The sequence below is a fragment of the Microseira sp. BLCC-F43 genome, assembly GCF_041929235.1.
In the GTDB taxonomy this organism is placed as follows: Bacteria; Cyanobacteriota; Cyanobacteriia; order Cyanobacteriales; family Aerosakkonemataceae; genus Microseira.
Genome location: NZ_JBHFNP010000130.1, coordinates 1 through 57,671, shown reverse-complemented (window position 1 = coordinate 57,671; position 57,671 = coordinate 1). Strand labels below are relative to the sequence as shown.

50 protein-coding genes (1 of these 50 running past the window's edge) are annotated in these 57,671 nt (G+C 45.8%); 26 read left to right on the top strand and 24 right to left on the bottom strand.

Translation table 11 applies throughout. The annotated features are described in order from the left end of the window. Together gltX and ACE1CM_RS18220 are read left to right on the top strand one after the other, a co-directional pair. A protein-coding gene (gene gltX / locus ACE1CM_RS18225) for a glutamate--tRNA ligase (RefSeq protein WP_374879050.1) crosses the window boundary here: on the top strand, nucleotides 1-1,024 show its 3' portion. Its footprint begins 455 nt before the window's first position; only the last 1,024 of its 1,479 coding nucleotides appear in the window; its start codon lies off the left edge, out of view; it ends in the stop codon at nucleotides 1,022-1,024. Nucleotides 1,025-1,104: 80 nt separating this feature from the next. Further along, nucleotides 1,105-1,776: a hypothetical protein gene (locus ACE1CM_RS18220; RefSeq protein WP_374879048.1), complete on the top strand. Its 672-nt coding sequence runs from the start codon at nucleotides 1,105-1,107 to the stop codon at nucleotides 1,774-1,776. Here the strand turns inward: ACE1CM_RS18220 and ACE1CM_RS18215 are convergent. The 4 genes from ACE1CM_RS18215 to ACE1CM_RS18200 all read right to left on the bottom strand — a co-directional run bounded on the left by ACE1CM_RS18215 (nucleotide 1,773) and on the right by ACE1CM_RS18200 (nucleotide 5,412). Next, complete coding sequence (locus tag ACE1CM_RS18215) at nucleotides 1,773-2,204, bottom strand: hypothetical protein (protein ID WP_374879046.1); 432 nt, start codon at nucleotides 2,202-2,204, stop codon at nucleotides 1,773-1,775. The two genes, ACE1CM_RS18220 and ACE1CM_RS18215, sit on opposite strands and share 4 nt — an antisense overlap. A gap of 185 nt (nucleotides 2,205-2,389) precedes the next feature. Further along, a complete protein-coding gene (locus tag ACE1CM_RS18210; protein ID WP_374879044.1) occupies nucleotides 2,390-2,608 on the bottom strand; it encodes a type II toxin-antitoxin system HicB family antitoxin in 219 nt (72 codons plus the stop codon). A 73-nt stretch (nucleotides 2,609-2,681) separates the two neighbouring features. Next, nucleotides 2,682-2,900 carry a type II toxin-antitoxin system HicB family antitoxin gene (locus ACE1CM_RS18205; RefSeq protein ID WP_374879042.1) on the bottom strand — a complete coding sequence of 73 codons (219 nt, stop codon included), beginning with the start codon at nucleotides 2,898-2,900 and terminating at the stop codon, nucleotides 2,682-2,684. Further along, complete coding sequence (locus ACE1CM_RS18200; protein WP_374879040.1) at nucleotides 2,887-5,412, bottom strand: NACHT domain-containing protein; 2,526 nt, start codon at nucleotides 5,410-5,412, stop codon at nucleotides 2,887-2,889. Before ACE1CM_RS18200 ends, ACE1CM_RS18205 begins: the two co-directional genes overlap by 14 nt. Nucleotides 5,413-5,563: 151 nt before the next feature. On the opposite strand from ACE1CM_RS18200, the gene ACE1CM_RS18195 reads away from it, so the two are divergent. Next, nucleotides 5,564-5,782: a hypothetical protein gene (locus tag ACE1CM_RS18195; RefSeq protein ID WP_374879038.1), complete on the top strand. Its 219-nt coding sequence runs from the start codon at nucleotides 5,564-5,566 to the stop codon at nucleotides 5,780-5,782. Between the two features lie 91 nt (nucleotides 5,783-5,873). On the opposite strand, the gene ACE1CM_RS18190 is transcribed toward ACE1CM_RS18195, so the two are convergent. From ACE1CM_RS18190 to cysH, 3 genes are all read right to left on the bottom strand, one after another. Then, nucleotides 5,874-6,206, bottom strand: a complete 333-nt coding sequence (locus tag ACE1CM_RS18190; RefSeq protein ID WP_374879036.1) for a hypothetical protein — start codon at nucleotides 6,204-6,206, stop codon at nucleotides 5,874-5,876. 162 nt (nucleotides 6,207-6,368) lie between these two features. After that, on the bottom strand, nucleotides 6,369-7,655 hold the full coding sequence (sbcD, locus tag ACE1CM_RS18185) for an exonuclease subunit SbcD (RefSeq protein ID WP_374879034.1): 1,287 nt from the start codon (nucleotides 7,653-7,655) through the stop codon (nucleotides 6,369-6,371). 75 nt (nucleotides 7,656-7,730) lie between these two features. Beyond that, the gene (gene cysH / locus ACE1CM_RS18180) at nucleotides 7,731-8,462 is read right to left on the bottom strand and encodes a phosphoadenosine phosphosulfate reductase (protein ID WP_374879032.1); all 732 of its coding nucleotides are present in this window, start codon (nucleotides 8,460-8,462) and stop codon (nucleotides 7,731-7,733) included. A 282-nt stretch (nucleotides 8,463-8,744) separates the two neighbouring features. Between cysH and ACE1CM_RS18175 the strand changes: the two genes are divergently transcribed. Further along, nucleotides 8,745-11,930, top strand: a complete 3,186-nt coding sequence (locus ACE1CM_RS18175) for a tetratricopeptide repeat protein (protein WP_374879030.1) — start codon at nucleotides 8,745-8,747, stop codon at nucleotides 11,928-11,930. 176 nt (nucleotides 11,931-12,106) lie between these two features. Further along, a complete protein-coding gene (locus ACE1CM_RS18170; protein ID WP_374879029.1) occupies nucleotides 12,107-13,090 on the top strand; it encodes a zinc-dependent alcohol dehydrogenase family protein in 984 nt (327 codons plus the stop codon). Here ACE1CM_RS18170 and ACE1CM_RS18165 read toward each other — a convergent pair. Continuing rightward, complete coding sequence (locus tag ACE1CM_RS18165; RefSeq protein WP_374879027.1) at nucleotides 13,055-13,447, bottom strand: hypothetical protein; 393 nt, start codon at nucleotides 13,445-13,447, stop codon at nucleotides 13,055-13,057. The two genes, ACE1CM_RS18170 and ACE1CM_RS18165, sit on opposite strands and share 36 nt — an antisense overlap. 164 nt (nucleotides 13,448-13,611) lie before the next feature. Here ACE1CM_RS18165 and ACE1CM_RS18160 point away from each other — a divergent pair, with 164 nt between their 5' ends. Then, complete coding sequence (locus tag ACE1CM_RS18160; protein WP_374879025.1) at nucleotides 13,612-14,013, top strand: helix-turn-helix domain-containing protein; 402 nt, start codon at nucleotides 13,612-13,614, stop codon at nucleotides 14,011-14,013. Nucleotides 14,014-14,023: 10 nt separating this feature from the next. Here the strand turns inward: ACE1CM_RS18160 and ilvN are convergent, their stop codons facing one another. Beyond that, on the bottom strand, nucleotides 14,024-14,542 hold the full coding sequence (gene ilvN / locus ACE1CM_RS18155; RefSeq protein WP_226583827.1) for an acetolactate synthase small subunit: 519 nt from the start codon (nucleotides 14,540-14,542) through the stop codon (nucleotides 14,024-14,026). A gap of 310 nt (nucleotides 14,543-14,852) precedes the next feature. Between ilvN and ACE1CM_RS18150 the strand changes: the two genes are divergently transcribed. Next, nucleotides 14,853-15,194 (top strand): BON domain-containing protein, encoded by a 342-nt coding sequence (locus ACE1CM_RS18150; protein ID WP_374879023.1) that lies wholly within the window; start codon nucleotides 14,853-14,855, stop codon nucleotides 15,192-15,194. A 47-nt stretch (nucleotides 15,195-15,241) separates the two neighbouring features. Here ACE1CM_RS18150 and ACE1CM_RS18145 read toward each other — a convergent pair whose 3' ends face one another. Beyond that, nucleotides 15,242-16,207 carry an alpha/beta fold hydrolase gene (locus ACE1CM_RS18145; RefSeq protein WP_374879021.1) on the bottom strand — a complete coding sequence of 322 codons (966 nt, stop codon included), beginning with the start codon at nucleotides 16,205-16,207 and terminating at the stop codon, nucleotides 15,242-15,244. Between the two features lie 69 nt (nucleotides 16,208-16,276). Next, nucleotides 16,277-16,474, bottom strand: coding sequence for a RepB family protein (locus tag ACE1CM_RS18140; RefSeq protein ID WP_374879019.1), 198 nt, complete (start codon nucleotides 16,472-16,474; stop codon nucleotides 16,277-16,279). Nucleotides 16,475-17,064: 590 nt separating this feature from the next. Between ACE1CM_RS18140 and infC the strand changes: the two genes are divergently transcribed. The 3 genes from infC to ACE1CM_RS18125 all read left to right on the top strand — a co-directional run bounded on the left by infC (nucleotide 17,065) and on the right by ACE1CM_RS18125 (nucleotide 21,646). Then, nucleotides 17,065-17,598 carry a translation initiation factor IF-3 gene (gene infC / locus ACE1CM_RS18135; RefSeq protein WP_374879017.1) on the top strand — a complete coding sequence of 178 codons (534 nt, stop codon included), beginning with the start codon at nucleotides 17,065-17,067 and terminating at the stop codon, nucleotides 17,596-17,598. A gap of 358 nt (nucleotides 17,599-17,956) precedes the next feature. After that, complete coding sequence (locus tag ACE1CM_RS18130) at nucleotides 17,957-20,968, top strand: Npt1/Npt2 family nucleotide transporter (protein WP_374879015.1); 3,012 nt, start codon at nucleotides 17,957-17,959, stop codon at nucleotides 20,966-20,968. A 219-nt stretch (nucleotides 20,969-21,187) separates the two neighbouring features. After that, nucleotides 21,188-21,646, top strand: coding sequence for a Crp/Fnr family transcriptional regulator (locus tag ACE1CM_RS18125; RefSeq protein WP_374879013.1), 459 nt, complete (start codon nucleotides 21,188-21,190; stop codon nucleotides 21,644-21,646). Nucleotides 21,647-22,386: 740 nt separating this feature from the next. Here the strand turns inward: ACE1CM_RS18125 and ACE1CM_RS18120 are convergent. Next, on the bottom strand, nucleotides 22,387-24,969 hold the full coding sequence (locus tag ACE1CM_RS18120) for a pentapeptide repeat-containing protein (protein WP_374879012.1): 2,583 nt from the start codon (nucleotides 24,967-24,969) through the stop codon (nucleotides 22,387-22,389). A gap of 434 nt (nucleotides 24,970-25,403) precedes the next feature. Between ACE1CM_RS18120 and rplU the strand changes: the two genes are divergently transcribed. From rplU to ACE1CM_RS18105, 3 genes are all read left to right on the top strand, one after another. Next, complete coding sequence (gene rplU / locus ACE1CM_RS18115) at nucleotides 25,404-25,802, top strand: 50S ribosomal protein L21 (protein WP_226589055.1); 399 nt, start codon at nucleotides 25,404-25,406, stop codon at nucleotides 25,800-25,802. Between the two features lie 30 nt (nucleotides 25,803-25,832). Further along, nucleotides 25,833-26,108: a 50S ribosomal protein L27 gene (gene rpmA, locus ACE1CM_RS18110; RefSeq protein ID WP_226589053.1), complete on the top strand. Its 276-nt coding sequence runs from the start codon at nucleotides 25,833-25,835 to the stop codon at nucleotides 26,106-26,108. Between the two features lie 580 nt (nucleotides 26,109-26,688). Next, nucleotides 26,689-27,840: a glycosyltransferase gene (locus ACE1CM_RS18105; RefSeq protein ID WP_374879010.1), complete on the top strand. Its 1,152-nt coding sequence runs from the start codon at nucleotides 26,689-26,691 to the stop codon at nucleotides 27,838-27,840. Between the two features lie 4 nt (nucleotides 27,841-27,844). On the opposite strand, the gene ACE1CM_RS18100 is transcribed toward ACE1CM_RS18105, so the two are convergent. Next, the gene (locus ACE1CM_RS18100; RefSeq protein WP_374879008.1) at nucleotides 27,845-30,037 is read right to left on the bottom strand and encodes a glycosyltransferase 61 family protein; all 2,193 of its coding nucleotides are present in this window, start codon (nucleotides 30,035-30,037) and stop codon (nucleotides 27,845-27,847) included. Nucleotides 30,038-30,135: 98 nt separating this feature from the next. Here ACE1CM_RS18100 and ACE1CM_RS18095 point away from each other — a divergent pair, with 98 nt between their 5' ends. The 3 genes from ACE1CM_RS18095 (at nucleotide 30,136) to ACE1CM_RS18085 (ending at nucleotide 35,489) form a co-directional block, all read left to right on the top strand. Further along, nucleotides 30,136-33,357: a TylF/MycF/NovP-related O-methyltransferase gene (locus ACE1CM_RS18095; RefSeq protein WP_374879006.1), complete on the top strand. Its 3,222-nt coding sequence runs from the start codon at nucleotides 30,136-30,138 to the stop codon at nucleotides 33,355-33,357. A gap of 50 nt (nucleotides 33,358-33,407) precedes the next feature. Next, complete coding sequence (locus ACE1CM_RS18090; protein WP_374879005.1) at nucleotides 33,408-34,274, top strand: ABC transporter permease; 867 nt, start codon at nucleotides 33,408-33,410, stop codon at nucleotides 34,272-34,274. A 324-nt stretch (nucleotides 34,275-34,598) separates the two neighbouring features. Next, nucleotides 34,599-35,489: an ROK family protein gene (locus ACE1CM_RS18085; RefSeq protein ID WP_374879003.1), complete on the top strand. Its 891-nt coding sequence runs from the start codon at nucleotides 34,599-34,601 to the stop codon at nucleotides 35,487-35,489. A 127-nt stretch (nucleotides 35,490-35,616) separates the two neighbouring features. Here ACE1CM_RS18085 and ACE1CM_RS18080 read toward each other — a convergent pair whose 3' ends face one another. The 3 genes from ACE1CM_RS18080 to ACE1CM_RS18070 all read right to left on the bottom strand — a co-directional run bounded on the left by ACE1CM_RS18080 (nucleotide 35,617) and on the right by ACE1CM_RS18070 (nucleotide 38,678). Then, the gene (locus tag ACE1CM_RS18080; protein ID WP_374879001.1) at nucleotides 35,617-36,036 is read right to left on the bottom strand and encodes a hypothetical protein; all 420 of its coding nucleotides are present in this window, start codon (nucleotides 36,034-36,036) and stop codon (nucleotides 35,617-35,619) included. A gap of 267 nt (nucleotides 36,037-36,303) precedes the next feature. After that, on the bottom strand, nucleotides 36,304-38,043 hold the full coding sequence (locus ACE1CM_RS18075; RefSeq protein WP_374879000.1) for a CTP synthase: 1,740 nt from the start codon (nucleotides 38,041-38,043) through the stop codon (nucleotides 36,304-36,306). A gap of 476 nt (nucleotides 38,044-38,519) precedes the next feature. Continuing rightward, nucleotides 38,520-38,678 (bottom strand): hypothetical protein, encoded by a 159-nt coding sequence (locus ACE1CM_RS18070; protein ID WP_374878998.1) that lies wholly within the window; start codon nucleotides 38,676-38,678, stop codon nucleotides 38,520-38,522. A gap of 56 nt (nucleotides 38,679-38,734) precedes the next feature. Between ACE1CM_RS18070 and ACE1CM_RS18065 the strand changes: the two genes are divergently transcribed. The 6 genes from ACE1CM_RS18065 (at nucleotide 38,735) to ACE1CM_RS18040 (ending at nucleotide 45,691) form a co-directional block, all read left to right on the top strand. Beyond that, nucleotides 38,735-39,307 (top strand): pyridoxamine 5'-phosphate oxidase family protein, encoded by a 573-nt coding sequence (locus tag ACE1CM_RS18065; RefSeq protein ID WP_374878997.1) that lies wholly within the window; start codon nucleotides 38,735-38,737, stop codon nucleotides 39,305-39,307. Between the two features lie 60 nt (nucleotides 39,308-39,367). Further along, on the top strand, nucleotides 39,368-41,146 hold the full coding sequence (locus ACE1CM_RS18060) for an N-acetylmuramoyl-L-alanine amidase (protein WP_374879055.1): 1,779 nt from the start codon (nucleotides 39,368-39,370) through the stop codon (nucleotides 41,144-41,146). Between the two features lie 170 nt (nucleotides 41,147-41,316). Next, entirely contained in the window at nucleotides 41,317-41,964 is a 648-nt protein-coding gene (locus ACE1CM_RS18055) for a hypothetical protein (protein WP_374878995.1), read from the top strand. A gap of 21 nt (nucleotides 41,965-41,985) precedes the next feature. Continuing rightward, nucleotides 41,986-42,528, top strand: a complete 543-nt coding sequence (locus tag ACE1CM_RS18050) for an NUDIX hydrolase (protein ID WP_374878993.1) — start codon at nucleotides 41,986-41,988, stop codon at nucleotides 42,526-42,528. Between the two features lie 30 nt (nucleotides 42,529-42,558). After that, a complete protein-coding gene (locus ACE1CM_RS18045) occupies nucleotides 42,559-44,511 on the top strand; it encodes a PAS domain S-box protein (RefSeq protein ID WP_374878991.1) in 1,953 nt (650 codons plus the stop codon). A 4-nt stretch (nucleotides 44,512-44,515) separates the two neighbouring features. Beyond that, nucleotides 44,516-45,691, top strand: coding sequence for an ATP-binding protein (locus ACE1CM_RS18040; RefSeq protein ID WP_374878990.1), 1,176 nt, complete (start codon nucleotides 44,516-44,518; stop codon nucleotides 45,689-45,691). A 6-nt stretch (nucleotides 45,692-45,697) separates the two neighbouring features. On the opposite strand, the gene ACE1CM_RS18035 is transcribed toward ACE1CM_RS18040, so the two are convergent. Beyond that, entirely contained in the window at nucleotides 45,698-46,705 is a 1,008-nt protein-coding gene (locus tag ACE1CM_RS18035) for a mechanosensitive ion channel family protein (protein WP_374878989.1), read from the bottom strand. Between the two features lie 242 nt (nucleotides 46,706-46,947). Between ACE1CM_RS18035 and ACE1CM_RS18030 the strand changes: the two genes are divergently transcribed. After that, nucleotides 46,948-47,208 carry a hypothetical protein gene (locus tag ACE1CM_RS18030; RefSeq protein WP_374878987.1) on the top strand — a complete coding sequence of 87 codons (261 nt, stop codon included), beginning with the start codon at nucleotides 46,948-46,950 and terminating at the stop codon, nucleotides 47,206-47,208. Continuing rightward, nucleotides 47,180-47,470, top strand: coding sequence for a hypothetical protein (locus ACE1CM_RS18025; RefSeq protein WP_374878986.1), 291 nt, complete (start codon nucleotides 47,180-47,182; stop codon nucleotides 47,468-47,470). Before ACE1CM_RS18030 ends, ACE1CM_RS18025 begins: the two co-directional genes overlap by 29 nt. A gap of 184 nt (nucleotides 47,471-47,654) precedes the next feature. Here ACE1CM_RS18025 and ACE1CM_RS18020 read toward each other — a convergent pair whose 3' ends face one another. The 6 genes from ACE1CM_RS18020 to aroC form a co-directional block, all read right to left on the bottom strand. After that, complete coding sequence (locus ACE1CM_RS18020; protein ID WP_374878984.1) at nucleotides 47,655-49,769, bottom strand: TIGR00300 family protein; 2,115 nt, start codon at nucleotides 49,767-49,769, stop codon at nucleotides 47,655-47,657. 192 nt (nucleotides 49,770-49,961) lie between these two features. Next, the gene (locus ACE1CM_RS18015) at nucleotides 49,962-52,055 is read right to left on the bottom strand and encodes a substrate-binding domain-containing protein (protein ID WP_374878982.1); all 2,094 of its coding nucleotides are present in this window, start codon (nucleotides 52,053-52,055) and stop codon (nucleotides 49,962-49,964) included. Between the two features lie 324 nt (nucleotides 52,056-52,379). Further along, nucleotides 52,380-53,048 carry an arylesterase gene (locus tag ACE1CM_RS18010; protein WP_374878980.1) on the bottom strand — a complete coding sequence of 223 codons (669 nt, stop codon included), beginning with the start codon at nucleotides 53,046-53,048 and terminating at the stop codon, nucleotides 52,380-52,382. Continuing rightward, nucleotides 53,045-54,379: a cytochrome P450 gene (locus ACE1CM_RS18005; protein WP_374878978.1), complete on the bottom strand. Its 1,335-nt coding sequence runs from the start codon at nucleotides 54,377-54,379 to the stop codon at nucleotides 53,045-53,047. Before ACE1CM_RS18005 ends, ACE1CM_RS18010 begins: the two co-directional genes overlap by 4 nt. Nucleotides 54,380-54,409: 30 nt before the next feature. Continuing rightward, the gene (locus tag ACE1CM_RS18000; protein ID WP_374878976.1) at nucleotides 54,410-55,276 is read right to left on the bottom strand and encodes an MBL fold metallo-hydrolase; all 867 of its coding nucleotides are present in this window, start codon (nucleotides 55,274-55,276) and stop codon (nucleotides 54,410-54,412) included. 7 nt (nucleotides 55,277-55,283) lie between these two features. Further along, entirely contained in the window at nucleotides 55,284-56,378 is a 1,095-nt protein-coding gene (aroC, locus tag ACE1CM_RS17995; RefSeq protein ID WP_374878975.1) for a chorismate synthase, read from the bottom strand. A gap of 301 nt (nucleotides 56,379-56,679) precedes the next feature. Between aroC and ACE1CM_RS17990 the strand changes: the two genes are divergently transcribed. Together ACE1CM_RS17990 and ACE1CM_RS17985 are read left to right on the top strand one after the other, a co-directional pair. Further along, complete coding sequence (locus ACE1CM_RS17990) at nucleotides 56,680-56,883, top strand: hypothetical protein (protein ID WP_374878973.1); 204 nt, start codon at nucleotides 56,680-56,682, stop codon at nucleotides 56,881-56,883. A 152-nt stretch (nucleotides 56,884-57,035) separates the two neighbouring features. Further along, complete coding sequence (locus ACE1CM_RS17985; protein WP_374879054.1) at nucleotides 57,036-57,134, top strand: type II toxin-antitoxin system RelE/ParE family toxin; 99 nt, start codon at nucleotides 57,036-57,038, stop codon at nucleotides 57,132-57,134. A gap of 290 nt (nucleotides 57,135-57,424) precedes the next feature. Here ACE1CM_RS17985 and ACE1CM_RS17980 read toward each other — a convergent pair. Beyond that, nucleotides 57,425-57,671: Uma2 family endonuclease (locus tag ACE1CM_RS17980; protein WP_374878971.1), on the bottom strand; the 247-nt coding region annotated here is incomplete at its 5' end.

The window sequence follows — 57,671 nt, the reverse complement described above, 5'->3', positions numbered from 1 at the left end:
CCGGGAAATTGTCTGGAATGACATGGTACGGGGAAAGGTCGCCTGGAAAGGTAGCGACTTGGGTGGCGATATGGTGATTTCCCGGACTGCGGATGGGGATGGCGGGCAAGATGCCCACCCCACAATTGGCATACCCTTGTACAATTTTGCTGTAGTGGTCGATGACATGGATATGAGCATCACCCACGTCATCCGGGGAGAAGACCACATTGCCAATACAGCTAAGCAGATTTTGCTTTACGAAGCATTTGGTGTTTCAGTACCGGAATTTGCCCATACGCCGTTAATTCTGAACAAAGAAGGGCGCAAGCTTTCCAAACGGGATGGGGTAACCTCGATCTGGGACTTCAAAGACATGGGTTACACCGCCGAAGCAATGGTTAATTATATGACCTTGTTGGGTTGGTCGCCGCCAGATTCGACTCAGGAAATCTTTACCCTAGAAGAAGCAGCGAAGCAGTTTAGCTTCGATCGCGTCAACAAAGCGGGGGCAAAGTTTGACTGGGATAAGCTCAACTGGATTAACGGTCAATATCTCCACAAAATGCCGGTAGAAAAGCTGACGGATGAATTAATTCCCTACTGGCAAGCAGCGGGATATCAGTTCGATTTGGTTGGCGATCGCTCCTGGTTACAACAAATAGCGGCTTTGATCGGTCCATCGCTTACTCGCTTGCCGGAAGCAGTTGCTATGAGTCGAGTTTTCTTTGCTGGGACGGTGGATTTTACTGAAGAAGCTCAAGCTCATTTCCAACAAGAAGGAGCAACAGCCGCCCTTGAGGCAATTTTAACCGCCTTAGATAGCATTGAATCGCTAACCGAAGCAACTGCGGGAGAAATTATCAAGCAAGTCACCAAACAACTTAACGTCAAAAAAGGATTGGTAATGCGAAGTCTGCGCGCAGGTTTATCCGGCGAAGTGCATGGCCCCGACCTGATCCAATCTTGGCTGATATTGCATCAAAAGGCACTCGACCGACCCCGGTTGCAACAGGCGCTAGAACGCTTGTCTGAACTTAGCTAGGAACTTTGTTGCCAGTCGGATCGTCCCTGAAGGTGCAAAACATTTGATACACGATTGCTTATCCGCAATCCACCGTTAAAATGCAAAACAAATTGCAGAATCAAGGGTCAAGATTAACGGTAAAAGCGTTCTCAGGTTCTGCCTGGGAACGAATACCAAATCCGCTTCGAGGTTGGCTTTTATCCCCCACCCTTCAGGGTGGGGCTACACAAACAAAGACCGCCTGCGCGGTCTATGAAAATAAATCCGGATTTGGTATAAAACCAGCAAAAAAAACAAAACAGGTTTCTTTTGTTTGTTTATTTTTACTTTCTGCTGTTTACTGTTTACTAACCCAAGCGGGTGTTCAGGCGCAGAGATCCCAAAATATACAAAATATTACCGTCAGCCCTGGCTTTTCTCCAACTCCGATTAGAGTTCAAGGCGTTGGTGGCGGGTCAGTTTCCATCAGTCAAATTGCCGGTCGCCAAGAAACAGCTAATGGTCCCTGCGTTGGTTTTACCGATGCTAAACCTAACCATAATTTAGTTTTGAATTCTGCGTTTAACTATCTCAGCATTCAAGTTGAAAGTCGAGAAGATACGACGCTGCTGGTACGCGGGCCTGGGGGCATTTGGTGCAATGATGATTTTAGAGGAAAAAATCCCGGCCTCGCGGGTCAGTGGTTACCTGGAACTTACGAAATTTGGGTAGGTTCCTATGGAAAAGAAAAACAAGCACCCTACACGCTTCGGATCTCAGAACAGCGTTAGAAAAGCATAACCCGACCATCGTTGAGGATGTAAATCGTGCGATCGCCCGGTATGCGTCCCCCAGATATTAACACAACTCGCAGGGTGTCCGGATTCGGTTTAGAAAGTCTCGCCGTGAGAATTCGCGATATCGTACTCCAGAACACCAGCGAGAAATTCGGTTCCGTCGCGGGCCACCGTCGAAATCTCAACGCCTGTCCAGGTCTAATCGGAATTGCGTCAGTCCCCGCCACCTTTTCCGCCAAAAGCACCGTAACGCCGGTTTGATTGACCACCTCCACATCGATGCGCTGTCCGGGTACGAACCCCAGAGGCGGCGGCGGACAGCTAGCACCTGCACAAGTTGCGGCGATTGCGAGATTTTGGTTTTCTGCGCGACCCAAAAGTAGGGCAGTTGCGACTAAAACTACTGGCAAAAGTTTGGACATGCCAGACACCCGATGAAGTTTTTACTTTTGCAGTTTATCTTAATTTTTTCTGCGTTAGTTTATGCTTGCAAATATTTTTATCATTAAAAAAATATTTGCAATTAATAGTTTATTTGCCATTGGCGATCGCATTTTCGGGATAGGGGTGGTGAGATGCGATCGCTTGTAGATACATGCTAAGGTTATTAGTTAATTTGATAGATTGCAGGGCGATATTTAGGTTTGGGAATAGACTTACCTTCTACCTTAGCAGCTGCTAACCAGGCAGCTTTAGCATTTAGCACTTCGCTAACAGTTTCTTCAACTGTAGAACCAAAAGCAGAGCAATACTTCAAATCGGGAATATCGGCAATATAGCCTTCATCTTCTTCGCTGTAGAAAACGTTGATGTGATAGTCTTTCATTCTTCTTGAAACCTCAAAAGTTGAATTGCTTTGATAACTTTTGCTTTGGGAGTATCCACCGGAAATTTAGGCATCAGATACTTGCCTCCGCAACGAATGCTTCCAACACAGGTGATTCCGGTTCGAGTACATCTTCACCAAAAGTTTCAATATCAAACTTGATGGCTGATTTGACATCAGCTAAAGCTGCCTCATAGGTGTCACCTTCTCCAACAACGACACCTTTAACTCCAAGGGGATAAGCAACATAACCATCCGGATGTTTTTCAACAATTATTTTAATGTTTTTCACGGTCTTTCCTCTGCTGATACTTTTTAATCTCTTCAATTGGCAATAACAAAGTCTCTTCAATCTCCTGCCGCAATTCCCGACTGACGTAACAATCGCTATTCAAACAATCTATTAGCAGTTTATTGGCATTGTAATATTGCTGCAACCGTTCTCTTTGTTCATCGCTGAACTGCCAGTCATGCCCTAGATTGCGATGCTCGATCGCATTTGCTATCAATTGCTCACCCCAAGCTTTACCTTTGGATTGCCACCAGGTTTTTAATTCTTCATCCCTGTGTGTTTTTGGGATCTGTTTATTTAAAAATTTTAGTTGATTTATCAAACCATAATTTTGACCATGTTTGATAGCTTGCTTTAGAGACTGTTCAATAAGCATTGCAGTAAATCGATCTATAGTAACTTTACTATCTCCTTTATTTAAGTTATAACTAAGCCAAACAATTATGCAACTATAATAACCTTTAGCAAATGGAATAGCTGCATCAATAGCTAGGATGAGAGCAGCGTCAAGAGATAGAGCATGGTCAAAACTGAAACCATGCTCCAGATAAATATTAATCGAAGTGTCTATATTATTCGCCAGTTCAAATAATTCGCTTTCCGTCAAAAATAGACATTCAAGATCAAAGTAAGTAGCACGAACAGCAGCAAGCTTGTAAGGCACTTTAGTAGATCGCGCTTTCTCATCCAACCACGTCAAAAACTGCTGTAAAATTTTATCCTGTGTCAGCAGGTTATCAATTTTTGATTTCATCAACCGCAACAAAAAGTCTGCGCTATCTACCGTTTGAACAGCTAGCAAAAACACTTCCCGCCAGCGCTTCTCAGTTAGGTGACTAACCAATCCTTGCAGAATTGGATCGTCGGCAGCATAAGGATTGCAACTCGTCACAATCTTGCGTGCCGTAAAATATTCGTGAAACGTCAAATGCGAAAACGAATAAATACCCCTCGCCCGTTCCACAAATAACCCATGCTGCGCCTCAATCGACTTTAAAACCGCGGCGCTATCCAGTTCTAATACTTCTGGATCGGTACTAGCATCTGGTAAGTTTTGAATGTACTGGGTGATGTAGCGCTCTACTTCCTTTTGTTTAAAGAAATAATTCCCAGCTTTAAACGTAGTGCGGGCAATCTGACTAAGCAAATCTTCCTTTCTTTTGGGCGACAATCGTTTGTAGACTTGCTCTCGCTCAATGTTGCGTTTCACATCCCATTTTTTCAGCAACACATCCACGCCAGTCTGATACAATTCGGCGCGGTTAGTGGGAAAGCTGCCGGAGTCTTCAAACATTAAACACAACAGGGTCAGCAGTAATGGATTCGTTGCTAGTTCCCGGATGGGCGCATCTTCTTTCAGCTTTTGCACAAACCGATCTGCCTTAATCGGGTCATTTTTATTGCGGAACCATTTACCGGAAAAATCGGCGATTTGTTCATCATTAAAATCGGCAATTTCCACATCGTTGAATTTTTCAAAGGTATATTCTCGCGCCGCAATGCGACAGGTGATAACAAATTGATTTTGGGGAAATTGTTGGGTAAATTCGCTTATTTGCCGTAAGACGCGACGACTATCGGCATCTCTGACTTCATCCAATCCATCTAACAAAATCAATGCCCTGCCATGCCGGATAATTTCGCGTAGGGGCACGGCATCATTCACCTTTGTATTTAAACCGAAAGATCCCGGATGCCGTGCCCCTACGTCATCGGGTGTTTCTATGGCGAACATGGGAATTAATCGATTGAGGTATTCCAACAAATCGGGTTGACCAGGTGCTTCGGCGAAATCTTTTAGGGTCACGAATATCGGCAATCTTTCTGGTTGAAATTTGCCGCCGATGCAATGTATTGCTAAATGCTTTAGGAATGTTGTTTTTCCCGCACCCGGTTTTCCCAAAATCATCAATTTCGATAATTTCTCAACCGCTTTTAACCCCGGAATTCGCTTTTCTCGCACATCTCCAAGGCAAAACCGCTCATAATTTTCTGGGGAAACGTCCCGCATTAAATCTGTTGGTTCCAGTCCTCTGCGTCCGGCGATTTTCTCTAAGATATTGACATGGGTGTAGATTTCGCCCAGTTCAATTGGTTGGTTCATGTCCAGCACCCGCATTGTGCCGCATTTTTCCTCGATGTAAGGTTGTATCTGCTGTCGCACCTGTTGCACTAGAGCATCAATATCAGCGTTACTTTCCTGTCTATCCTGGGATGATTCTGCTTTAGCTTGCTTAGATCGACCAGAAACTTCTTGCCAATCTAACTCCAGCGCTTTACATATCTCCTTGAACTGCTGATATTGAACGGGTTCGCCTTTGAAGAAATTATTGATGGTTGTACGGGATATTCCCACCGTGGTTTTGGGTGATGCACCCTTAACCTTGCGGCGCGATACGGTAATGCGGGTTGCCAGTTCGGATTTAGTAATGGCAAGTTTGTCAAGTGCCATATTCGCCACTTTAATTCCTGCTTCTGTGAGTTGTAGCGATCGCTCTATCTGCCCTGCCATATCTAATTTTGCTGCCTTTTGACCATCCTAGCTACAAAGACAGCAATCGAACAAAGTTGAACGCTGCTTGAACAGTTGGAGATAATTCGCTGCACCAGACTCCCAGCTTGAATTGGACAGACTTTAGGAAGTTCACCACCTCAAAGGTTATATGACAACTTCCAACCCCAATCAACCCGCACAACAGCAACCATTACCCAATCGGAAGTATAGCGCGATCGCTCAATCTAACAAAAAGCAATGTTGGCTAAAAGTGATTGAATTTGCTGTCGTTGGTTTTGCCACCTGGTTAAATCCTCAAGCTGGTTTCCTTATCTTTTTACTCAAACTTTGCTTTCAAATCCTACAAGCACTTCAGGAGGATCGTTAGCAGATATCCCCAGAAAACCCCAGAAACCCGGTAACTTCGGCGAAACCGGGTTTCTCAATCCGATCATTTCAACTTGTTTTAACGGGTTTTGTCAGGGCAATCCCCCCGTGGTTGCCCCTACAGGACACACACGACGACTATCGGCATCTCTGACTTCATCCAATCCATCTAACAAAATTAATGCCCTGCCATGTCGGATAATTTCGTGTAGGGGCACGGCATCATCCACCTTTGTGCTTAAACCGAAAGATCCCGGATGCCGTGCCCCTACATCATGGGGTGTTTCTCTGGAGAACATGGGAATTAATCGATTGATGTATGCCAACAGATCAGGTTGACCAAGTGCTTCGGCAAAATCTTTTAGCGTCACGAATATCGGCACTCTTTCTGGTTGAAATTTACCGCCGATGCACTTAATTGCCAAATGTTTTAGGAATGTTGTTTTCCCAATATCATCAATGTCCCTACAGCTTTAGGACTTACGCACCTACACTAAATATGGTATATGGTGCCTGACGCTATCGCTAACGCACCCTACATATAGAAACTTTGCGTAAGTCCTGAGCTTGATTAATTTATTTCCAACTTAAAGCAAACGCAACTGACCAACTGCTTTTTCTCCCTCAACTTCAGGTGTATCTAACCACACCTCTTGATCTCCTTCTAACAAACTTTCCGCTGCCTCTAGCATCTCAGATGCAAGACTTTTAAGGTCTTCTCGACTCTCCAAATAAGTCCTCAATGCTGCCATCGGGTCAATGCTGTTACCCGCACCCAATTCTGGTACGCGAGGTCGCGCTAGTTGACTGACTAATTCTGCTTGAATTGTGTAAGTGTGAGCATCTTTTAAAGCTTGGTGCAGAGATGGGTTATCAATTTGATCGAGTTGTTCGGAACGCAGTTTATAAATCAACCGCACAACCGCATCTTTAATATCTTTTTTCCCAATTGCTTTGATTAAAACCGCTTGCGGGTCTTCTGCTTTAGATAAATCAACTTCAATCGTGCAAAATACTCTAACTGATACTTGACAAAATTTCCATTTGGCGCTACCTTTTTCTAATTCAATTAATACAAAGCCTTTGTCTTCTTTTTCTTCGCTGAAATCTACCCGTTCGATGCTACCGGGATAAATAACTGGAGGGTCGTTCGATTGATTCAGATTTTGGTGTTTGTGGACGTGACCTAAAGCAACATAATCAAAACAAGGTCGCGTCAGCATAGAAAGGGGAATAGTAAAGCCTTTTCCTACTGCTAAAAAGCGTTCTGCTCCCAGATTAGCGCGGTCTGCCATTAAATGACCCAGCAAAACCGTTGGTACATTTGGATCTAAGCGTCTAATTTCGCCTTCTAGTGCTGGTTCAAGACGCTTAATTAATAGATCGTTAACGTCAGCGAGGGATAAACCTTCGGTTTCTTTCCGAGTTAGTAAGGTAGAACGGGTCAGCCAGGGTAAAGTAATAACTTGGACTGGGCCATTGCGAGTTTGAATGGTGTGGGTTTCCAAGCGATCGCCCACGACAAACCCAGGCACTCCCAAGGTACGATAAATACATAAACTCGCCCCACCCTGTCCTTGCGCGTGTTGGTCGTGGTTCCCTACCAACAATACTGTGGGAATTTCGGCATCTACCAAGCGACGAAACTGACTGGCAAACTTTTCCTGCACGTTGGGTGCTGGCGTCGCATCGGGAAACGCATCCCCGCCGAATAATACCAAATCGACAGGTTCTTCAATTGCCCGATCGATGCAGCGCGACAAAGTATTGACAAAATCCTCCAACCGTGTATTTAACCCCGTTTGAGAGTTAATTTTCCCGTGGGAAAAGCCACTTCCCATGTGGATATCGGAGAGGTGGAGGATTTTAATCATGGTTGCTAATCGCTAATGGCTAATTGCTAATTGTACGAGGTTATTCACAATTAGCCATTAGCTATTAGCTATGAGTTAAATATGAATTCCACACTCGGTTTTGCCAGTTCCCCGCCAGCGTCCGGCGCGTTCGTCTTCGCCTTCTGCAACTTTGGTGGTAATTGGTTCGTCGCCGATGCTGGGATAACCTTGGTCGTGGAGAGGATTGTAAATTACCCCATGCTCAAATGCGTATGGCCAGGTTTCTTTGCGGGTCCAATAGGCAACGGGGTTGACTTTGAGTCGGTTTTGATTATCGATTTCCAAAACTGGCATTTCGGCGCGGGTGGGCGCTTGGTCGCGACGGCGTCCGGTAATCCAAGCTACGGTGTTTAATTCTGCCAAACCTCTGTTGAGCGGTTCAATTTTGGTGATTTGGTGGAATTGGAGGATATCTTTATCCCACAGCGCTTCACCGTACTTGGCGGCAAATTCTTCGCGGGTGTTAACGTCTGGAGTTTTGTAAGTTCTCAAGTCTAGGTTGTAGACTTCCTGGGATTTTTTGACTAATTCCAGGGTTTGGGGGAAATGGTATAACGTGTCTAAAAAGATGACTGGTACTGGCGTCGCGGGTTTGAGGTCGCGGTAGAGAATATCGGTAATTACCATATCATCCACGTTAAACGCGCTGGTTTGCACAAAACCCGTGGGGATATTCTCAACGCACCAAGCTAAAATCTCTCTGGGATGGGCGGATGCAAATCTCTCGTTCAGTTCGTCGAGGTTCAGTTTGCCGATCTCAATCGGGGTTTTGAGGGAAGATACCATCGTCGGGTTTTATGATTGTTCTTACACGGTAATTATACCTTAAAACGCACATACCCCGAGCGAGAAATGGGGTTTATTTGAAAAATGAGGTGGGTGGGGATGCGATCGCTTGTTCTACCCTGCTTTCTCACCCAACTCCTCTGCTGACGAGGGCAGCACTCGCCTCGCGCTGGAGATCGCGTTTGACCATATACCATACAACAACAGGTGTACGGGTAAGACTTCGCACCCCGGGATCCAGAGGTAATTGATATAAATAGGCGCGAACGCCGCACTAGGTAAATGACCGATACTCCCAGTAAAATTCAACACTTCGTCAACTATGCCCGTAGTCTCAAAGGCTATGAGAAAGGCGAAGCACAGCTATTTTGCGACCGACTGTTTCAAGCTTTTGGACACAGGGGATGCGTTGAGGCAGGGGCAAAGCTGGAGTATCGGCTAAAGTCACAAGGAAAGCACACCAAATTTCCCGATCTAGTTTGGCGTCCACGACTGTTGCTGGAAATGAAAAGTCGCGGCGAAAATCTTGCTCATCACATTCAACAAGCAAGGGAATATTGGCACGAACTGAAACCCCAGCCTCGATATATTGTTCTGTGTAACTTTGATGAATTTTGGATTTACGACACCGCGCTTCAAATAGAAGAACCAGTAAGCCGGGTGAACCTGCAAGAATTACCGCAGCAATATAATATTTTAAACTTTTTATTTCCCAACAATAGCGCCCTCGATTTGTATCAGAAGGCAACTAATTATTGCGAGAATATTCCCCTCAGTGGTGCGGCACAATTGCTTGGGCGATCGCATGAAATCCAAAAGCTGAAGGAGTTGTTGCAGCAAGAGGATGGGCAAGCGATCGCAGTCATTTTAGGCATGGGCGGAGTTGGCAAAACCGAACTCGCCAATCAGTATGCTTGGCAACATTTAGAAACTTTAGGAGATAGAGCGGGTGGGGTTTGTTGGATAGATGCCAGAGAAATCGATATAGGAATTCAATTCATTAATTTTGCTCGGAGCTTCTTCAACCTGAACCCGCCAGAAGATTGGGATTTAAAAACTCAGTTGAACTACTGCTGGAGAAACTGGCGCTGCGGCAATTGGCTGATAGTTATCGATGATGTCACCGACTACAGAAAGCAGGTAAAGCCCTATTTACCACCACAAACATCCCCGTTTAAAATATTGATCACAACGCGAGAAAAGTTGGGTTCATCTTTAGCGCACTTATCGCTTGATGAACTCAAAGCAGAAGCAGCACTGGATTTATTAATATCGCTGGTTGGTGCCCAACGAATTCAACCAGAATTAGAAATAGCCCAACAAATCTGTAATTGGCTTGGCTATTTGCCCTTGGGTTTGGAACTGGTAGGGCGATATTTAGAGCGTGACCCAGATTTGTCACTCAAAGCAATGCTTTCTCTACTCGAGAAAAAGCGAATCAGACACAGATCCGTCGTTGAAGCTGATGCGACAATGACAGCAAAACTAGGGGTAGCTGATGCGTTTGATTTAAGTTGGGAACGATTAGATGAAAATGCCCAACAATTGGGCTGTATGCTGAGTTTGTTTGCTTTGGCTGATATTCCTTGGGATTTAGTAAAACAGGCATACAGAAATCTCCCATCTTTTGATAATGCAGAAATTGAAATAGATTTTATAGAAGAAGCCAGAGTAGATTTAGTTCGTTGCAATTTGCTACAGCGCACAGGTAAAGAAACCTACCGCCTGCATCAGTTGATTCGAGAGTATTTACGTGAGAAACGAGAACAGTCAGAGCAGGTGAATGATTTTAACCAAGCGTTTGTAGACGCTATTGTGGCAGTAGCAAAACAAGTTCCTGAACCTGGTAAATTAAGTTGTCAGTTAATTGATTCAATTTTCTATAAAATTCCTCATCTTGCAGAACCTGCCACAACATTGATGGATTGGCTAAGTGGTGAGGATATATTCTGGCCTTCGTTGGCATTAGGCAGATTTTACAAAGCTCAATATTTATATGAGCAAGCAGAACATTTTTATCAGCAGTGTTTAAATCTCACTCAAACTCGATTGGGTGTTGAGCATCCTTATCTGGCAATTAGCCTAAGTAATCTGGCAGAACTTTACCGCGAGCAGGGGCGATACAAAGAAGCTGAACCTTTATTCCTTGAAGCTTTAGAAATTTGGCAAAAGTTGCCAGACAAGGATGAGAATGAACCCACAATGATTTTGAACAATTTGGCGTTACTATACGAAGAGCAAGGTCGTTACAGTGAAGCTGAACGGCTATTCTTACAAGCATTGGAACTAAATCGATCTTCATATGGTGAAGAGCATACTTATGTTGTTGGATTTATTCTCCATAATCTAGGAAACTTATACCAGCAACAAGGACGCTATAGTGAAGCAGAATCAATAGCGATCCAGGCTGTAAAAATTAGGATAGATTTGCTAGGAAATGACAACCCAATTACAGCAATGACTATCAACAATCTGGCGGCTGTATACATATCTCAGAGTCGTCATAGCGAAGCTGAACCTTTATTACTGCAAGCTTTAGAAATCATCCGTAGAACAAGGGGAGAGGAGCATCGAGAAGTGGCAACTTGTCTGAGTAACCTTGCCAGCTTATACATATCACAGGGTCGATACAGCCAAGCTGAATCTCTGTTATTAGAAGCTTTGGAACTAGATAAACGATTGCTAGGTGAGGAGCATCCAGAATTAGTCACAGATTTAAGCAATCTGGCTAATTTTTATCAATCTCAGCTCCGATATAGTGAGGCAGAAACCCTGTATAGGCAAGCTTTAGAACTGGGAAAGCGTGTAGTAGCACATAACCATCCTATGATGGCAACCAGCCTGAAAGATCTGGCTGATATCTACTATTCTCAAGGTCGCTACAGCGAAGCTGAAACCCTGTATAAGCAAGCGCTGGAACTGGAAAAATGTCGGCTGGGAGAAGACCATCCTGAATTGGCAAAAAACCTGAATATTCTAGCTCATCTGTACCATGCTCAAGGTCGCTACAGTGAAGCCGAAACTTTGTATAGGCAAGCATGGGATATGAGAAAACAGCTATTGGTAGAAGATGACCCCAATGTAGCTAATAGCCTACACAATTTGGCTTATATATATCAGGAACAAGGTCGTTACACCGAAGCTGAAACCCTGTATAAGCAAGCGGTGAAACTGAAAAAACGCCTGATAGGAGAAGAAGATAATGAAGTGGCAGTCAGTTTAAATAACCTGGCATTACTTTATTACAACCAGAAGCGCTACACTAAAGCTGAACCTCTTTTAGCCGAAGCTTGCAAAATTTTTCAGCGACGCTTAGGAACAAACCATCCTGACACGATTAATTGCCGAAAAGGTCTTGCAATCGTTCGCGATCGCATCAAATCCACATCGACAGAATTGCCCAATTTTAAATACAAACCTCACAAAAGCGGCACTCAGAAAAATCCCAAAGGTTTTGGCAAAGCATAACCACCTCACAAAGAAGATTAGCATTGAAAGCCTTTCCTCTCTCTCCTCTCTTCCTTGGCGTCCTTGGCGTCTTGGCGGTTCAAATCCAAAAAGCGATCGTTCTCCCCCCAACTACGGTAAACTGCTAAACTATCTCCCGGCACAAAACAAAGGAGGATGTAGTGAAAGGAGTCCTAATGACAGCCCCAGGCGCCCCAGAAGTCCTGCAACTACAGCAAGTCCCAAACCCTGCCCCTCCAAGCGATACAGAACTTTTAATCCGCTTAAAGGCGGCAGGCATCAACCCCATCGACACAAAATTACGCCAGCGGGGTACTTTCTATCCCGATAAAATGCCAGCAATCTTGGGGTGCGATGGTGCTGGTATCGTCGAAGCAGTCGGTGCTGGCGTGGAGAACTTTCGCCCCGGTGACGAGGTATATTTCTGCTGGGGTGGATTGGGCTTGAGCTTCGGCAATTACGCAGAATATACAGTGGTAGACGAGCGATTTGTTGCCCCTAAACCCGCCTCCCTCTCCTTCGCCGAAGCAGCAGCGGCACCTCTGGTTTTAATCACCGCTTGGGAATCTCTCTACGATAGAGGACGCCTGGAAGCTGGCAGAAAAGCTTTAATTCATGCTGGTGCGGGTGGTGTCGGTCACGTCGCGATTCAACTGGCAAAATTACAAGGGGCGGATGTTTGCACAACCGTTAGTTCCCAGGAAAAAGCCGATTTTGTCCGCAGCTTAGGCGCAGATGAAATAATTTTTTATAATCAAACCGATTTTGTTGGAGCAACTTTAGATTGGACGCAAGGTGAAGGCGTAGACTTGGCTTTTGATACCATCGGTGGCGATATTTTTGCCAAATCTTTCCCCGCTGTTAAGATTTATGGCGATCTCGTGACAATTTTGGAGCCTGATGCTAAGACAAGCTGGAAAGTCGCGCGAGCCCGCAATCTCCGCATCAGTCTAGAATTAATGCTCACTCCCATGTTGCTCCGACTCGTAGAAGACTTGAAACACCAAGCAAAAATTCTTTCCCAATGCGCCCGTTTAATTGATGAAGGCAAGCTCAAAATTCACCTCAATAAAACCTTCCCCCTAGAAGCTGCTGCGGATGCTCACCGCTTGCTGGAAGCAGGTTCAATGATGGGTAAAATCGTTTTGAATATAGACTAAAGGCTCAACTAAATTATCTTGGCATTCCTGCCAAATTTTCTGCAAAAATGAGAGGACAGAATCCTCGTATTGCTTGCGATGTTTTTTGCGATCGTTTTTGATCGTACTCCACAAATGATTGAGATGTTGTAGCGTAGAACATTGTTGGAATTGGGATGCAATCGCATTCTTCCAATGTTCTAGCACGCGATAGCTGACAAACTGTCCGCCTATATCTTTACGATGAACAAACAACACAAAAGGCCAGCACTCAAATTTTACAATTATCGACTCGGCAATGCCCAAAATTCTGGCTATTTGTCCCTTGGTAATGCGGAATTTCTTTGCCGGGTCAACCCGCCTGAACAATGTAGTCATAGCTCTTGCACTCCAGGTTAGAGGGGTAGGTGGTGCTTTTTAACTCACTTCATCTTAACACGAGTCCATTCTTCTTGCACCGATGCAGAGAAGCGGCAATTTCACTTGAGCCATCCTTAAGAGTCGATGCTGTGCTAGTTTGAGGGGTAAGGTAGGTAGGTGAAATGTCAGGATTGTCTAACAAAGCTGTAGTCGAGAACGAGAAACAGTTGCGTCCCGTGCGCTTCACTGATAAAGGGCGTATGAGGTTGGGCAAGATTATAAGGGCGGCAAGAGAACAAAAGGGTTGGTCAACGACGGAAACCGAGTTCAAGTCCAAAGAGTACGAGATGCAGGTGTTTACCGCTATGGGGGAACCCATCCCTAAAGATATCGGCATCAGCGGTGCAACCGTTAGCCGCTATGAGCGCGGAAAGTTGGATAATTTAGACTGGCGGTCTTTATCCCTGCTGTGCTTTGTTCTCAAGCCAACAGATCCGCTAACCGGGAAAGCATTGGAACCGGCGAATGCTCTCTATATCGCTTGCGAGCATCCACCGTATAATGACGCCAAGTTGTACAAATAAGGCGATCGCACTAAATCTTTGCTTCCAGAGACTTGAGAAACTCGGTATTGACCCCTGACTCGCGAGTGAGGGCGATTTTACCAGTGCGGGCAATTTCGCGCAGGCCAAATTTTTGCAGTACCTGGACGATCGCGACCATTTTACCCGGATCGCCGACAACTTCCAGCGTCAGGGACTCTTCGGAAACATCTACAACCCGCGCCCGAAAAATCTGAGCTAATTCGATAATTTCCGATCGGTTGCTGCTAGTGGCATTCACTTTCAGCAGCATCAATTCTCGCTCTACACAAGGAATTTCGGTAATGTCCTGTACTTTGAGGACATTAATTAGCTTATAGAGTTGTTTGGTGAGTTGCTCGATGATGCGGTCATCTCCAGGCACTACCATCGTAATGCGAGAGATGCCCATTTGCTCTGCTGGACCGACTGCAAGGCTTTCGATATTAAAGCCGCGACGGGCGAATAAACCAGCAATCCGGGATAGAACACCCGCTTCATCTTCAACCAAAACCGAAAGGGTGTGTTTCATAACTTTGTCACCTAAAAAAGCTTTCCATGCCGCTAAATTTCCACCCGGAAAGCACCGAGCAAGTCCTGGGATGAGGGATCTTATTTTATCGCGATCGAGCCGCGAGCGCAGCACTGCCAGGGCTGCTACTCACCAACAGGGGCAGCACTTGCTCTTACCAGCAGCAAGATTTTCTTAGAGGAATCTATCTAAAGTTAGAAGCTGCTATTAAGCTATATTTTATATATTTTTGCCTGTAAACCCTCTAAATTTTCCAAAATCTTTAATTAGTTAGTAGAGTCAATCTTTTTTGATAGGAGGAAAAACTGTCATGGGTTGGTTACAAAGACTATTCGGACTGGAAAAACCCCAAGATGCTCAAACAAATCCGACACCTGTCGGCACAGCCCCTGGTGGTGAGACAATTCCCCCAGAACGAGTGGGATTAAACGGAGAATATGACCAAAGCGGTTTAGCAAAGCGAGTTGCCTTAGCTTTCGACGAAGACGCCCAATTAGCCGATCTGGAACGCCTTTGGGTAGCGCAGACGGGTAGCACGGTAGTTTTGAAAGGAGAAGTTCCATCCCAAGCAGTACTTAACAAAGCAGTATCGGTGGCGCAAAGCGTCAACGGTGCGACCTCTGTCCAAACCGATCAAGTCACGGTAGGTTAACAGAGACAGAGCAAGCACAAGGGAGACATCCCTCTCCCTTGTGCTTCTCAAGGTAAAGAAACCGATTTTTCATCGATGACCGATTCAGATTTGTTTGTGCTTGTACGCCAAGAGTGAATCCAATCGAGGATAATCTGGTTGACTTGGTCGGGGCATTCATCGTGGGGACAGTGACCGGCATTGTCTAATTCGACTAGCTGTAACTTGGAGTTGTACTGGAGAAACTGACTAGGACGGAACAGTTGGGGAGGAATCATCCGGTCTTGTTGACCCCAAATCAGCAGCATGGGAATGTCTAATTTAGACAAGATGGTCTTAACGCCAGGACCGAACTCGACCTTGGTCATGGCTTTAAACAAGGCGTAGAAAGCTTGTGCCGAACCTCGGTCGGCAGCAGGGCCAGTTAAAATATCTACCAGTTCGTCAGTGACGGCTTCTTTGTTGGCGTAAGCGATCGCCACCCACTTGCGAACCACAGACGGACGGCGTACCAGCTGGAAAACGGTTTTTAACACCAAAGGCGACATTACTAGATTTTCGATTGTGGCGATCGCCGGTCGCAGCAGGGGTGGAATCGCCTCATTACGCATCGAAGGGTCGTGCAGGCTCATCATCACGATTCCCTGTACCATATCAGGATGAGCAGCCGCAGCAGCTGCACAAACAAGGGAACCGATGGAATTGCCAACTAAGACCACAGGTTGCCCGATAAACGCCTTCCAGAAATCGTAGACCTGCTCTACCCACAAACCGACATTGTAACGAGCCGCAGCCTTCTCAGTGGCGCCAAAGCCCAACATATCCAGGGCATAAACCGGGTGGGATTGACTGAGAACCTCCAGATTGTGTCGCCAGTGTCCGATGGAAGCGCCAAATCCGTGCAACAGGATTAACGGCGTTGCTAAAGGGTGTAAATTTTGCGGTCGCATGTAGGTGTAGCGAGTTTGCCAACCTCGCCAAACCCAATCTCGTTGACTTCCAACTCGTTGCTGCCAGTGGAGGGAACTTGTCACCACAAACCTCCGGTAGTTGGAGAGCAACCGATAGTTGTAGGGGGGATGAAACAAGGGCATCCGGCGATTTTAATCGCCGTCAACCAAACGGCGGATAAGTTCTCGCACCACGTCTGATTGAGTTCTTTTCTTTTGTTTGCAGTACTGTACCAACTTTTTGTACTCTTCCTCGGACATCCTAATGTGTAATTGTTTTTCAGCCATTTTATGTACCGATATGGTACACTTATTGTATGCCGAAATGGCGAAAGGCACTGTGGTAGCCACGCAGAAAAGGTCTCCCAGTAGGCAAGTGTTGACGAGTAACACGCAAACCGTGGCAATGGGGCTGTGCAGGAGATCTCGCTTGTAGAAACAATATCTCGGTGTCGCATCCGAGAATGTAAGCCAGCCTGGAGGTTCATCTGCAACATGAGTAAATCCTGAATTTGATCGGTAGTGTTGTTAGGTAGTTGCTCTGAAAACGACCGCAGGCTCAGGTGGTGGCTAATGTTCCCGCGCTGGGGCCGGGAGTAAGCTGACGATCGCTGTTGCTTCAAAACAGTTAAAAAATCTTCATCTGATTATTATGGTAACAATTCCGGCGGGAATTACCCTAAGCGTTAGCGAAGGCGATCGTGCCTCTGATCTATAACAGCGAGTCTCCTGTTGAAACAAGTTGTTACAGAACTTCATGAGAATCCAGAAACTGATAAAAAATTGCTAGAGTGAATGGCAAGTACAAGCAGGCAGACTCCTCTGGGGCGTCGAAGCGTGGTTGACGAGATAATATCCGTGCAACCCCGACCGCATCTACTGACAACTGCTTCTTGTAAGTCCAATAGTTGTTATTCAAAGGCTAGCAGACCTCTTACTCAATGCCTGTGATCGAAAAAAAACGCACTCGTAATCTCCCCCAAATCAACGAACGCATCAGATTTCCTAAAATTCGGGTGATTGACACCGATGGTACCCAACTGGGGATCATGACCCCAGCCGAAGCCATGCCAATGGCAGAGGAAAAAGAACTCGACCTAGTGTTAATCAGCGATAAAGCCGATCCACCCGTTTGCCGGATCATGGATTACGGCAAGTACAAATACGAGCAGGAAAAGAAAGAGCGGGAAGCCCGGAAAAAGCAACACACTTCTGACGTCAAGGAAGTGAAGATGCGCTACAAAATTGAGGAACACGACTATCAAGTGCGTCTCAGGCAAGCGCAGGGCTTTATCAAGGATGGTGACAAGGTGAAAGCCACCGTCATGTTCCGAGGTCGGGAAATCCAACACAGCGACCTGGCAGAAGAACTGCTCAAGCGGATGGCGACGGACTTGCAGGCAGTGGCAGAAGTGCAGCAAGCACCCAAGAAAGAAGGACGAAATATGATGATGCTGCTGGCTCCGAAAAAATAACCCTTCGCTAGCACGATCTTGGAGTTGATTGACATAGCTCCTTGGCTTGCTAGAGAACCGCAAATTTTGGCATCATTAAAAGCGAGCCGCGCTGCCGCAGGTGAAAGGGCGAGCGCGTGCTACGCTATCAATAATAGTGGCTAGTCTCTAAAGGCCGCCGCTACGGGAACGTGCAGGGTGAGCGCTTTTCTTCCAGAGGGGCATTCTATCAACAGTATTCAAGGCCGCCTGCCAAAGAAAAACGATCTACAAAGCAAAGCGGTAAATTGACAATAGACCGCTGAATGCTCTTCAATCGCTAGTAGGAAGACGCCGCGTGGCTGCAAAAGGCACGGGCAAGCGTGGAAATGAAAGCTAAATGAAACTAAAAAATCCGGGGTTTTTCAGGGGTGGATTAGGACGGCTGCTGTTGCAGTGGCTGAATCTGCGCCCAGATGAAAGCGATCGCACGCTGCTGATGTTTGCAGGACACACTATCACCGCAGTGGGATTGCTTTGGTTAGAAGCTAGTACGGTTGCTTTATTCCTAGAAACTATAGGGGCAGATCAACTGCCTTGGATTTATATCGCCAGCGCCGGATTGGGTATTGTCGTGGGGTTTTTGTCCACTTGGATGCAAAGCATCCTGCCCCTGCGTCGGTATATCGTCGTCATCGCGTTGTTAATCGCGATGCCGCTATTGTTATTTCGCTTTGGGTTAAGCAATATAGACGCCCAAACACCAGACGCGCTGGCTCGAATCACCGTATTTTTATTACCTCTGTGGGTCGATGCGGCCTACGCCCTAAATTATCTCAATACCTCGATTACAGCTAACCAGCTATTTAATATTCGAGAAATTAAGCGCACGTTCCCCTTGATTAGCAGCGGCGCCCTGGTTGCAGATGTAATGAGCGGCTTTTCATTACCCCTGCTGCTGCGCGTGCCTGGAGTTAAGGTGCAAGATATCATCTTCGCGGCCTTTTTCATCCTCCTCATAGGGGCTATGCTGTTGCTGTACCTCAGCCATAAATACCAGCAGGCGTTTCCCGATGCGCCCCAGCGAGTTTTAGATGATGTCCACAACGATACTCGTACTCGCCGCCTCAAAGGCCCCCTGCGGCAATACGCGCTGTTGTTATTGGCATTCTTTTTTATTGCCCAGGTATTGGTGCTGTTAATCGACTTTCAGTTTCAGTCGCGCTTGGGGCTAACGTTTAAAGGTCAAGAAGAAAACATAGCCAGCTTCCTGGCTCAGTTTAACGGCGTGTTAGGGCTGTGCGAACTGGCAACCCAATGGTTTGTATCGGGGCGCGCCATCGAACGGATGGGGGTGTTTCGCACCGTCATGTTCCCACCCGCGATTATCGCAGGCATGGGGTTGTTCACCCTGGTCGGATTGATCAATACCCTGATTAGTTTATTCCCCCCAACAGAATGGCTCCAAGCCCACCAAAACATAGACCAATTGTTTATCGGTCTGGTGCTGTTAAAGTTTTCCGATGAACTGCTCAGGTATACTCTGGTGGCAAGTACGGGGCCAGTTCTATTCCAACCAATTCCAGACCAGCAGCGGGGCAGCGTTGAGACGCAAGCGCGAGGCATTTCGGAGCCAATCGCTACCGGATTGACCGGGGCGGCTATTTTATTGATTATCGGGGTGATTGGGAAAGCAAATCAACAGCTGCTGGGGTGGATCGTCATCGGCGCCATCGTCATCTCTGCCTTGGCGTGGCTGGTGTTGATCGGGATGTTGCGCTCGCGCTATCTAGATTTATTGGTCTTGAGCGCCCAACGAGGTCAGCTGGGCGTTGCTAACGTCAATTTGAAGGTGTTCAAGCAAGCCGTATTAGAAGCTTTATTGCGACCGGGCGCCGAAGCCGATAAACGCTCTTGCATCGAACTGTTAAGTCAAATCGACCGGCAAAATGTGGGCGAAGTCCTCGGACCCCTGCTACCTTCACTGCCCCCCGCTTTGCAGTACCAGAGTTTGGAGGTGATGCAGCTTCATCCCAATCCCTTGTATCTCAGTTATGTGAGAAAAATGCTCGAAACTGCCAATCCCGAACCAGACGTACTAGCGATCGCCTTGCGCTACTTGTGGCTGACCGAGACAAATCCAGACCTACGGCAATTACAGCCTTATATCCAACCAGAAGTCAACCCCGCCGTGCGGGGCACCGCAGCCGCCTTGCTGTTGCGCCTGGGAAATGCCAAGCAAAAGTGGGAAGCCACCAGAGCATTGCAGCAAATGCTCACCAGCAAAAAGGAAGAAGAACGGGTAATGGGCTGTCGGGCCCTGGGAGAAGCTAAATATTTGCAAGCGCTGCGACTGCAAATCCCCAAATTATTGCAGGATAAGTCTTTGCGCGTGCGCTGTGCCGTCCTGGAAGTAATCGGGTCAACTCGCCTGGAAGAGTACTATCCCTCTTTGCTGCGCGGACTCGATTACAAGTCCACGCGGGAACCCGCAATGCGATCGCTAATAAAGCTTGACAACGAAGCTATTCCTATGGTAAAGGAACTGGCAACGAATATTCACAAGCCAGATTTGGTAAGGCGGTATGCTTGGGAAGTCATCGGTGAAATTGGTACTGTGGAAGCTTTGACCACGTTAGTGTCTAACCTAATGACGGCTTGGGGAAATACCAGACGCCACATTCTGCAAATTCTACTCAAGCTACCCCAGGAAACCGGGATCGAAGCCGTACTTGACCGCCTCGATCGCAGCGGCGTAGAAATGTTAATCGACCAAGAACTGATGTTTATGGGTCAAATGTACGCCGCCATCCTCGACATCAGTCCAAAAAGAGTGACGGGACGAGAAGCGGATCTGCTGCGAAGGTCCCTGGGAGATGCGATCGCAGATTCACAGGATCGGTGTTTTTTACTGATGAAGTTTCTCTACAGTCTGGGTACAATTCAAGCGGCAGCGTTCAATTTGCGGTCGGGTTCGCCCTCTGACATGGCTCGCGGGTTGGAGATATTAGACCAAACCTTGGATATTCCCAGCAAACGGGTGTTGCTGACTGTCCTCGATCAGCACTCGGAACGGGAAAAACTCCAGAGTTTAATCGGGATAGTCGCGTATCAGCCCCTGGAATCAAGCGATCGCCTCCGCCGCTTGCTCTACCTGCGCCACTTTTTGTCCGACTGGTCTACTGCTTGCTGTTTCCATTTAGCCAGAGTGCAACAGTGGGTTCTCGCTCCCGAACTCTCCCTTGGCTGTCTGCGCCATCCTACCGGCTTCGTGCGAGAAGCAGTTATCGCTTACCTCAAACAAGCTACCCCTGGGGTGCTGCTCGATATACTACCCAAGATGCAACAAGATCCTGACCGCCTCGTAGCTGCACAAGTACAGGAGATAATGGCAGAGTTAGGTAGTAGGTAGTTGTCAGTTGTGTAGGGGCGGGTTTTACCAACCATGTACGCGATCGGCGACAGTTTATTTAAACCCGCCCCCCATCAGTTGTGTAGGGGCGGGTTTTACCAACCATGTATACAATAAGCGACAGTTTATTTAAACCCGCCCCCCGTCAGTTGTCAGAAGAAATATACTTTTTACCACTGACACCTGACCGCTATTTCCTTCAGTAGATGACAAATCCGCATGTTAACTAGCGTTGACCGCTTATTATTTGTCCGGGGCGTCCCCATTTTTCAGGAACTGCGGGATGATTTTCTCGTCCGCCTAGCTTCTGTAATGGAGGAGTTGTCTTTTCCGGCAAAACATACTATTTTTACCCAAGGACAAGAGGGACGCGCTCTCTACATCGTCGTTTCGGGTCAAGTCCGCGTTCATATCGGCGATCGCGATTTGGCTCAGCTTGGTTCCGGAACCTGTTTTGGCGAAATGTCTTTATTTGACGCCGAACCTCGTTCGGCTTCGGTTTCTACCCTGGCACCCTGTGAGTGTTTGGTGCTAACTCAGCAGCAACTCTACGAAGCTATTGAAGAAACGCCGGGAATTGCTGTTAATATTATTCGCCTGCTTTCCCGCCGCATTCGCGAGTTGAATCAAAAGTTAAACGCACCTGCACCTGCGGAGGAGAAAAAATTGGTGGGCTAATTGCTAATTGATTATCGGTATCGTATTTTAATTTTTATGCGATCGCATTTCCCCAAAATATGCGTGAGCTTCTGCTTTGTGAAGGCAGAATTGAACCGCCAAGACGCAGAGGACGCAGAGGAAGAGGTAGATAGAGATTTCTCGCTCTACCCCAAGACAAAATTCATCCTGTAGGGGCGGGTTTTACCAACCATTTCTGGTGGAAACAGATATGTCATATCATGTTTGTTGAATTGCCCATAATAAAAAAACCTCACCGCGTCGTTGCGTAGGGGCACGGCATTATAGATATCTCGGACAAACAGATAACGTTAATAATGCCGTGCCCCTACTCCTAATTATGGGTAATCGACCGGACATGATATCAAATAAACCCGCCCCGACCAACCGATAATCACACAGGCTCACGCATCTCGTAAAAATATGCGTGAGCTTCTGCTTTGTGAAGGCAGAATTGAACCGCGAAGACGCAAAGGGCGCGAAGGAAGAAGAAGAGAGAGATTGCACCATTTCTGGTGGAAACGGATATCTCAAATAAACCCGCCCCGACCAATCGATAATGATACAGGCTCACGCATTTCCCCAAAATATGCGTGAGCTTATGCTGTTATGGGGTTGAAGAGCGATATGCCTCCCTTCCGCGAGAGCGATCGCACTCCCTGAAGCCTCTACACCATCCCCAGATGCTGCTGTAACGCTTCTGGGACATTCTCTGCTGTCTCCAGCCCCTGGACATCATCTTATTTCGTATCTTCATCCCAAGTAATGTTTTTAAGATCTATACCATTGAAGTTTGCACCAGTAAGGCTTACACCATCCAGATTTGCGCCATTGAGGTCTGCGCCATTGAGGTTTACACCATAGAGGGTTGAATCAATGATATTTGCGCTATTGAGGTTTACGCCATTGAGGTTTACACCATAGAGGATTACACCATAGAGGTTTGCGCTATTGAGGAATGGTCCAACTATCACTGAAAAATCCTCAATACCAATACAATTGCTGTAGCTGATAATCCGGTGTAGTCGCAATTCATCAAAACTATCAGAATCCTTTTCCCCACAAGGATGGAAAGCTATTTTGTCTTTTAAATCATCTTTCGACTGAGCATAGCGATTCAACTCCAAAAGCAAAATCATCCCATTCAACCCTGCATAAATATCCACCTGTCGCTGTCCCAACCGGATATTTGAATCTTGCCAATACTTTTTCAATTGTTGTACCTTTTTCTGCGGCAGGGTTTCTGTTTCTTGGTCAATAAACTCTCCCTCACACCATTGGAGATAAAAATCTTCTAGACGTTGGAACAGTTCCACGGGTTTAAATTCAGCGCTAGCATCCAACAATGCCATCAAGTATTCCACAATCTCTGGCGTTAACCCACCATAGCCCAGTAAGTCATAAATTTCTTTGTACAGATCCTCATCTTTGAGCTTGTAACCCCTCCGCCTGTCGGTTTCTGTCCATTCCTCCAAACTTTCTTTCAGCAACTGGGCAAACAAAAACTCTCCAAAACTCTTATGGGTAAATTCCACCGCCCCGCCTCTATCTCCTTCACATGGCTGGAGGTAGAAAGCTGCTAAAGCATTATTGATTGCCTTCTCTCCGGCTGTATTTTTAGCTTGTTCAATTAACTTAGCGAGTAGGCGATTTAGGCGGTCTTCCAACATCGTAATTTTGGCTGATTCACCACCAGATTGCACCACGCACAGCGCCGCTTCTTGCAAAATGCGACGCAAATCTTCTGTTGACAATCCGGTTAAGCGAAAATTTTCATTTTGCCGCTGTTTTTCCAATACCCAGTTGACCGACTGCTCATAAACGCGAATTTTGGCTCCCGCCCCACTGACTGCCTCAAACATTTGAACGTTCAAATTTTTATCCCGGTGCATCCTTGCCAAAAGATAAAGTAATAGCGGCTCTCGCGCTAATTGCTTGACCCGATCTGGACAACTTGGATTTTGTAAAAAGCTCTGAAATTCCAGACTTTCAGACTCGCCAACTTGTGCTGACCATTGCCTAAACCACTGCTGCTGAATTGAGTCGTCCATCAACTCAATTTCTACTCGTTCTAAATTACTTGGCATCAGCCGTTCAATGCCTTGCAGCGCCAAGGGTCGCCCTGTAATCAAAACCCGATGTCCGACAGCAGGAGGCTGGTTATAATTGCGCTGAAAATCGGCAATTTGTTGGAGAAATTCTTTTAATCCGCCCCCGGCGCGTCCTGCCATCAGCAATTCATCAAAGCCATCTAGCAAAAACAAAAATCGGGTATTTTTATCGGTCAACCAACCCGCATCGCTATTGACAAAATCCAAGTTTTGTAGTTGAGTTCGCCAAGTTGCTTCCAAACTATTTTCCAGCGTTCTGATATCCCGCAAGCGAATCAAAATGGGCGTCCAAATAGGATGTAAATGCTGTCTCACCCAATCGGCAAACATCCGACAAAATACGCTTTTCCCTCGCCCTGGCCCGCCTTGGATAAACATTACTTTATCTGGTTTATCCAGCATTTCCTTTGCCCAAGTTTCTAAATCGATGGGTTCTTCCTCATACGGCTTGCCATTTCCATCTAAACGCCTCGCTTTCAATGGCACATAAATATCCTGAAAGATAAAGGTTTCATCAAATACTGTTTCCAGGGGTTTTGTGGCAATCCGCTGTTTCAAATAAGCGTCGATGCTGTCGTATTTATCCGGCTGCTGTCCAGTTAAATAAACTTCCGCCAACTGCTTGACAGAATCAGGTATTTCTGCTGTGGCTGGTTTCAAGTATTTAGGCGTTCCCCAAGCAACCCAAGCCGTTAAAATTTGGGCATGATTTTTATCAATTCCTGCTTGTTGAAGCTGGGTTGAGAACAGCTGATTTAAAACTTGGGCTAATTCTGATTTTGGGAAGCACTGGAGGGCGTTTTTAGCTAGATTTTCATCGAGGTGAAATTCTCGCAGTTTTTCCATCTGCTGTTTAATCGGTTCGGAGATAGAAATTGTGCCAATTTGCTTTAATAGATCGTTGGTTTGCGCCAACTCGTTTAAGCTTTCTAGATAAGCGAGGGGAGAAGCAATGGCGACGAATTCTTCTAAGGTTGGCTGTTTATTGACCTTTTCCCGGTAAAGTTTTATCCCTCTCGTGGCTATTCCCACAAACGAAAGTCCCGCCGCAACAGCAGCAACTGGAGGCGCGACTAATAAACCTACTGCAATTGCAAATTCCAAAACTGCTTTGGAAACTTCTGCACCAAACTCTGCTGCTTCTGTAGGTTGCCATAATTCCCGCACGTCTTTCTGCAAAAATTGCCAAATCTTTTTAAGCTGTGTTGCCATTGTTATTTATCTACCCAATTAAAATAGATACCGCTGTATCGGCTTGCTTTCCAGAAACAACCCTACCCGAATTTTGTAGACAGGACTTACGCACTTCGGAACCTATCACGTTTGTTTCTGTGTATATCTCTGGTTCCCAGTCGAAGATTTTTCAGAGAAACTTTGGTGTTTGCGTCAGTCCTGGTAGAAATGTGGTGCGTTACGGCTACCGCCTAACGCACCCTACTTTATAGCCCTCGCTTGACAAACCAGCCTCAAATCAGAAATAATAGTAGATTGTGTCCATTCCTGCTCGGATCAGGTCGAGACATTACAAAGCTGTTTGGCAATCGGTTATAGGTAATCGGTAATTGGCAACAAACTATTACCCATTACTAATTACCCATTACCAATTACCCAAAAAGCTACCTGTACGGCAACTCTAGAAAAATATCATGACTTACGCAATTATTGAAACCGGCGGCAAACAACTGCGCGTCGAACCAGGCCGCTTCTACGATATCGAACTGCTGAAGGACGAAGCAAACTCGCAAGTCACTATCGATAAAGTTTTGTTCGTTCAGCATGATGGCGGCGTTAATATCGGTCAGCCTTGGGTTGAAGGCGCGACGGTACAAGGCACGGTGATGCGGCATTTTCGCGGGCGCAAAGTTTTGGTCTACAAGATGAAGCCCAAGAAGAAAACTCGCAAAAAACGGGGACACCGCCAGGAAATCACCCGCCTAATGATTGACTCAATCAGCATGAATGGTGCTGTTTTAGCCGCCAAGGAAGCAGCAGCAACTCCAGCACCAGAAGCAGCACCAGAAGCAGCTGAAGCAACTGCGGAATAATAGTAAAGAATAGGAATAGCGGAGGATATCATGGCTCACAAGAAAGGTACTGGTAGTACTCGCAACGGACGTGACTCAAATGCCCAGCGTTTGGGCGTCAAGCGCTACGGCGGTCAAACTGTTCGCGCTGGTAATATCCTGGTGCGTCAGCGCGGGAAGAAGTTTCACCCCGGTAAGAATGTGGGTATTGGCTGCGACGATACCCTATTTTCCCTGATTGACGGCGTTGTCACGTTTGAAAGAAAGGATAGAACTCGCAAACAGGTGAGTGTTTACCCCGTCCCAGCGCCTGTTGCTGCTAGCTAGTCACATCTAGTGCAACTCTCGCAGAAACCCGGTTTCTCAAACAATACCTTCGCCAAAATCCCACCCTCTTGGGTGGGATTTTGGGTGAAAAGCCTCTCTAGATGGCTGGTGCAAAATAGTTTGACCGCCTCAGCGGGATGGAAATGAGCTGCTGGTGTGGGTGTTTAAAATTGTTTCAATCCTGGTTAATAAAATTGCTGCCACAAAAACCTGAGCCAGTAAAACTAGCTCAGATTTTTCAGCAGATTTCCTGCTGAGGACAAGTTCAGAGGGCAAAGCGCTGTGTCAACCTCGCCTAATTTGGCGAAGGTATTGTTAAAGCAACCGGGTTTTTGACCGTTAGCTACTAGAATAGCTATCAGGACTTACGCACCACGAGGCCAGAAACAAAGGTGAGACCGTCGTTCGCGAAGCGGAAGGGAGGCATATCTCTGGTTGCCAAACCAACGATTTTTCGGAGCGCCCTTTGTTTCTTTGTCTAAGTCATAGCTATAATATATCCAATTTAATTAAAGCGGGCTGACAGCAATAACACGTCGGTAAAAATCTCCAGAAAAACTCAAAAATTTAGGTAAACCGGATGAAAGAAATAGAGCCAATAGCCAAACCTTTTTTGTCACTTTGCATGATAGTCAAAAATGAAAAAGAAAATTTGGCAAGGTGTTTGGCTAGCGCTAAACCTTATGTTGATGAAATGATTGTAGTAGATACTGGCTCTTCTGATGGAACACCTGAAATTGCTCTTAACTATGGAGCGAAAGTGAGTTATTTCGAGTGGTGCGATGATTTTGCAGCGGCTCGCAATTACTCTATTTCCCAGGCATCTGGTGACTGGATTCTGGTATTAGATGCAGATGAAGAGTTAGTAGTTGAAACAGAAAATTGGCAAGACCAGCTAGCGGCAAATCCTCAAGTAACAATTTATGGAATGGTCTTGTTACATGCGAATATAAAAAACCTCAAAGGTGGTTTTCATGGAAGACTATTTCGTAACTTACCAGGTCTGAAATATATATCCCGCTTTCACGAGCAGATCAACTATCCAAATACCAAGATAACTGTCAGCCAATTAGAGGGAGTTAAAATACTGCATTATGGAAATATCTCTCCAGATAAGGTGAGACAAAAACTTATAAATCGCGATATTCCCATACTGGAACGAATGCGAGAAGAAGAAGGTTTTAGTCTATGGCATTTGGATTGTCTCGCAAGCAAGTATAACCGGATTGAGCAGACAGAGAAAGCTGAAGAATGTTATGCAGAAATTTTAGATAAGCTTTCACCCCATTTGATGGATGGAAACCCACCAGAGGATCTTTTCTGGATTGCTACCTTACTTCATTTGTTAGGGACGCAATATTTTGAAAACAAAGATTATGAAACAGCCAGATTGCTTTGCCAGCGAGGACTTGAATGGTGTCCTAATTATCCTCCACTCAATCATCTTGCCGGTGAAATACTAAAAGATTTAGGATTTCCCTTGGGAGCAATCGCTTATTTTGAGAATTGTATAAAATTGGGTCAAAACGAGGATTATTATATAGGAGAACCTTTTGAAATCAGTTTCCTAACTACCTATCCTGCCTATAATATCGGTTGTACCTACCTGGAAATGAAACGCCCGCAGGATGCATTAGTAGCATTTGAAATGGCGTTGGCATTTGCTCCAGACTTTGCGCCCGCTCAGGAAAGAATAAATGAAATTAAACAATCGTTCGCAACAGATGCTTAGCTTTCTAAATTGCTCCGGCAAATCGCAGAATTTTTAACAATTGATTTACATTAACAAAAATATCTTCCAGTCTTGCGTCTGGGTATAAAAGTTTATGTAAATAGAATCCTTCCGGATTTTCCCCTAATAAATAGTAATATTCTAGACCGATTTGATTGCTAATCAGCCAATAACAAGGATAGACGTAATTCGGTGAAAAAATCTCTATTACCTTAGTTCCAGGATTGCAGAAGACAGTATTAGTCAAACCACCGCCGTGAGGCGCTACTACAACTTTAGCATGAGCTAACAAGGCGGCTTGTTCAACTACTGTCATTGATTCAAGGATGACGTTTATAAAACCGTATTTAGTTAAACAGCTTACGATTTCATCTTCATTGATAATTCTGCGATTTGCAGTTTCTTTACGGCTAATATATATCCGCTCTATTTTTTCGGTTTCAATATGTTTTTTATTTAAAAATTTACTTCGCAAAAAATTACATGCCCATTTTGGCATCCAAGCTAAGCTACTGGGAAAAGATGGAACGACTAAGGTTGTCGCTTGGATGTGAGAATATTCATCAGTTTCTAGGATTTTTGTTTCTGGAATTCCTAGTGCTTTGAGGGTTTCTTTTTGAAAATCTAGACGACTGCTGACTAAAAATCTATCGATACTAGCTATGTCTATACCGCTTTTATCGAGTAATTCAATCCGGGGTAGGATATCAAACATCCAATGAAAATATGTGTCGTTTAAGAGTCCTGCTAAAACTGATACGGTTCCATCTATCCTCTGAATAGGCGGTAATTTACCTACAGAAAAAATAGAATGTTTGCTGGGATGTTTATCTGGATGTCCTGGACTTAAAACTGGAAAGTCTGGGGAAATATCTCCTAACAGTTTATTATCGGCGGCGATGACGGCACTTTTATCCTGTTTTTTATTTAACCAGAAACGTCCCTCTGGTACTAGGGCGACAAAGCTAGCTGGTAATTCAACTTGACTCCCGAATCTAAAGCTAAAATGTATCGTATTTTCTGGTGTTTTAGGGGGAGTTAAATAAAGTTTACTCTTCGGATAAATATTTAGATATTTTTTTTCTAAATTAGAGGTTTTTGCCCAATATAAGGTGGATTCATAAAAATATTTTGGCGGTTCAAACGATAGGAATTCTTGTGATGTTTCTGTAGAATTATCTAGCTGACTTTGTTGGCTTAAAATAATATCGGCATCCGGGTTAAATTCCAGGGCTTTTTGATAAATTTCCCTTGCTAAGGCTGACAAAGTATCTGTTCTGTCGATGATTTTAGCTAAATACAAGAAGGTGTCAAAAGAATAAGGCTGAAGGTGTAAATATTTTAAGAAACAGGCGTTATCTTTAAATACTTCATTGGATTGTTCTTGGTTTTTCAGGTAAGATTCTAGGAAACTTACTGGGATGGCTTGATTAAACAATTTAATTGCGCCATCGAGTTGACCTTTTTGCAGGAGAAGATATCCCAGATCGCCGTAGGGTTGGGTGGAGTCTGGTTTGAGTTGAATGGCGTTTTGAAAACAAGCGATCGCTTCTGACACCATCGCTATAAAAGAAAAGCAAAGCCCTAGATTGTAAGCTGTTTGATAATTATCTGGTTTGAGTTCTAAAGCTTTTGAATAGCAAGCGATAGCAGTTTCAAAATCTTCTAATTTTTGACAAACACTTCCCCACTCTTCGTAAGCTTCCACATAGTCAGGTTTGATCGCGATCGCATTTTGCCAACAGTCGATCGCTGCATCGAAATTTCCCTGCTGCGCTAGAGCATTTCCTAAATTGTAGTAAACTGGGTAATTATTAGAATCTAATTCTAGTATTTGCCAGTATATTATCTCTGATTTCTGGAATTCTCGGTTATCTAAAAATTGGATGGCTGCGGTTTGTAATACTTGTAATAGTTCCGCCGTTACTGCATCCATTTCATCTGGAACGACCTGAGTTATAGCTGATAGCCAAATAGCTTGGGCTTCTGTTTCTTCCCCTTGCAATAGCATTGCTATTCCCAGATACCAGTAGTTTAACGTTATAGTCGGGTCAGTATTAATGCCTTGTTCGCAAAGAGCGATCGCTTCATCATAATAACCTTGAGCTAGGTAGGCGGATAGTTGTTGTTGTATTTTATCGATATCCATATATAACCTAACTAAAATTGGCAAATAAACATCCTTCCAGTGTGGCATCAAACCTCATATTTTGACAATCTCTTAAGCACTGGGTCGCAAGCGTGGTAAAATAAAGACGACCCAAGCAAGCCTGTGAAAGCAGATCGGGGACTCCTGTGGAAATTATTATCACTGCGGCGAATGCAAACTACTTTGAACTGGTTCAAGGCACTGTTTTATCTATCCGAGAAAAACCACAGGGGCGAAATGCGATAATTGGATTCTTCGATCTAGGTTGCACACCAGAACAGCTGCAATGGCTAGAGGAACGAGTCAATATAATTAAACAGCCTGATTGGGAGTTTAACTTTCCAAACATTAATGAAGCACCGACTCATCTCAAAGGTTTGTTAGCACGTCCTTTTTTGCGAAAATACTTTCCCAATTTTGACATCTATCTGTGGATAGATGCAGATGCTTGGGTACAAGATTGGAAAGCTATTGATTTATTGGTTCAAGCGGCAAAACGTGGAGGATTAGCTATTGTTCCCGAAATTGACCGGGGTAGCGAGATCCAGTACGGGGGACTCCGTAAATTTTGGTGGCAATGGGTTTATAACAAATATCAAGAGGCTTTTGGCGAGGAAGTCGCAGAAAATTTCTATAGCTATCCCGTACTAAATGCAGGGGTTTTTGCACTCCACAAAGACGCGCCTCACTGGGAAGTTTGGGCAGAATTTCTGCATCGGGGATTGCAGCAATCTGTTTCTTTAATGACCGATCAGTTCGCGATCAATTTGTCTGTTTATCAGGGGGGATTGTTCGACAAAACCGAGATGCTTCCAGCTTGGTGCAACTGGACTTATCACCATGCTTTTCCCAGTTGGGATAAAGAAAATTCCTGCTTTGTAGAACCCTATTTGCCTCACACGCCTATCGGCATATTGCACCTGTCAGGACCTGACAAAGAAAAACAGATTAAACTGAAAACAACTGACCGAGATGTAATTGAATTAAACCTACTTTATTCCCCTAAATTAGAATCAATATTTTTGGTTTCAAACAACTCGCTTCCCGTAGGAGATTATGTGTCGCCAGGATTTAAAATCATTCAGCCAGATCGCTGTTTTCCCAATATGATTGTTGGGGATACCAGTGGTTGTCGTTGGCCTTATCTGCGGCGAGAAATTCCCCATAACTGGTACGCAGATAAGCGACATCCATACATAGAATTTGTCAGTAGGGATGAAGCGCATATTCTTTATAATACGGCGAGCAAATTTAAAGGGAAAAAAGCTTTAGAAATAGGCTGTTGGATGGGTTGGTCAGCTTGTCATTTAGCCTTGGGAGGCGTTGAGTTAGACGTTATCGATCCGATATTAGGAAAACCAGAATTCTATGAAAGTGTCAGCAACTCACTTCAAGCTGCTGGCGTGCTTGATTCGGTTAGACTCATCCCCGGTTATAGTCCTGAAAAAGTCGAAGAAGTAGCCGCTATTGGAGATAAGTGGTCGTTAATTTTTATTGATGGAAATCACGACGCACCAGGCCCTTTGAATGATGCTATTATCTGCGAAAGATTGGCTGAAACAGATGCTTTAATTCTGTTTCACGATTTAGCTTCCCCCGATGTTGCCCAAGGTTTAGATTACCTGAAGCAAAGGGGATGGAATACGATGATTTATCAAACGATGCAAATTATGGGAGTGGCATGGCGAGGCAACGTCGAACCAGTTATTCATCAACCAGACCCGAAGATAGAATGGCATTTACCCGAACATTTGCAACATCATCCAGTTAGCGGGACGAATAAACCACAAATAAGTAAACAAGATTTTAGTGTGGATCGGTTAATTAAGCTAGTTGACAAAGTAGAGTCAGAAGTTAGGCAGCTTAATATTAATGAAGCAGTAGATGTTAAGCAAGCCATTGAATTCAACCAACAGGGAAGGGAGTTTTTTATGCAAGGGTATTTTAACCGGGCATTAGTGGCTTTTAAAAATGCAGGGAAACTTAATCCCAGTTCTGGGATAGCCAATAAATACCTGAGCCAGCTTTATTGGCACACCGGAGATTTTGAAGCTAGTCTCAAGCACTACTTACTAGCAAAATCGGGACATAGAGGATTGAGCGCTCGCGAAATAGATGAATTCCAAAACCTGCTTGCAGCAATTCGACCATTCACCCTGTTAAGCGAAGCTCGATTATTTTCTTTATATACCTTGGCGCGGCAAATTTGTAGAGATGATATTCCGGGAAATTTTGTTGAGTGCGGCACTTGCAAAGGCGGAAGTGCAGCGCTGCTAGCATTCGCAATCAAACGCTATAGTTTGCGTCCCCGAATCTTGTATGCTTTTGATACATTTGAGGGAATGCCCGACCCTACTGATGTTGATAAACACAACGGAATACCTGCGAATGACACGGGTTTGGGAGTTGGTACTTTAAAAGCGCCAATTATTGAGGGTTTAGATGTTGTTTGTCAAGCTTTGGATGTGGGAGATATCGTCGTACCCGTCCAGGGATTGTTTGCCTCAACATTGCCTGAGTCTAAATCAAAAATAGCTGATATTGCTTTACTTCACGCTGATGGGGATTGGTATGAATCAACGATGGATATATTTAATAACCTGTTTGCTCAAGTTGTAGATGACGGAGTTATCCAAATCGACGATTATGGTTTTTGGGAAGGTTGTCGGAAAGCAATACACGAGTTTGAACGTTCTCAAAATATGTCATTTCCCCTGGCGAGAATTGACGATACGGGAGTGTGGTTTCGCAAAGCAGATGCAACTGTTTCGGAATCGGAACGCTGGCGTACTATTTGGTACTTGGCGGAAGCAGCGGAGAAAATGGGCGATACAGTCTTAGCAGAAAAAGTTGCCCGCGCTACCTTAAAATTATTACCGGGGTTAGTCACTGCCGCAGCGATGTTGGCGCGGATGGAAAAAATTCCAGAGTTGAATTTAAGAGCAATAAACTTGATAATATTCCCAGACTGGACTCAACCTGAAGAATTACTGCTGGAAGAATTGGACAACATCATCAGAGTGTTGCTGACTCATCCTGAGAGGAATCACATCACTCTCCTCGTAGACATCAGCAATATTTCTCAAGAATCCGCAGATTTAGCGATTTCTGATGTAGTGATGAAAATTTTGTATGAAGAAGAGTTAGATGTGGATGAATCACCGGAAATTTCATTCGTCAGTCATCAGGGGGGAGAGCAAAACCAATGGGAAGCGTTGCGTCCCCATATACATACCCGAATTATCATGAACAATGAAAACCGTATGGCAATAACAGCATCGGGACTTGAAACTGTACCATCTTGTGAAATACAGGACTTACCCACGACAACCCTAGAAACCGGGTTTCTGCGTAGATCTGTAGTTTGAAAGCGACGATTTTTCATAGAAACCCTGGAAATAGCTAGTTTTAGCGATCGATGAATCTTTCTAAACTTTCTTTACCCCGTTTTTTTAGCCGTCCTAATCTTTCGATGCAGTTTCTCCTAGTGGGACTTGTCATCACCTTCGCGTTCGTACTGGTAGCCATTTTTGCACCAACTTTTCAAGCCTGGGGATGGCTGCAAAACCCTACGGAGTCGCTCTCTAACCCGATTCACGAACCGCCTTCACCCAGTTATTGGTTTGGTACGAGTAACCAAGGATACGATGTGTTCTCCCGTACGCTGTTTGGCAGCCAAGCGGCGCTGCAAGTGGTGATTTTGGCGACGATGCTGAGTCTGGTTGTTGGCGTGCCGTTGGGTTTAGTCAGCGGTTATCTGGGCGGCAGATTAGACCGAGTGCTATTGTTTTTGATGGATACAATTTATACGCTGCCGGGGTTGTTACTGTCAGTAACGCTGGCGTTTGTAGTGGGGCGAGGGGTTTTGAATGCCGCAATCGCGCTCAGCATCTCATACATCCCGCAATACTATCGCGTCGTCCGCAACCACACGGTCAGCGTCAAAACCGAAATGTTCGTCGAAGCGGCGCAAGCAATGGGCGCCAACACCTGGACGGTTTTATCCCGCTATCTGTTTTTAAACGTAATTCAAAGCGTGCCGGTACTCTTCACCCTCAACGCCGCCGATGCAATTTTAACCTTGGGAGGTTTGGGATTTTTGGGATTGGGACTCCCCGACGAAGTGCCAGAGTGGGGACACGATTTAAAATTAGCCCTAGAAGCGTTACCTACCGGCGTTTGGTGGACGGCAATGTTCCCCGGTTTAGCTTTAACCCTGATGGTTGTAGGATTATCTTTGGTGGGAGAAGGGTTAAGCGAGTTTGTCGATCCGAGAAAAAGGTAGTGGGTAATGGGTAATTGGTAATTGGTAATTGGTAATAGACTTGTGGCAAAAATATTATTTGTAGTAAGGATTTTAGCCCTTGAAGCTTTATGATTGAGGACTAAAGCCTTGAATAAATTTAACCAATTACCAATTATATTATGTCCGGTCGATTACCCATAAAAAGACGCCGGGACACGGCACGCTCAAAGTTATCTGTTTGTCCGATATACCTATGATGCCGTGTCCCTACGCAACGACTCTTTGAGGTTTTTTTATTATGGGCAATTCAACGGACATGATATTACCAATCACCCATTACCAATTACCAATTACCAATTACCAATGACAGAAATTATTGGCATCGATTTAGGAGGAACGGCGATTAAACTGGGGCGGTTTGATCGAGATGGGAACTGCTTGCAGTCCCTAACAATACCCACACCCAATCCGGCGACACCGGCAGCGGTTTTAGATGCGATGGTAGATGCAATCGCTCAAATCGATCCGCACAAAAATGCGCGAGCAATTGGCGTTGGTACTCCGGGTCCCGCCGATGCCGCTGGTAGAATTGCCATCGTAGGAATTAATTTAGATGGTTGGCAGAATATTCCCCTGGCAGATTGGTTAGAAGCAAGAACTGGATTACCTACAATTATCGCCAACGATGCTAATTGTGCCGGATTGGGAGAAGCTTGGTTAGGGGCGGGGCGTCGATTTCGCAACTTTATTTTACTCACCTTGGGGACGGGTGTCGGCGGCGCAATTATTCTAGAGGGAAAATTGTTTGTCGGACATCAAGGTGCTGCGGGTGAGTTGGGATTGGTGACGTTAAATCCCGATGGTCCACCTTGTAACAGCGGCAATCAAGGTTCTTTAGAACAATATGTCTCGGTTGTAGCAATTCGCCGCCGTACCGGGATGGAACCGGAAGAATTGGGCAAACTCGCCAAAGCAGGCGATGCTTTCGCGTTGGAATTTTGGCGCAACTACGGACGAGATTTAGGTATTGGTTTAACCAGTTCGATCTACATTTTGGCGCCGGAAGCGGTTGTAATTGGCGGCGGGGTGAGTGCTAGTGCCCAGTTTTTCTTTCCCTCTGCGATCGCCGAAATCGAACGTCGGGTTTTACCCAGTTCACGCGCCCGGTTGCAATTGTTACCCGCAGACTTGGGTAATTCTGCGGGAATGGTCGGTGCGGCGAAATTAGCGCAACAGGTAATAGGTAATAGGTAATAGGTAATGGCGTTCCCAGGCATAAGGCGTGGAAGCGTAATAGGGAAAAATTTCCCTTAGCAATTAGCAATTAGCAATTAGCAATTAGCAATTACCAATTACCAATTAGCAATTACCAATTACCCATTCAAGGTAAAGAATGTCCAGTTTCCCGTTGAATGTACTTGATGACTTTTTGGTAGTCTTCTTTGCTACTTTGGGGGTTGATAACAATCGGGATTGCGCCATCGGGCAACCAAAATGTTATCCTGCCGTTCGGTTCAGATGCAAAAGAACTGATGCACTTGAGGTTTACCAGATATTTATTTCTTTCATAGTTGATTTCTACCCAATAATCGTCGAAAACCTGCCCCCTCACCTCTTTAATATACGCCAGCACTTTTTGATGAGCTTCTGGGTTAGCTTGGGGGTTGAGAACGATGGGAAAGCCATTATCTGGTAACCAAAATTTTAGCGTCCCGTTTGGCTCATAAACAAAAGCACTCACACGGTCGAGATTGATTACATATTGATTCCTCTCGTAACTGATTTTGATCCAATACGTCACGCTATTTCCTCACAACCGCAATTTCCCACGCGCTTGACTCTCACAGGACTTACGCGCAAGTTCCCGGTTTCTACGAAAAATCCTTGGGAAAGGGAACCAGAGATAAAGGTCGAAACCGGGTTTCTGGCAACGCCCTTGCCTAAGTCCTGTCTCAGATGCAACAAGTTTGTTTCCGATCGTAAAGCGAGCTATTGGCAGGGTAAGCATAATTTGCCGCTTTTTACAATAGCTCGTGACGGTTTTTTAGGTAGCAGTAGCTCAGCATAGCTAGGATAATTCAGCGATCGCCTTCAAAGTTGAGTTTGGATTCCCATCGATAATTTCTATCTTTTCCCCAGACACTACATCCGGCGCCGAAGTTGAATCTGTTGTTTCAACTTCTTCGTTCGCCTTCCCATTAGCGCGTTGGTCAACTTTGACTAACGCCGCAGAAATAAACCCTTTAAACAAGGGGTGGGGATTGCTGGGGCGGGATTGAAATTCTGGGTGAAATTGCGTGGCAATAAAGAAGGGATGATTGGGGAGTTCGATAATTTCCACCAAGCGCCCATCGGGAGAAGTGCCGCTGATGGCATACCCGCTTTCTAGAAACAAGTTGCGATAGGCATTATTAAATTCATAGCGGTGACGGTGGCGTTCGTAAACCACTTCCCGCTGATACAGACGACTTGCCAGGGTATTCGATCCCAAGCGGCAAGGATACAAACCCAGCCGCATGGTGCCGCCCAACTCTACCACATCGTGCTGTTCCGGCAACAGGTTGATGACGGGATTGGGAGTATCGGGGGCAAATTCAGCGCTATTGGCATCTTTTAAACCTGCCACGTTACGCGCCCACTCTATTACACAACACTGCATTCCTAAACACAAACCTAAAAACGGAAGTTGACGATCGCGCGCGTATTTCACCGCTGCAATCTTACCATCGACGCCCCTGATACCAAATCCTCCAGGTACTACTAAGCCCTGGACACCTTCAAGATAGCGCTCTGGGCCGTTTACTTCAATATCTTCTGAGTTTACCCACCGCAGGTTTAACTCGCCCCCTAGGGCGATCGAAGCATGGCGCAGGGATTCTACTACAGAAAGGTAAGCATCGCTTAATCGGACATATTTCCCCACGATCGCGATTTCAATCCGGTTTGTCGGGCGATACAATCGGTCTACTAAAGTTTGCCACTGCCTTAAATCGGGTTGGCGTTGTTCGAGTTGCAATAAATCCAGCGCCTGCTGCGCTAGTCCTTCCCGTTCCATCATCAGCGGCACTTCGTAAATTGTATTGGCATCGCAAGCGTTAATCACCTGCTCAACTGGTACGTCGCAGAATTCCGACAGTTTTTGCTTTAATCCTGGGGATATAGGGCGATCGCTCCGGCATACTAAAATCTCCGGTTGTATCCCTATCGAGCGCAATTCTTTCACCGAATGCTGCGTCGGTTTGGTTTTCATTTCTCCCGCCGACTGTATCCAAGGTACCAGCGTTACGTGCATGTACAGCACGTTTTGCCGCCCCACATCTTTACGGAACTGGCGAATTGCTTCCAAAAAAGGTAACGATTCAATATCTCCCACCGTGCCGCCTATTTCCGTGATTACTACATCCGGATTTGTATTTGTTGCCACTCGCCGTATGCGTTCTTTAATTTCGTTCGTGATGTGGGGAATGACTTGAACCGTACCACCCTGATAGTCGCCCCGCCTTTCTTTATTAATTACTGCCTGATAAATTGACCCTGTGGTAACGCTGTTGAGGCGCGACATCGAAGTATCGGTGAAGCGTTCGTAGTGTCCCAAGTCCAAGTCTGTTTCAGCACCATCTTCGGTGACGAATACTTCCCCGTGCTGAAACGGACTCATCGTTCCCGGATCGACGTTAATATATGGGTCGAGTTTTAATATCGAGACTGAATAATCTCGCGACTTCAGCAGGCGTCCTAAACTCGACGCCACAATTCCCTTGCCGATACTGGAAACAACACCGCCGGTTACAAAGACAAACTTAGTCATCAGAAAAATTGGGTATAAACCCCGTGCTAGAAGCACGGCTTTACATTTTGTGGACTTCAGGTACAATTAAGGTTGCCACAAAGACCTTAAAGGTGGGTGAGACTCCCCGTGGTGGGACATCTAATTAAAAGACGATAGCCTGAAATGGTCTGTTTGGTGCATTGCACTCTAGCCCCAGCCTCTATAAGTAAAGACTTAGAGCGAGTGAAGCAATCAGCATACTCAAAAGTAGCCTCAATCGTGGCAACACCGGAGAGAGTAGTCGCAATTGGCACCGCGTATCGCACAACACGCGAGATTCGAGTAACTACGGTCTTGGGAGTTGTGGTTCTCGCAATGTCCAACGGTGGATATCTCCTTTTTAAAGAATCCTCTCGCCTTCAGGCAGAGGAGTGTCAAAGAATGCTTAAAAGTAGACTCAATTCCTATGCCACCCCGTTCATTCTGCCACATTGTTGACCGTTGGGCAGCGTGTACTAATACCCCACGCCAGCACTGCCTGTATCACCTGCCTTCGCACCCCGCCAACCAAAACTAATCCATGTTACCCAATTTTGAATTTTATAGGACTGACGACAGAAACCGGGTTCCCTAGAAACCCGGTTTCTAGGAACTTTGAGACGTGAAAATTTCACAAATTACCCGTTTTGCTTTTTGTCTCGTTTCTAGTGTAGTTTACGAGGTTTTTACAATGGCTAAGTTTTACTCTAATTTGAATGAAGATTTGCAAAATTTTATTTCAGAGCAAAAATTATTTTTCACAGCCACTGCCCCCAAGTCGGGACGGATTAATTTATCCCCTAAAGGCATAGATACGTTTCGCTGCATTGATAATAGAACGGTTGCCTATCTAGATTTAACTGGCAGTGGCAATGAAACCGCAGCACATTTAAATTCCCAGGCAGATCCTCCGAACAAGGGTAGAATGACGATTATGTTTTGCAGCTTTACAGAAAAGCCTTTAATTCTGCGCCTTTACGGACGGGGACGGGTAATTGCTCCCAGACATAAAGAATGGGATAATTACTATGAATTATTTGCACCAACACCGGGAGAACGTCAAATTATCGTAATGGATATTGATGGGATTCAAACTTCTTGCGGTTATGGCGTACCGCTGTACGAATTTAAAGCAGAAAGACCCAGCTTGATAGAATGGGCAAAAAAGAAAGGAGAAGGGGGAATTGCGGCATATTGGCGCGAGAAAAACCAAACAAGTATTGATGGATTTCCCACAAATATTTTTGAAGATGCTAATGGCTAATGGCTAATGGATAATAGGTTATGAGCAATTAGCAATGAGCAATTAGCAATGAGCAAAAAAATGCAAAAAATATTAGGATTAGTCACAATCGCAACTGTAATCGCTTCTCCAACCTTGGCAGCACAACCTCTTTACTTGGCGTATCCGCCGCATAATCACAGAACGACATCTGACCGGATTTTCTTTATTGGAACTGCCCCGCCTTCGGGAAGAGTTCGGGTAAATGGCAAGACAATTCAACGGAGTCCGGCGGGTCATTTTGCTCCCAGCTTTCCCCTGAGAATCGGAGATAATGTCTTTACGTTTCGCTACCGAAACCAACAACGACGAATTAAAGTAACCCGGTTATCGACACAACCAAATTCTCCGGTAGGGTTGGCATTTGGAAAAGATTCTTTAACCCCAAGGGTGGATATTGCCAGAATGCCGGGAGAAGCGATTTGTTTTAGCGCGATCGCTCCCGCCAATGCCACGGTAAATGTAAAATTGGGCAATCAAACAATTCCTTTAACTGCTCAACCTGCCAAGGTTATTCTGCCTGCCAATTCTGCCGCCTTAGTTGGACAAAATCTGCCCAATTCAGTCACGACTCAAAACCTCCGGCGCAGCAGTAACTATCGAGGATGTGCGACGGCGGAGTCCCCCGCCGAATTGGGACGTCCCCAGTTTGAACTAACCATAAACGGCAAAACAATTAGCGAAATCGGGCAAGGTAATATCAAAATTCTCTCGCCGACTCAACTAGAAATTGCCGAGGTGATTGTGGATGGGGGAATTGCCAGAACGGGACCCGGTACTGATTATTCTCGCCTAACTCCGCTACCAAAAGGAACCCAAGCATCGATTACTGGGAGAGAAGGCGAGTGGGTGCGACTCGACTACGGCGGATGGATAAATAAAGAAGAAGTGCGGATTTCTCAAACTTCGGTCCCGCCGCGTTCTATTATTCGCAGCATCACAACTCGTCGCGTTGCTGGGGCGACAGAAGTGGTGTTTCCGCTGCAAGTTCCCGTACCCGTCAGCGTACAACAGGGCGATCGCATTCTCACCCTGACTCTCCACAACACTACCGCCCAAACCGATATTATTCGCCAAGATGACGATCCGATTATTTCTCGCCTCGATTGGCAACAAATTGCACCCGATCGAGTGCAATATACTTTTAACCTGAAATCCCAGCAGCAGTGGGGTTATAAACTGCGATACGATGGCACGAGTTTAGTATTAACGCTGCGCTATCCTCCCCCAGGGGCAGGCAAGATGCCTACCCCACAAGAAAAACCCCTCTCAGGAATTAAAATATTACTAGATCCGGGACATGGGGGGAGGGAATCTGGGGCAGCGGGACCTACGGGTTATTTGGAAAAAGATGTTAACCTGACCGTAGCGAAACTGATTCGCGACGAATTGGTAGCGCGGGGTGCGACCGTAATCATGACGCGGGAAGACGATCGAACTTTGTCTTTACCAGAACGGGTGGCGATAATTGATAGAGTGGAACCGGCGATCGCTCTCTCGATTCACTATAATTCCTTACCCGACAACGGCAACGCTTTTAATACTAAAGGCATCGGCATGTTTTGGTATCATCCCCAAGCTCATAGTTTATCGATGTTTTTGCACGATCGTTTGGTGGGAAAACTCAATCGTCCTTCCTACGGTGTGTTTTGGAATAACCTCGCCCTCGCGCGTCCCGCATCCGCCCCATCTGTATTATTGGAGTTGGGATTTATGAGCAATCCTTTTGAGTTTGAATGGTTGATGAATCCTGCAGAACAAAGGAGATTGGCAGGCGCGATCGCTGATGGTATCGCCGAATGGTTTGCTATTACTAATTAACTCAAGTTGCTAGTTATCTCATACATAACAGCTAATGGCTAATGGTTAATGGCTAGATTGGTAAAAATACAAGAGCAATTAGCAATTAGCAATTAACGGCGAAGTTTATAACTAGCAAATTGCGTTAATTAGCCAATTACCAATGACCAATTACCAATGACCAATTACCCATGAATTATGAAACGGAAATCGAACGCGCTGTCACTCCCCAAGAACGAACAGGTATCAGCTTGTTGAAAACTTTTGAACCTGATATTTGGGTAGTTGTTGATGGCGGACATCCCGCACCCCTAGATGCAGTTGGTTCGGGCGCTGGTGTCGTTATTTTGCAACGTTCGTTATTTGATATAGAATCAGATAAAAACAATTTCAGTCTCGACTGGCAACAATATAGCTATGCTTTGGAAACCAGCGAAAACTCGACGAATGCCGAAATTTTGGCAGCGATTAAAGGGTTGTCAGCAGTGGCAAATAAAATTGGGCAAAAATCCATTTGTTTGCTCAGCGATAATACTGCGGTTAATACGCTTCAAATTAAACTTTTGGTGATTGAATTGGGGCTGAAAAATGCTCAACGATATATTAAAGAATTACAGTCACCGCCGTTAAAAGAATTAGCGGATTTATTTTTGCGTTCGCAGCCCTGTAAAATTATATCTTTACAAGAGTTACAACCAGAAGGGTTTAATATAGTTTTAATGGCTGCCCATCAGGCGGCACACGAACTGGCAACTAAAGCTGGTCTAACTCTACGACAAGGTTTACAATCAGTTGTTAGTGAGGACAACAGTCTTCAGCAACTCGAAAATCAGGACTGAAGTCCTTACTACAAACGACTTATGATTGAAAAGTGGAAAATTCTCAATTCAAAATTTGTTTTTGACAATCACTGGTTCAAAATAAGGCAAGATGAAGTAGAATTGCCAAATGGTAAAAGAATCGATGATTTCTTTGTCCTGGTGCGTCCGGATATAGTTTTAACATTGGCAATAACTGGCAAGCAAGAAATTGTTTTTGTGCGGCAATACAGACACGCAACAGGTGAAATATTATTAGAACTTCCCGCCGGAAGTTTTAATCCAAAATTAGAAAGCGCCGAAACCGCAGCGCGACGAGAACTCGAAGAAGAAACTGGTTATATTCCCCAAGAGATGATTCCTTTGGGGAAGCTTTATGATAATCCGATTAAAGATACTAATACGATTCATCTGTTTTTAGCGAGAGATGTTCGACCATCGGGATTTCAGCAGCTAGACGCTACAGAAGAGATTGAAGTGGTATTAGTGCCGGTTTCTCAAGTCATGGAAAAGATAGCTCAAGGAGAAATCCGAGTTGCTGGAACCTTGGCAGCCATTTTTTTAGGATTAAGTCAATTAAAATAGGAGGTAAATCGCCGCTTGACCTTGTAACCGATGATTGATATTGCGCCTTGTCACCTTTGCGGGTTAGTTCGCGGTTTATTCAAGACAATCGCCGAACGCCAAAAAGCTAAAGAGCAGCTAGAAATTAAACTAAGAGATAGCACGGCTGAATTAGCGGCGCTAAAAGAGCAATTACAGCAGGAAATTGCCGAACGTCGGCGAGTAGAGGCGGCGTTGCACGAAAGCGAGCAACTATTCCAACAACTGGCAGAAAATATCGATAGTATTTGCTGGACGATCGATGCTACAACAAGGCAGATTATCTATGTTTCTCCCCAGTGCGAAAAGATTTGGGGACTGTCTCGCGCTGATTTATGCACTGCGCCTGAATATTTTTTAGATGCTATTATCCATCCAGAAGACCGCGATCGCATCATCGCCGCTTTGAAAGCTAAAGACCCGGGTAAGTATGAGCAAGAATATCGTATCCTGCGCCCGGACGGCGAGATGCGTTGGATCAGATCCCGTTGCTTTCCCATCCGCGATCGCGCAGGACTTGTTTACCGCATTGCTGGGATTGATGAAGATATCAGCGATCGCAAACAGACAGAAGCTGCGTTGCGAGAAAGTGAAAAACGCCTGCAAGCAATAATTTGCACCCTCTGCGATAGCGAAGCGCGACTGCAAACAATTGTGGCTAATTTATTAGACGGTTTGTTAATTGTAGACCGCCTGGGTCGGGTGCTGTTTGCTAACCCGGCGGCGGGAAAAATTTTCGGTTGCGAACCCGAAGATTTAATCGGCGTTGAGTTAGGATGGCCCGCTATAAAGAACGATATCATCGAATTAACCATTCTGCGCCCAAATAAAGAAGTCGGCATTGGAGAAATGCACGTTGCTCCAACCGAATGGGAAGGAAAATCCGTCTGCATCATCTCATTGCGGGATATCACCGAGCGCAAACGAGCAGAAAACGCTTTATGCGAAAGCGAAGCAAAATTTCGCCAGATGGCAGAAAATATTGCTAATGTGTTTTGGTTGGCATCTCCAGAGGGTAACCAGTTGCTCTACGTCAGTCCAGCTTTTGAGAAAATTTGGGGACGCCCGATCGCAGCAGCGAATGGCAAACCGCAATTTTGGATAGAAACAGTGTATCCGGAAGACCGAGAAGCTGTGCTTGGTGCGATCGCCAAACAACTCCAAGGAGAGTCTACCAGCAATGAATATCGCATCGTCCGACCCGATGGTTCGATTCGCTGGATATGGGCGAGGGGTTTTCCCATAAAAGATGAGTTTGGTAAACTTTACCGCATCGCCGGAATTGCGGAAGATGTGAGCGAGCGCAAAATTGCCGAAGTGCAAATTCAAGCTTCTCTCCACCAAAAAGAAGTATTGCTCAAAGAAATTCACCATCGCGTCAAAAACAACATGCAGGTAATTTCTAGCTTGCTCGAACTCCAAGCTCAATACCTTGACGATCCCCAGACTATCGCCCTGTTTCGAGAAAGTCAAAGCCGCATTCGTTCGATGGCGCTAATTCACGAACAATTATATCAGTCACTACATCTAGACAAAATCGACTTTGCTAAATACATCAAAGACCTGGCAACTAATTTGTTTCAATTTTTCGGCAACCACTCTAATGCCATTGAACTAAAACTTAACGTGGCTGAATCTTCGCTTAATATAGAAACAGCCATTCCCTGTGGTTTAATTGTGAATGAACTGGTTTCTAACTCGCTGAAATATGCTTTTATTCAAGGAATGCCTGGGGAAATAAGTATTGAATTGTTCCGCGATGAATTGATGAAATTTCATCTAATTGTTAGCGATAATGGAGTTGGCTTACCTAAGAATTTTAATATAGAAACCGCAGCAACATTAGGACTGAGATTAGTCCGGATGCTGAACCGTCAGCTTAAGGGTGTTCTGGAAATTGACACCGATGGGGGAACGCGATTTAAGCTGGGGTTTTACGAATTAAATTACCGCCGGAGAGTTTAAGGCAATGGCTCAAAAAAAGATCTTAGTGGTAGAAGATGAAGCGATTGTAGCAGAGGCGATAGCCGAGAGCTTGAGAAAGCAGGGTTACGAGGTTGTGGCGATTGTGACGAACGGGGAAGAAGCGATTCAAAAAGTAGCCCAAAACCAGCCGGATTTGGTGCTGATGGATATTGTATTGGAAGGGGATATGGACGGGATAGCAGCTGCGGAAAAAATTCGCACTCGTTGCCATATTCCAACGGTATTTTTGACTGCTTATGCCGATGAAGAAACCCTGAAGCGAGCCAAACTAACAGACCCTTTCGGGTATATTATCAAACCTTTCCAACAAAAAGATTTATACGTGACGCTCGAAATTGCGCTGCACCGACACGAATTGGAAACGAAACTGCGTCAAGCTTTGGAAACAGCCGAACAAAAAGCCGATCGCCAAACCAAATATGTTTCGCTCGCAGCGCACGAGTTACGCAACCCCTTGAGCGCGATTGTAGGTTCGGCGAAATTACTCGGATTGAGCAGCAAATTGGACGAACAAACCCAAGTTAAATGCTTGGATTTAATGAAATCTGCCAGCCAAAGTATGAACCAGTTGATTGAAGATATGCTGGTCATCGGTAGAGCAGAATCCGAGCAATTAAAGTTTAATCCTGCCCCGCTTAATTTAAAAGAATTCTGCCGCCATCTGGTGGAACAAATGCAGCTAGGAGTAGAAGAAAAGCACCGCATAACCTTCGTCTGCACCTCAAGAAAAAGCGTTGCAGTTTTGGATCAACGGTTATTGCACCACATCCTTTCTAATTTGCTTTCCAATGGGATGAAATATTCCCCCAAGGGCGGCGAAGTGCATTTACAACTAGAGTACCTGGAGAATTGGGAGCAGCGTAGCACAGGCGTCTCGCCTGTGGGATCTCTGGAGAATTCCCAATTCCCAATTCCCGATTACCCAATGGTAATTTTCCGCGTTCGAGATGCGGGTATCGGCATTCCAAAACAAGACCAAGAAAAACTGTTTGAAGCGTTTTACCGATGCAGTAATGTAGGGGAAATTAAAGGGAGTGGTTTGGGACTGGCAATTGTCAAAAAAGCAGTAGAGTTACATCGGGGAGCGATCGAATTTGAAAGCGAAGTGGGTGCAGGGACGACCTTTACCGTCATCTTGCCTTCACCCACCGACAAGTAAGCTTTATTACCGAGGCAGCATTAAGTACTGAGCTGGAACAAGGTAACCAGCTTCGCCAAAAGTATCGCAGATCATTTTATTGGTAGCAAAATAAACCTGCCAGTAATTGTCGTTATGGCAATAGGGGCGGACGGCAAGGACGAGACCACCTACACTAAACTCAAGAATTTCCACATCCGGTGCCGGATCGGCGAGGACGTTGGGGATATCCCTCAGTCGCTCTTTTAACAGGGCGATCGCTTGTTTGCAATCGACACTGCTGTCAAGTTGAGCGACTAAGTCAACGCGACGGTAAGGATTGGTCGAGAAGTTTTGAATATTGTCGTCGAAGATTTTGTTGTTACCAACAATCGTCATCACGTTATCTGCTGTATTGATCTTGGTTGTAAACAATCCAACTTCCTTAACCGTACCCGTGACGCCCCCCGCGCAAATAAAATCCCCGACTTTGAAAGGGCGAAAAATAATTAAAAATGCACCCGCTGCAAAGTTAGCCAGCAGTCCGCCCCACGCTGCACCAATCGCCACCCCCGCCGCCGCCAGCAAAGCAGCAAACGAAGTTGTCTCGATGCCAAAGAAGCCTAGCATCGCCACAATCAGAATGATTCTCAGCGTCACTCCGATAATCGAGAGCAGATAATTAATCAGCGTTGGGTCAATTGGCTGGGTTCTCAGACCTCGCTTGATTAGACTGAGGCTAAGTGCGATTAACTTTTGACCGACAAACCACAGAGCGATCGCACCCAGCAGCTTGAGTCCAAATTGGGTTAACAGATCGAGTGCAGTTTGTCCGATCTGACTCAACCCAGAGACTGTTTGCGCCGCCTGGGTTTGCACCGCTTGAATCGGAACCTGAACTGGAGGCGGAAGCGGAGTAGCAGCGGGAGTCAACGTCTCTATCGGAGTCGGAGTAGCAGCAGGAGTCAACGTCTCTATCGGAGTCGGAGTAGCAGTGGGACTCACCGTCGCCGCCGGATCGGGAGAGAGAGCTTGGGCAATCAGATTGAGAATCATAATAAATTTTGGCTCTTGCAGGCTTTTCTTCCATATCTGAATAGAGAAAATGATAGCGTTTTGATCCAAGTTTGCCAGAGACGGCGAAACTTCTGTGTCTGAGCTTACTGTTTTGGGCGCAGGAGCATAATTTTTTTTGCTAAGTATGTGAGTATAACTAAATTGAACAAGAGGCGGGCGGGACGCCCACCCCACAAGAGTCTGAAATTCTTGTGGGGTGGGCATTGGAGCGGGCCCCACACTTGCATAACTATTTTCACTTTATTTACTTGTACCTACTTAACGGCAACCAAGCAAACGGCGACGCACCCCAACCAGAACCGATAGACACGCTAGAAAGTTTTGTTGAAGCGCTGGATATATCAGTTGATATTCTGGAAAACAGAATCAACACCATAGAAGACGAAGTTGGGAGACACAGCGAAAAACTAACCGAGCTAGAACAAAAATTTACTGATATTTATGGAGACGAAGATGACTGGAAAAAGATGTCTCACACCTGAGCGCATCGCGCAGCGCATAGCCAAAAACAAGCTGATGGAGGAAAGAGCAGCAGCAGTCAAGGAACGCTGGGAGAAGTTGAACGCAGAAAGCGCCAATAGTCGCAATCGCAAATCACCGCTATTGGAGTTCGTTGACGATTTGGTGCATCGTCCGCCCAATGTGGAACAGATGCGCCAGATCAAACAACTGCTACTAGAAGAACAAAAAGCGATCGCTCAACTAATTACCCTAATCGACAAATATCTAGCAAATAAAGACTGATTTGCAACCTGTCTTAACAGGTTTTGTCGGGTCACGGCGTAGATAAATTTTGATTTCTATCGCAAGATTATCTCTTGTTCCCGAAAGCCGGAAATTTATTTGGTCGAACACACCGGAAGGGGCACGGCGTAGATAACTTTTGATTTCTCTCCCAAAATTATCTCTTGCCGTGCCCCGAAAGCCTTTAAATCGTCTGTGTCAAATGATACGGACTGGTCAATTTATCCAACTGCTTCACCAACAAACTGAGGAACAAACCCACATCGGTAACGACACCAACCGATTCAATTGAACCGCGATCGCTCAATTTCGTCACCACCGCCGGGTTAATATCCACGCACACCATCTTGACGCCAGCGGGAGTCATATTCCCCACGCCAATGGAATGTAACATCGAAGACAGCATCAGAATCATTTCTGCCCCTTCCAGGAGTTTTGCATATCCTTGCTGTGCTTTAATTAAATCCATTTCCGTATCCGGCAGGGGGCCATCGTCGCGAATCGAACCAGCGAGGCAGAAGGGCACGTTGTTGCGGACGCACTCGTACATGACGCCGCTGCTGATGATGCCTTGCTCTACGGCGTTCGCAATGCTACCGTAGCGGCGAATTAAATTAATTACCTTCAAGTGGTGGCGGTGTCCGCCTCGGACGGCGACGCCGCGTTTCATATCCACGCCCAAGGAAGTTCCCATCATCGCTTGTTCGATATCGTGGACGGCGATCGCATTGCCACCCAACAATGCTTGCACGTAACCTTCGCGAATCAAACGGGATAAATGTTCTGCACCGCCGGTATGAATTACTACAGGGCCAGCCGTGACAACGACTTTACCACCGCGATCGCGTATTTGGCGCAATTCCCATGCAATTTGTTCCACGACTAATTCTACGCGGCGTTCGCTGGAAACACCAGAACCCATAAAGGTGAATTCCTGGGTATTGCGTTGTTCCCGCGATTCGGTTTTGCGGACGGTGCGAATCCCTTCTACTCCGACGATGACATGGTCGCCGATTTCTAGATCTCGCAGCAACTTGCATTTAGCAACCGGGCCATCTGGAGTGAAGTTTACAGCGATCGCGCCATCCATGCGCTGAGAATGCACTTTCACCCACTGGCAATGCACCCGCACTTCCGTGGGATAAATCGTCGTTACGTAGAAGTCATCCGGTGCTACACCCGCTTGGGTTACAGGTTCGAGATTAACATCGCAAATTTCTTGCGGCGGCGGTACCGCACCCAAGTCGATCAACTGGGTGACGATCTCTTCCATGATGTCGTGAGACGGTGCAGAAACCTTCACATCTGCCGCCGAAGTACTTTGCCGCTGTTCCCCCAGATTAAAATTGAGTACCTGGAAGCTACCGCCATTGTCCACAATTAAGTCTAGGGCGCGGTTGATTAAACCCGAATCCAGCAGGTGTCCTTCCAACCGAATTGTGCGACTTTCTACCGACACGTTGGCGTGGACTTCGACTCGCACGGGTTCGGTAACGCGCAGGGTCAAGCACTTAGCCGCACCTCCTGCTTTGAGGAATTCCGTCAGCGCTGTTTCAATTACCTCAAACCCAGCATCAGCCAAACCCTGCTTCAGACTGTCACTCGCCTTGTTCATCACCACAATGCTGTCCACGTTGACCGCATTGCAAGCGAAATTGACCGCATCTGCTTCTGAAATCGCAATGCGTTTTTCAGCGGGAACTCGCATTTCAATCAGGCGATTTGAATAAGAATCAAATGCGGGTGGATAGTAGAGTAAATAGCCGCCAGCAAGGGGACAGAAGCAGGTATCTAAGTGATAGAACCGTTCGTCAATTAAGCGCAGCGATAGCACTTCGATATCCAACCACTTTGCCAGATAAGGATGCGAGTCGAGTTCCGACCTAAAGCCGTATCCCGCCCACAACCAGCGCCCTTCTCGGTCGAGTAAAGCGTCTCCCGCGCCTTCAAATGGCAAGTCTTTCGGCAGTTCGTAAACTGTATAGCCTTGCGACTCGAACCACTCTTTAAAATAAGGTTCTTCTCCCTGACGTTCTTTGTGGTAAAAACGACTGAGAACGACATTCTTTCCCAACACCAAACCCGCGTTGGCGGTAAATACCATATCGGGCCAACCCTGTTGGGGTTTGACTAAATCGACTATCGCATGGTTTTTGAGAACGTGGTGTAGCTTTTGCCACTGTTCTACCGCGCGTTCGCGCGATGATTTGTGTATATTCCCCTCCATCCAAGGATTAATCACGTAATCCACGTCGTAGTGGTCGGGGGCGCACATCAAGAAGCGAATCTGATTGGTCATAATGAATTTTTACAGGTAGATTACACGGCTCTACAGACTTTAAATATAAGCCACTCCAAAAGTTCACCGCCGCGATCGTTTCAATCGGAGCGGGTGCGGGTCGCTATCAAAGCCAGCTTTATATTTTATCAGACCTGTACCTATAGTTGTATCAGGCTTTACCGTTTCTCGTCGGCCTTGCGTTATATCAAACTATTTTTGTGGCTCAATAAAGCGCATTGGCATAAAGCCAGCATCCTGAATCAGCTGTTGCCCCTCCTCGGTCAGGAGTAGCGAAGCGTAAGCTTCACCAGCTTTAGTTTCAATTGAACCATCTTGCCTGACTACAACATAAATCTGTCGTACCAGTGGATATTGATTCGTTCTAATTGCTTCCCGATTAATTTGATTGCGTTGCTTAGGACATACTGCCGCTGGGATAAGTTCGCCCTCGTAGGCAGCCACAAATTCGCTGTTTCTATCTTTAGCAATTTTCAGCGTTTTGAGGCTACACTGACCAATTAAAGTTTTGGCAGACGCGATATAAATTCCACCTTTTTCAATTTCATTATCAGGATTTCCAACTTTGCTAATTGCCTCACTTGGAGTCCTGGCAAAAGTAATATTATTACCAAAATATTCTCCGCTTAAAAAATAACCCTTGACGATTGTCGGGCCGCCGCTCCCTTGGGTTGCGTATGGTTTAATTGTTAAGTCTGGGCCACCTATTTCGCGCCAGTTTCTATACTTGCCCTTGTAAATTCCCACCAATTGTTCAACAGTTAACCCTTTTATATTGAAGCTGGGATGAACAGCGGCAACTATAGCATCGTAAGCCACAGGAATTTGCTTGAGGGTAAATCCCCTTTGATTCGCCAAGACAACTGCCTCGTTAGTTACAGGAGTAGACGACTGAGCGAAAGCTAAACGGCCTTCAATTAACATCTTGATGCCGTTGCCAGAACTAGGTGGTTGAAGCGGATCTTGCTTGTAAGTAATTTGAAACTTAGGTAGTTCTGCTTTAATTTTTTGCTCGGCAGTTTCTCGAATTGCTGCCCAACTGGTACTACCTCCATACTGCCAGATACCGAAGGGAATTTTGTCGCAATCTGCAAATTCAGTAAAGGTTTTTTGTTCCTGGGCACACTTCAATAAAATCGAATTAGGTACAATAAACGCAATGCTGGCGACAGCCAAACCCGCCAATAATCCCGCGCCAATTTTGACAGGTAAGTGTTGAGGCTGAGGCCAGGTGAGCGTCCCTGCTGCGGGATTTTGGCAGATTACGGGTAGCCAAGAAGCACAGGGAGATTCTGTTTCCATACCCTGCAACTTTTCCCTGGCTATCCTAACAGCTTGGTGGAGGGATTTTCCTTGAGAAAAAGTGGTGAGGAAATATCGCAGAAACTCCTGGGCTACATTATCGGGTACGGCTTCCCGCATTGCGATCGCACTCGGTATTCCCAGATCTGCAATCTTTGCTAGCAATCCCAATCCATCACAAGAGTTGAAGATTGCCAGCTTCAAACCGTTTTTCACTGCCTCCTTGAGCGCATACCGCAACTCGTCCAGCGATAAGCTCTCCCTGTCGTTAATCTGAATTGCTCCTTGCAGCGTATTATCAGCATTTGCCCAGCTGGAACTGTGACCAGCAAAAAACAAAATATCCCAGGGTTTGTTCCACAGATGTTCGTTAAGTTCTTTTCTTTGAGGCAACTCCAGCAGAGTGACGCTTGCTCCCCGTAGCTGACTCAGCGCCTTTTTGTCTTCCTCAATATCAATCCCCTCTGCATTGCCCAAAATTGCCAGGATTTTTACCGGGTTGCTAAGTGGCCTCGACGGTGCTGGGGCATACTTGCTACCCAAAACAATTTCAGCCCTGGGAAGGCTTTCTAGTAAATCCCACAAGTGCCAAGGGAGCTTTTGCAATTGTACGTTCTGGGTCTGAAGCACAATCCGCGCTTCATCAGTTTCCTTGTTCACTTCCGTTAGCACCGCAGCCCGCAACTTTTGCATGGAAGACTGGTCGAACCATTCTTGCAGACACTTCTCTAACGCCGACGCCGCATTTTTGCACTCTTCTTCACGGGAGTAATTGTTCGTTTGACTTGGGTCAACAGTAATCTGCCTGTCGCCTTTATATTTCGACTGCCATTCATAATACAGGTCAGGAATCTTTGCGTCTGGGGGGACACGACCGCGAACCTCCACGACTGGGGGCTTTCCCTCTTCCCCAATCTGAAGAGTCACGGGAAAGCCCTGTTCAAAACTGCCCTCACCAATCTTAAAAACAACCAGCTTTTGCATATTGGACTCAGCAATCGGTGGCTAGGAGCGAAGCATCAGGTTAAGCAATTGTTAACTGTATAAACCGTCGCTTTGATGCAACGCCAGTGAATTTATTATTGCTTAATGTTTTTCCAGCAATTTTTATAAATAAATTATCAACGAATTTATCAAACAACGAAGTGTTCCGCTATACATGCGTCCAGTCTTGCCTTGACAATAGACTTCTGGCAAAAGTGATTCGGACTGGCTTTCCTGCCCATCCCACAAGCGGTTTTTTTTCTTGTGGGGTAGGCGTCCCGCCTGCCCACGGCTTAGCGCTGACTTTGGCGTTGCGCGTCCAGGCTAATTTTTGTATTTCAACAAACCAGGAGGCCAAGTTGCTTTTGCTAATAAAGGTTGTAATTCTTTATAAATTCTATCTGCCAAAAGTTGTTGACCTGCTGCATTGGGATGAATTACATCATCTTGTCGATAGCGGGTATCGTCTAAAATGCCTTTGAATATTTCCGGAATCAGATAAGATTTGGTATCTTTGGCAAGACGCTGATAAAGTTCGTAGTAATTACCTCTAAAAGGGCCGCCGTTGATTCCCAAAAGCACGACAATCGCTTTTTTGTCTTGAATTGAAGTAATAATTTGTCGCAAGTTTTGTTCTGTTTCGGCAATGGGAATTCTTCGCAGAAAATCGTTCGCACCTAATTCAACAATAACTAACCAAGGTTCTTGGGCCAGTACATCTTTTTGCAAGCGAGCGAGTCCCATTGCTGTTGTATCGCCGCTGACGCCTTTATTTAAAATTGGCACGCCCAATTGACGACTGAGAACGCTGGGAAAAGCTTCTGTCTGTGCTAATCCATAACCTTCGGCAATGCTATCGCCCAAGACGATAAATTGCTTGCCCGCACCAGCTTTGAGGTTTGCGATTCCATCCAGGTGACTGCTGCAACTGGTGAAAACAACCAGCGAACAGAAGATTAACGAAAAGAACCAAATCCAGCGACGGTTTTTCATAGGGGAAGCGATCGCCGAAAATTCACCTGTAACCCATCCTTGGGATGCGGTGTCGGTACTCGAATCAATTCCAAACTTTGGTTGGGCAACAATTCCCAGGTATAATCCCTAACTAAGTGCGCGGCGAATACCTTCATCACCAACTGAGCGAAAGCTTTACCCAAACACTCGCGCATTCCGCCGCCAAAGGGCAGATAGCCAAAAGGCTTTTGTTTATCTTCAGCTCTTTCTGGCGAAAACCGCTCCGGATCGAATTGCTCTGGCTGAGAATAGATAGAACTATCTTCATGAGTATGGGCAATTTGATACAGCGCCACCCAACCTTCAGGAATGGAATAACCGTTAAATTCACAAGTTTTGACTACCTTACGAAAGCCGCCGCCTACGGGAGGAACCAGTCGCAGCACTTCTTTCAACACCATTTCCAGATAAGTCATCTGTCTGAGATTTTCCGCTGTCAAGCAGCCATCGGGAGCAACTTGCAAAACTTCTGCCCTTGCTAGTGCCAAAACTTCCGGATGCTGTGCGAGGCACAAACACAGCGTACCCAAAGCAGAGGTAACTGTTTCATGTCCGGCAAATAATAGCAGCAACACTTGGTCTTTTAATTCAGCCAAACTCAAGCCGTTACCTTCATCGTCGCCAGCTTGCAATAATAGTCCCAGGGCGTCTTGTCCTGGGTTTTGTTCGGCTTGGCGGCGCAGTACAATTTTTTCTATATGGTCTAGAATTTCTTTTCGGCAATATAGCGCCCGACCAAACTTAGTCCAAGGTAAGGGAATGGGAATTGTAAACAGACCATCGCACCAATCTTTAAACAACTGGCTGATGTTAGTTTCAAAACTGGAATCTTCACCCACTAACAAACTGCTGGCAACATCAAAAGTATAATCTCGCAGTTGGGGATACCAGGTTAACTTGCCGAGTTTTTCCCACTTCTGCAAATATTCCAGCGTAATGCGTTCCATTGAAGGCAAATAACCCGCCAGTGCCTTGGGTTGAAAAGCGTAGGATAGTAGCTTGCGTCGAGATTGGTGTTGGCTGCCTTCCTGCACGGATAACGACAGCGGTCCTAGCAAAATTTTAGTGCTTTGGGGCCAAGCGATCGCAAAATACTTATCATTGGTAAGAATAAATCGATTTGCCTCCGCGCCGACCAATACGATCGTTGGACGCCCAAAAATCGAGGTTTTAAATAGGGAGCCGTATTTCTTTACCCGCTTTTCAATAAAATCAGCATCGCGCAAAAACCCGATCGTTTCGCCAATAATTGGAAGACCAAATTTGCCAGGGGGTAAAGGCAGCGATGGTTTTGTCTGGGTTATATTCATGACCTCTAATTAAGTAGTTTGGTGTTGAATCTAAGCATCGTGCTGCATTACATCCACAATCAATCCTTCCCGCGCCATCAATCCATTGGGAAACATTGCTTTGAGTTCTTCTGCTACTTTATCGAGAAAATTATCATCGTGAGTCGGTTCGTGGTGAAATACCACATATCGCTTTACACCCGCTGCCATTGCGATTTTTGCCCCTGTCTGCCAAGTTGAATGTCCCCAACCCATTTTTGGAATTTTAGGGTGGTAATATTCCTCGTCGGTGTACATGGCATCGTAGATGAAAACATCCGCGTTCTGAGCTAGGTGCAACACGTTTTCATCCATGCGATCGCTTGGATGTTCCGTATCCGTGCAGTAAAATACCGAATGTCCCTGCCACGTCACCCGATATCCCAACGCCCCGTTGGGGTGATTCAGCGGCCCTGTTTCCAGAGTAATATCGTTGAGTTTCACCACATCCCCCGCTTGGATTTCGTAAAACTTCAAGTCTGCTTCCAGCTTTCCATCTAGCGGCACTGGGGAGTTTGGGTGCAGTACCCGTTCCATGAAATGCTGTTTCATCGATACCTGACAATCGGGTACTCTTCCATAGATGTGGAAGCAATTCCCCCGGACAAAAGCTGGAGTAAAAAAAGGCACTCCTTGAATGTGATCCCAATGGTAGTGGGTAAAAAACATGTAAGCTTCCAGGGGCATCTGCTTGAGCAAACTTCTCCCCAGTACGTGTAAACCGCTACCCCCATCAAATATCAGGCGTTTTCCAGCTACCCGCATTTCTATACAGGAAGTATTGCCACCGTAGCGTGCGGTTTCATTGCCAGGGGTGGGTATACTACCTCGCACACCCCAAAACTGGATGGCAAATTCGGAAGAAGGGTTAGTTATCATTTCTAACTTAGAACTTTAAAGTGCCACATTGACCCTGATGCCGCAACAGATGATCGCATAGCACTAAAGCAACCATTGCCTCTACCATAGGCACTGCTCTGGGCAATACACAAGGATCGTGGCGTCCTTTAGCTGCGAGTGTTGTTGCTTCACCCTCACGAGTGACTGTTTGCTGCTCTTTGCGAATCGTAGCAGTTGGTTTAAATGCCACACGTATAATAATGTTCTCGCCGTTGGTAATGCCACCCTGAATTCCGCCCGATCTGTTGCTTATCGTGCGGATATTACTGTACTCATCGGTATAAAATTCATCATTATGTTCGCTGCCAGTCAGTAGCGTACCGGCAAAACCGGAGCCGATTTCAAACCCCTTACTTGCCGGTAAAGACATTACACCCTTCGCCAAGTCTGCTTCTAGTTTATCGAAGACAGGGGAACCCAAACCTTTGGGTACATTTCTTGCTACGCATTCCACAACACCGCCTATAGAGTCACCTTGTCGCCGCACCTGGTCTATTAGTTCTATCATCCTTTCCGCAGATTCTGAATCCGGACAGCGGACAATATTGCTTTCGACTTGTTCTAAGGTAACGGTGTTGGGATCGACAATACCTTCTAAATCTTTGATGCGTTTAACGTAGCCGACAATTTCTACATTGGCGAATTGAGAGAGAATTTTTTTAGCGATCGCACCCGCTGCGACTCTGCCAATTGTCTCCCGTGCCGAGGAGCGTCCGCCACCTTGCCAATTGCGGATGCCATATTTTGCGTCGTAGGTAGCATCGGCGTGGGAGGGGCGATATTTTTGCGCCATTTCGTCGTAATCTTGGGGGCGGGTGTCAGAGTTGCGCACTAAAATTGCGATTGGCGTCCCCAAGGTTTTACCTTCAAAAGTGCCGGAGAGGATTTCGCAAATATCGGCTTCTTTGCGCGGCGTGGTAATCTTGCTTTGTCCGGGGCGGCGGCGGTCTAATTCTACCTGAATTTCCTCTGCTGAAATTTCCAATCTAGGTGGGCAACCATCAATTACGACTCCCACGCCGCCGCCGTGGGACTCGCCGAATGTGGTGACGCGAAATAGATGCCCAAAAGTGTTGCCCATAATACTGAAAAGAAAGGCTTGAGTTTAAATTTTAACAGGGATCGCTCTTGACCAGGAGGTTTGGTTAAAAGAACCTGGGTTTGCTGGCGCACGCCTGGAAACGGGCAGAGTCGGTTTTACAGGGCTTACCTCTTTTGTGTCACTCTAGGAGAAAGATAATCAACTTAGGACTGACGAACCAGCTAAGAAAGGTATCCTCAAAGAAATTTACGGTAGTTAACCTATAAAATCCCATTAAGATCCTTGGTCAAAACCAATTGGCGAGCGCATATATTAAAGATAGCTAGCAATGAGCAATTTTATGATGCGGTACAAAGAACGCTATCTAGTAGATGAAAACGGAAATCGCATTGGGGTATTTCTGGATATCGCAGATTACCAAAAACTTCTAGAAGAATTAGAAGAGTTGGAAGCTATTTGTGCCTATGATGCTGCCAAGGAATCTGATGACGAAGTAATTCCCTTTGAAGTGGCGATCGCTGAAATTGAGCGGGAGCGGGAATGAGTTACACTATCTTTATCCTGCGACGCGCTCAGAAAGAGTTGGCGAAATTACCCCTTGAGGCTTTTGAACCAGTGCGGGATGCAATTGGGGCTTTAGCTGAAGACGCTAGACCTCTAGGGTGCATCAAGTTGAGAAATCGTGAAGGGTGACGCATCCGTATCGGCGATTACAGGGTAATTTACGAAATTGATGATACCCAACAGATTGTAACTGTTCTTCACGTTGGTAATCGGCGCGATGTTTACCGCTAAATTTTGAGTGAGGATGCTTCTGGTAGCGCGAGAAATTCTTCTAGAGTGAGTTGGTTTTTTGCTTGGAGCATCGCTGACGCAAGCCACAGAAACCGGGTTTTTTGAATAATACATTCGCGAAAATCCGACACCCTTAAGGGTGTCGCTATACAGACAAAGCCCGCCTGCGCGGGCTGTAAAAATTTTAGCCCGCGAAGGCGGGCTTTGTTTGTGTAGCCCCATGCTTTAGCGTGGGGGTGGGGGCGTTGCAGAAAATTGGCGAAGGTATTGTTTGGAAAAACCCAATTTCTTCAACCTGTTATCCTTGCCAATTGAAAAACTTGCTGTGCCGTAATTTCCAACCCCTCAAACAGAGAATCAATTAACGGTGTATCTCCCATATAAGTCGGCGGCGGTGCATCTGGATAAAAAACTGTAATGCTTCTCGCTTGACTATCTACCACCCAAACTCGCAACACTCCCGCATTCAAATAATCTCTCGCCTTAGCAGCTAATTCCCCAAAAGTTTGTCCCGGTGAAATAATTTCGATAACTAAT

Coding starts and splice junctions, on each gene's coding strand:
- ACE1CM_RS18220 (WP_374879048.1), top strand. CDS start 1,105: ATGCAAAACAAATTGCAGAATCAAGGGTCAAGATTAACGGTAAAAGCG.
- ACE1CM_RS18215 (WP_374879046.1), bottom strand. CDS start 2,204: ATGTCCAAACTTTTGCCAGTAGTTTTAGTCGCAACTGCCCTACTTTTG.
- ACE1CM_RS18210 (WP_374879044.1), bottom strand. CDS start 2,608: ATGAAAGACTATCACATCAACGTTTTCTACAGCGAAGAAGATGAAGGC.
- ACE1CM_RS18200 (WP_374879040.1), bottom strand. CDS start 5,412: ATGGCAGGGCAGATAGAGCGATCGCTACAACTCACAGAAGCAGGAATT.
- ACE1CM_RS18195 (WP_374879038.1), top strand. CDS start 5,564: ATGACAACTTCCAACCCCAATCAACCCGCACAACAGCAACCATTACCC.
- sbcD (WP_374879034.1), bottom strand. CDS start 7,655: ATGATTAAAATCCTCCACCTCTCCGATATCCACATGGGAAGTGGCTTT.
- cysH (WP_374879032.1), bottom strand. CDS start 8,462: ATGGTATCTTCCCTCAAAACCCCGATTGAGATCGGCAAACTGAACCTC.
- ACE1CM_RS18175 (WP_374879030.1), top strand. CDS start 8,745: ATGACCGATACTCCCAGTAAAATTCAACACTTCGTCAACTATGCCCGT.
- ACE1CM_RS18170 (WP_374879029.1), top strand. CDS start 12,107: ATGACAGCCCCAGGCGCCCCAGAAGTCCTGCAACTACAGCAAGTCCCA.
- ACE1CM_RS18165 (WP_374879027.1), bottom strand. CDS start 13,447: ATGACTACATTGTTCAGGCGGGTTGACCCGGCAAAGAAATTCCGCATT.
- ACE1CM_RS18160 (WP_374879025.1), top strand. CDS start 13,612: ATGTCAGGATTGTCTAACAAAGCTGTAGTCGAGAACGAGAAACAGTTG.
- ilvN (WP_226583827.1), bottom strand. CDS start 14,542: ATGAAACACACCCTTTCGGTTTTGGTTGAAGATGAAGCGGGTGTTCTA.
- ACE1CM_RS18150 (WP_374879023.1), top strand. CDS start 14,853: ATGGGTTGGTTACAAAGACTATTCGGACTGGAAAAACCCCAAGATGCT.
- infC (WP_374879017.1), top strand. CDS start 17,065: ATGCCTGTGATCGAAAAAAAACGCACTCGTAATCTCCCCCAAATCAAC.
- ACE1CM_RS18130 (WP_374879015.1), top strand. CDS start 17,957: ATGAAACTAAAAAATCCGGGGTTTTTCAGGGGTGGATTAGGACGGCTG.
- ACE1CM_RS18125 (WP_374879013.1), top strand. CDS start 21,188: ATGTTAACTAGCGTTGACCGCTTATTATTTGTCCGGGGCGTCCCCATT.
- ACE1CM_RS18120 (WP_374879012.1), bottom strand. CDS start 24,969: ATGGCAACACAGCTTAAAAAGATTTGGCAATTTTTGCAGAAAGACGTG.
- rplU (WP_226589055.1), top strand. CDS start 25,404: ATGACTTACGCAATTATTGAAACCGGCGGCAAACAACTGCGCGTCGAA.
- rpmA (WP_226589053.1), top strand. CDS start 25,833: ATGGCTCACAAGAAAGGTACTGGTAGTACTCGCAACGGACGTGACTCA.
- ACE1CM_RS18105 (WP_374879010.1), top strand. CDS start 26,689: ATGAAAGAAATAGAGCCAATAGCCAAACCTTTTTTGTCACTTTGCATG.
- ACE1CM_RS18100 (WP_374879008.1), bottom strand. CDS start 30,037: ATGCCACACTGGAAGGATGTTTATTTGCCAATTTTAGTTAGGTTATAT.
- ACE1CM_RS18090 (WP_374879005.1), top strand. CDS start 33,408: ATGAATCTTTCTAAACTTTCTTTACCCCGTTTTTTTAGCCGTCCTAAT.
- ACE1CM_RS18085 (WP_374879003.1), top strand. CDS start 34,599: ATGACAGAAATTATTGGCATCGATTTAGGAGGAACGGCGATTAAACTG.
- ACE1CM_RS18075 (WP_374879000.1), bottom strand. CDS start 38,043: ATGACTAAGTTTGTCTTTGTAACCGGCGGTGTTGTTTCCAGTATCGGC.
- ACE1CM_RS18065 (WP_374878997.1), top strand. CDS start 38,735: ATGGCTAAGTTTTACTCTAATTTGAATGAAGATTTGCAAAATTTTATT.
- ACE1CM_RS18060 (WP_374879055.1), top strand. CDS start 39,368: ATGCAAAAAATATTAGGATTAGTCACAATCGCAACTGTAATCGCTTCT.
- ACE1CM_RS18055 (WP_374878995.1), top strand. CDS start 41,317: ATGAATTATGAAACGGAAATCGAACGCGCTGTCACTCCCCAAGAACGA.
- ACE1CM_RS18050 (WP_374878993.1), top strand. CDS start 41,986: ATGATTGAAAAGTGGAAAATTCTCAATTCAAAATTTGTTTTTGACAAT.
- ACE1CM_RS18045 (WP_374878991.1), top strand. CDS start 42,559: ATGATTGATATTGCGCCTTGTCACCTTTGCGGGTTAGTTCGCGGTTTA.
- ACE1CM_RS18040 (WP_374878990.1), top strand. CDS start 44,516: ATGGCTCAAAAAAAGATCTTAGTGGTAGAAGATGAAGCGATTGTAGCA.
- ACE1CM_RS18035 (WP_374878989.1), bottom strand. CDS start 46,705: ATGATTCTCAATCTGATTGCCCAAGCTCTCTCTCCCGATCCGGCGGCG.
- ACE1CM_RS18025 (WP_374878986.1), top strand. CDS start 47,180: ATGACTGGAAAAAGATGTCTCACACCTGAGCGCATCGCGCAGCGCATA.
- ACE1CM_RS18020 (WP_374878984.1), bottom strand. CDS start 49,769: ATGACCAATCAGATTCGCTTCTTGATGTGCGCCCCCGACCACTACGAC.
- ACE1CM_RS18015 (WP_374878982.1), bottom strand. CDS start 52,055: ATGCAAAAGCTGGTTGTTTTTAAGATTGGTGAGGGCAGTTTTGAACAG.
- ACE1CM_RS18010 (WP_374878980.1), bottom strand. CDS start 53,048: ATGAAAAACCGTCGCTGGATTTGGTTCTTTTCGTTAATCTTCTGTTCG.
- ACE1CM_RS18005 (WP_374878978.1), bottom strand. CDS start 54,379: ATGAATATAACCCAGACAAAACCATCGCTGCCTTTACCCCCTGGCAAA.
- ACE1CM_RS18000 (WP_374878976.1), bottom strand. CDS start 55,276: ATGATAACTAACCCTTCTTCCGAATTTGCCATCCAGTTTTGGGGTGTG.
- aroC (WP_374878975.1), bottom strand. CDS start 56,378: ATGGGCAACACTTTTGGGCATCTATTTCGCGTCACCACATTCGGCGAG.
- ACE1CM_RS17990 (WP_374878973.1), top strand. CDS start 56,680: ATGATGCGGTACAAAGAACGCTATCTAGTAGATGAAAACGGAAATCGC.